Annotated in this window: 49 protein-coding genes and 1 tRNA gene (1 of these 50 only partly in view); 21 read left to right on the top strand and 29 right to left on the bottom strand. The window is 66.5% G+C overall.

Annotated features, from left to right (window positions below; genetic code table 11):
- Window positions 1-87 carry the 3' portion of a cold-shock protein gene (locus CO669_RS03155; protein WP_008563500.1) on the top strand. Its footprint begins 114 nt before the window's first position, so the window shows 87 of its 201 coding nt (coding positions 115-201); its start codon lies beyond the left edge, outside the window; the stop codon is at window positions 85-87.
- Between the two features lie 171 nt (window positions 88-258).
- On the opposite strand, the gene CO669_RS03150 is transcribed toward CO669_RS03155, so the two are convergent.
- Window positions 259-720 (bottom strand): Lrp/AsnC ligand binding domain-containing protein, encoded by a 462-nt coding sequence (locus CO669_RS03150; RefSeq protein ID WP_097657706.1) that lies wholly within the window; start codon window positions 718-720, stop codon window positions 259-261.
- A 115-nt stretch (window positions 721-835) separates the two neighbouring features.
- Between CO669_RS03150 and putA the strand changes: the two genes are divergently transcribed.
- From putA to CO669_RS03135, 3 genes are all read left to right on the top strand, one after another.
- On the top strand, window positions 836-3,847 hold the full coding sequence (gene putA, locus CO669_RS03145) for a bifunctional proline dehydrogenase/L-glutamate gamma-semialdehyde dehydrogenase PutA (RefSeq protein ID WP_097657705.1): 3,012 nt from the start codon (window positions 836-838) through the stop codon (window positions 3,845-3,847).
- A 117-nt stretch (window positions 3,848-3,964) separates the two neighbouring features.
- A complete protein-coding gene (locus CO669_RS03140) occupies window positions 3,965-5,170 on the top strand; it encodes a CaiB/BaiF CoA transferase family protein (RefSeq protein WP_097657704.1) in 1,206 nt (401 codons plus the stop codon).
- 148 nt (window positions 5,171-5,318) lie between these two features.
- Window positions 5,319-5,966, top strand: coding sequence for a glutathione S-transferase family protein (locus CO669_RS03135; RefSeq protein WP_097657703.1), 648 nt, complete (start codon window positions 5,319-5,321; stop codon window positions 5,964-5,966).
- A gap of 2 nt (window positions 5,967-5,968) precedes the next feature.
- Here CO669_RS03135 and CO669_RS35860 read toward each other — a convergent pair whose 3' ends face one another.
- From CO669_RS35860 to CO669_RS03110, 6 genes are all read right to left on the bottom strand, one after another.
- Window positions 5,969-6,133: a hypothetical protein gene (locus CO669_RS35860; RefSeq protein WP_198963792.1), complete on the bottom strand. Its 165-nt coding sequence runs from the start codon at window positions 6,131-6,133 to the stop codon at window positions 5,969-5,971.
- 24 nt (window positions 6,134-6,157) lie between these two features.
- A complete protein-coding gene (locus CO669_RS03130) occupies window positions 6,158-7,681 on the bottom strand; it encodes a hypothetical protein (protein WP_097657702.1) in 1,524 nt (507 codons plus the stop codon).
- 93 nt (window positions 7,682-7,774) lie between these two features.
- Window positions 7,775-8,761 (bottom strand): hypothetical protein, encoded by a 987-nt coding sequence (locus CO669_RS03125; protein ID WP_198963791.1) that lies wholly within the window; start codon window positions 8,759-8,761, stop codon window positions 7,775-7,777.
- A gap of 351 nt (window positions 8,762-9,112) precedes the next feature.
- A complete protein-coding gene (locus CO669_RS03120) occupies window positions 9,113-9,610 on the bottom strand; it encodes a TPM domain-containing protein (protein WP_097657700.1) in 498 nt (165 codons plus the stop codon).
- Between the two features lie 5 nt (window positions 9,611-9,615).
- Window positions 9,616-10,515 carry a TPM domain-containing protein gene (locus CO669_RS03115; protein WP_198963790.1) on the bottom strand — a complete coding sequence of 300 codons (900 nt, stop codon included), beginning with the start codon at window positions 10,513-10,515 and terminating at the stop codon, window positions 9,616-9,618.
- A 138-nt stretch (window positions 10,516-10,653) separates the two neighbouring features.
- The gene (locus CO669_RS03110; RefSeq protein ID WP_063197001.1) at window positions 10,654-11,262 is read right to left on the bottom strand and encodes a LemA family protein; all 609 of its coding nucleotides are present in this window, start codon (window positions 11,260-11,262) and stop codon (window positions 10,654-10,656) included.
- Window positions 11,263-11,518: 256 nt separating this feature from the next.
- Between CO669_RS03110 and CO669_RS03105 the strand changes: the two genes are divergently transcribed.
- The 3 genes from CO669_RS03105 to CO669_RS03095 are packed head-to-tail and all read left to right on the top strand — an operon-like array spanning window position 11,519 to window position 14,729.
- On the top strand, window positions 11,519-12,373 hold the full coding sequence (locus tag CO669_RS03105; RefSeq protein ID WP_198963789.1) for an enoyl-CoA hydratase: 855 nt from the start codon (window positions 11,519-11,521) through the stop codon (window positions 12,371-12,373).
- 4 nt (window positions 12,374-12,377) lie between these two features.
- The gene (locus CO669_RS03100; protein WP_097657697.1) at window positions 12,378-13,517 is read left to right on the top strand and encodes an acyl-CoA dehydrogenase family protein; all 1,140 of its coding nucleotides are present in this window, start codon (window positions 12,378-12,380) and stop codon (window positions 13,515-13,517) included.
- A 15-nt stretch (window positions 13,518-13,532) separates the two neighbouring features.
- Entirely contained in the window at window positions 13,533-14,729 is a 1,197-nt protein-coding gene (locus tag CO669_RS03095; RefSeq protein ID WP_097657696.1) for an acyl-CoA dehydrogenase family protein, read from the top strand.
- A 103-nt stretch (window positions 14,730-14,832) separates the two neighbouring features.
- On the opposite strand, the gene CO669_RS03090 is transcribed toward CO669_RS03095, so the two are convergent.
- From CO669_RS03090 to CO669_RS03080, 3 genes are all read right to left on the bottom strand, one after another.
- Window positions 14,833-17,154, bottom strand: a complete 2,322-nt coding sequence (locus CO669_RS03090; RefSeq protein ID WP_097657695.1) for a xanthine dehydrogenase family protein molybdopterin-binding subunit — start codon at window positions 17,152-17,154, stop codon at window positions 14,833-14,835.
- A gap of 225 nt (window positions 17,155-17,379) precedes the next feature.
- The gene (locus CO669_RS03085; RefSeq protein WP_097657694.1) at window positions 17,380-18,255 is read right to left on the bottom strand and encodes a dihydrodipicolinate synthase family protein; all 876 of its coding nucleotides are present in this window, start codon (window positions 18,253-18,255) and stop codon (window positions 17,380-17,382) included.
- A gap of 64 nt (window positions 18,256-18,319) precedes the next feature.
- On the bottom strand, window positions 18,320-19,285 hold the full coding sequence (locus CO669_RS03080; protein WP_097657693.1) for a VOC family protein: 966 nt from the start codon (window positions 19,283-19,285) through the stop codon (window positions 18,320-18,322).
- Window positions 19,286-19,476: 191 nt separating this feature from the next.
- On the opposite strand from CO669_RS03080, the gene CO669_RS03075 reads away from it, so the two are divergent.
- Together CO669_RS03075 and CO669_RS03070 are read left to right on the top strand one after the other, a co-directional pair.
- On the top strand, window positions 19,477-20,343 hold the full coding sequence (locus tag CO669_RS03075) for a S1C family serine protease (RefSeq protein ID WP_097657692.1): 867 nt from the start codon (window positions 19,477-19,479) through the stop codon (window positions 20,341-20,343).
- Complete coding sequence (locus tag CO669_RS03070; protein WP_097657691.1) at window positions 20,340-20,711, top strand: response regulator transcription factor; 372 nt, start codon at window positions 20,340-20,342, stop codon at window positions 20,709-20,711. The genes CO669_RS03075 and CO669_RS03070 overlap by 4 nt, the downstream gene beginning before the upstream one ends.
- On the opposite strand, the gene CO669_RS03065 is transcribed toward CO669_RS03070, so the two are convergent.
- The 4 genes from CO669_RS03065 to CO669_RS03050 all read right to left on the bottom strand — a co-directional run bounded on the left by CO669_RS03065 (window position 20,706) and on the right by CO669_RS03050 (window position 25,643).
- Window positions 20,706-21,776 (bottom strand): sensor histidine kinase, encoded by a 1,071-nt coding sequence (locus CO669_RS03065; protein WP_097657690.1) that lies wholly within the window; start codon window positions 21,774-21,776, stop codon window positions 20,706-20,708. The two genes, CO669_RS03070 and CO669_RS03065, sit on opposite strands and share 6 nt — an antisense overlap.
- Complete coding sequence (locus CO669_RS03060; protein WP_097657689.1) at window positions 21,763-22,455, bottom strand: response regulator transcription factor; 693 nt, start codon at window positions 22,453-22,455, stop codon at window positions 21,763-21,765. Before CO669_RS03060 ends, CO669_RS03065 begins: the two co-directional genes overlap by 14 nt.
- A 100-nt stretch (window positions 22,456-22,555) precedes the next feature.
- Window positions 22,556-22,990: a hypothetical protein gene (locus CO669_RS03055; RefSeq protein WP_097657688.1), complete on the bottom strand. Its 435-nt coding sequence runs from the start codon at window positions 22,988-22,990 to the stop codon at window positions 22,556-22,558.
- A 313-nt stretch (window positions 22,991-23,303) separates the two neighbouring features.
- Entirely contained in the window at window positions 23,304-25,643 is a 2,340-nt protein-coding gene (locus CO669_RS03050) for a Tex family protein (RefSeq protein WP_097657687.1), read from the bottom strand.
- A gap of 1,203 nt (window positions 25,644-26,846) precedes the next feature.
- Between CO669_RS03050 and CO669_RS03045 the strand changes: the two genes are divergently transcribed.
- Window positions 26,847-28,322 carry an amidase gene (locus CO669_RS03045; protein ID WP_198963788.1) on the top strand — a complete coding sequence of 492 codons (1,476 nt, stop codon included), beginning with the start codon at window positions 26,847-26,849 and terminating at the stop codon, window positions 28,320-28,322.
- A gap of 16 nt (window positions 28,323-28,338) precedes the next feature.
- On the opposite strand, the gene CO669_RS03040 is transcribed toward CO669_RS03045, so the two are convergent.
- Window positions 28,339-29,565 (bottom strand): LON peptidase substrate-binding domain-containing protein, encoded by a 1,227-nt coding sequence (locus CO669_RS03040; protein ID WP_097657685.1) that lies wholly within the window; start codon window positions 29,563-29,565, stop codon window positions 28,339-28,341.
- Window positions 29,566-29,748: 183 nt separating this feature from the next.
- Entirely contained in the window at window positions 29,749-30,069 is a 321-nt protein-coding gene (locus tag CO669_RS35855; RefSeq protein WP_198963787.1) for a hypothetical protein, read from the bottom strand.
- 130 nt (window positions 30,070-30,199) lie between these two features.
- Here CO669_RS35855 and CO669_RS03030 point away from each other — a divergent pair, with 130 nt between their 5' ends.
- Together CO669_RS03030 and CO669_RS03025 are read left to right on the top strand one after the other, a co-directional pair.
- Window positions 30,200-31,108, top strand: a complete 909-nt coding sequence (locus CO669_RS03030; RefSeq protein ID WP_097657684.1) for a PaaI family thioesterase — start codon at window positions 30,200-30,202, stop codon at window positions 31,106-31,108.
- Between the two features lie 67 nt (window positions 31,109-31,175).
- Window positions 31,176-31,541: a hypothetical protein gene (locus tag CO669_RS03025; RefSeq protein WP_198963786.1), complete on the top strand. Its 366-nt coding sequence runs from the start codon at window positions 31,176-31,178 to the stop codon at window positions 31,539-31,541.
- A gap of 97 nt (window positions 31,542-31,638) precedes the next feature.
- On the opposite strand, the gene poxB is transcribed toward CO669_RS03025, so the two are convergent.
- From poxB to CO669_RS03010, 3 genes are all read right to left on the bottom strand, one after another.
- Window positions 31,639-33,375, bottom strand: coding sequence for a ubiquinone-dependent pyruvate dehydrogenase (gene poxB, locus CO669_RS03020; RefSeq protein ID WP_097657683.1), 1,737 nt, complete (start codon window positions 33,373-33,375; stop codon window positions 31,639-31,641).
- 110 nt (window positions 33,376-33,485) lie between these two features.
- A complete protein-coding gene (locus CO669_RS03015) occupies window positions 33,486-34,118 on the bottom strand; it encodes a 2-dehydro-3-deoxy-6-phosphogalactonate aldolase (RefSeq protein WP_097657682.1) in 633 nt (210 codons plus the stop codon).
- A 13-nt stretch (window positions 34,119-34,131) separates the two neighbouring features.
- A complete protein-coding gene (locus tag CO669_RS03010; protein WP_097657681.1) occupies window positions 34,132-35,046 on the bottom strand; it encodes a 2-dehydro-3-deoxygalactonokinase in 915 nt (304 codons plus the stop codon).
- A gap of 260 nt (window positions 35,047-35,306) precedes the next feature.
- Between CO669_RS03010 and CO669_RS03005 the strand changes: the two genes are divergently transcribed.
- A complete protein-coding gene (locus CO669_RS03005; RefSeq protein WP_097657680.1) occupies window positions 35,307-36,404 on the top strand; it encodes an LLM class flavin-dependent oxidoreductase in 1,098 nt (365 codons plus the stop codon).
- A gap of 57 nt (window positions 36,405-36,461) precedes the next feature.
- Window positions 36,462-37,031 carry a flavin reductase family protein gene (locus CO669_RS03000; RefSeq protein ID WP_198963785.1) on the top strand — a complete coding sequence of 190 codons (570 nt, stop codon included), beginning with the start codon at window positions 36,462-36,464 and terminating at the stop codon, window positions 37,029-37,031.
- A 156-nt stretch (window positions 37,032-37,187) separates the two neighbouring features.
- Here CO669_RS03000 and CO669_RS02995 read toward each other — a convergent pair whose 3' ends face one another.
- From CO669_RS02995 to CO669_RS02975, 5 genes are all read right to left on the bottom strand, one after another.
- Window positions 37,188-39,053: a sigma-54-dependent Fis family transcriptional regulator gene (locus CO669_RS02995; protein WP_198963784.1), complete on the bottom strand. Its 1,866-nt coding sequence runs from the start codon at window positions 39,051-39,053 to the stop codon at window positions 37,188-37,190.
- 197 nt (window positions 39,054-39,250) lie between these two features.
- Window positions 39,251-42,556, bottom strand: coding sequence for an acetyl-CoA carboxylase family protein (locus CO669_RS02990; RefSeq protein ID WP_198963783.1), 3,306 nt, complete (start codon window positions 42,554-42,556; stop codon window positions 39,251-39,253).
- Between the two features lie 12 nt (window positions 42,557-42,568).
- The gene (locus CO669_RS02985) at window positions 42,569-44,290 is read right to left on the bottom strand and encodes an AMP-binding protein (RefSeq protein WP_097657677.1); all 1,722 of its coding nucleotides are present in this window, start codon (window positions 44,288-44,290) and stop codon (window positions 42,569-42,571) included.
- Window positions 44,291-44,452: 162 nt separating this feature from the next.
- Window positions 44,453-46,135, bottom strand: coding sequence for a methyl-accepting chemotaxis protein (locus tag CO669_RS02980; protein ID WP_097657676.1), 1,683 nt, complete (start codon window positions 46,133-46,135; stop codon window positions 44,453-44,455).
- 94 nt (window positions 46,136-46,229) lie between these two features.
- Window positions 46,230-47,915, bottom strand: coding sequence for a methyl-accepting chemotaxis protein (locus tag CO669_RS02975; RefSeq protein ID WP_097657675.1), 1,686 nt, complete (start codon window positions 47,913-47,915; stop codon window positions 46,230-46,232).
- Window positions 47,916-48,253: 338 nt separating this feature from the next.
- Here CO669_RS02975 and CO669_RS02970 point away from each other — a divergent pair, with 338 nt between their 5' ends.
- The gene (locus tag CO669_RS02970; protein WP_097657674.1) at window positions 48,254-48,754 is read left to right on the top strand and encodes a hypothetical protein; all 501 of its coding nucleotides are present in this window, start codon (window positions 48,254-48,256) and stop codon (window positions 48,752-48,754) included.
- A 10-nt stretch (window positions 48,755-48,764) separates the two neighbouring features.
- Window positions 48,765-49,238: a hypothetical protein gene (locus CO669_RS02965; RefSeq protein ID WP_198963782.1), complete on the top strand. Its 474-nt coding sequence runs from the start codon at window positions 48,765-48,767 to the stop codon at window positions 49,236-49,238.
- Between the two features lie 53 nt (window positions 49,239-49,291).
- Here CO669_RS02965 and CO669_RS02960 read toward each other — a convergent pair whose 3' ends face one another.
- Window positions 49,292-49,897: a TetR/AcrR family transcriptional regulator gene (locus CO669_RS02960; RefSeq protein WP_097657672.1), complete on the bottom strand. Its 606-nt coding sequence runs from the start codon at window positions 49,895-49,897 to the stop codon at window positions 49,292-49,294.
- A gap of 157 nt (window positions 49,898-50,054) precedes the next feature.
- On the opposite strand from CO669_RS02960, the gene CO669_RS02955 reads away from it, so the two are divergent.
- The 4 genes from CO669_RS02955 (at window position 50,055) to CO669_RS02940 (ending at window position 52,519) form a co-directional block, all read left to right on the top strand.
- A complete protein-coding gene (locus CO669_RS02955; protein ID WP_097657972.1) occupies window positions 50,055-50,432 on the top strand; it encodes a tautomerase family protein in 378 nt (125 codons plus the stop codon).
- Window positions 50,433-50,629: 197 nt separating this feature from the next.
- Window positions 50,630-51,022: a GFA family protein gene (locus CO669_RS02950; RefSeq protein ID WP_097657671.1), complete on the top strand. Its 393-nt coding sequence runs from the start codon at window positions 50,630-50,632 to the stop codon at window positions 51,020-51,022.
- Window positions 51,023-51,165: 143 nt separating this feature from the next.
- Window positions 51,166-51,693: a glycine-rich domain-containing protein gene (locus tag CO669_RS02945; RefSeq protein ID WP_245444147.1), complete on the top strand. Its 528-nt coding sequence runs from the start codon at window positions 51,166-51,168 to the stop codon at window positions 51,691-51,693.
- A 4-nt stretch (window positions 51,694-51,697) separates the two neighbouring features.
- Window positions 51,698-52,519 (top strand): TIGR04222 domain-containing membrane protein, encoded by an 822-nt coding sequence (locus CO669_RS02940; protein ID WP_097657669.1) that lies wholly within the window; start codon window positions 51,698-51,700, stop codon window positions 52,517-52,519.
- A gap of 58 nt (window positions 52,520-52,577) precedes the next feature.
- Here CO669_RS02940 and CO669_RS02935 read toward each other — a convergent pair whose 3' ends face one another.
- Both CO669_RS02935 and CO669_RS02930 read right to left on the bottom strand, forming a co-directional pair.
- On the bottom strand, window positions 52,578-53,507 hold the full coding sequence (locus tag CO669_RS02935; protein ID WP_097657668.1) for a CobW family GTP-binding protein: 930 nt from the start codon (window positions 53,505-53,507) through the stop codon (window positions 52,578-52,580).
- 16 nt (window positions 53,508-53,523) lie between these two features.
- Window positions 53,524-55,014, bottom strand: coding sequence for an amidohydrolase family protein (locus tag CO669_RS02930; protein ID WP_198963781.1), 1,491 nt, complete (start codon window positions 55,012-55,014; stop codon window positions 53,524-53,526).
- A gap of 884 nt (window positions 55,015-55,898) precedes the next feature.
- Between CO669_RS02930 and CO669_RS02925 the strand changes: the two genes are divergently transcribed.
- Window positions 55,899-56,924: an alpha/beta hydrolase gene (locus CO669_RS02925; protein ID WP_097657666.1), complete on the top strand. Its 1,026-nt coding sequence runs from the start codon at window positions 55,899-55,901 to the stop codon at window positions 56,922-56,924.
- 60 nt (window positions 56,925-56,984) lie between these two features.
- Here CO669_RS02925 and CO669_RS02920 read toward each other — a convergent pair whose 3' ends face one another.
- Window positions 56,985-57,518, bottom strand: a complete 534-nt coding sequence (locus CO669_RS02920) for a 2'-5' RNA ligase family protein (RefSeq protein WP_097657665.1) — start codon at window positions 57,516-57,518, stop codon at window positions 56,985-56,987.
- A 56-nt stretch (window positions 57,519-57,574) separates the two neighbouring features.
- A tRNA-Glu gene (locus CO669_RS02915) sits at window positions 57,575-57,649 on the bottom strand.
- Window positions 57,650-57,671: the final 22 nt, after the last annotated feature.

Below are 57,671 nucleotides of genomic sequence, written 5' to 3'. Positions count from 1 at the left end.
TTGTCCACGCTCAACGAGGGACAGACGGTGGAATACGAAGAGATCGCAAACCGGGGCAAAACCTCCGCAGAGAACCTCAAAGTTTAAGCCCGCCAGCCTTTTGCTGCCTCCCGGATCATCTCCGGGAGCGGGCCAAGAAAATTTCAGAAGACGGCCAGTGCATTCGACGACAGGCGTTGCGACTGCACAAGGATAGCTATTTTTCCTGAAAAACCGCTCGTTCGACGCCACAGCAATGACAATCGCGACGGCATTTCGTCAGCCCACCGGCAACGGTGCGTCGCGTTTGATCTCCTCCATCACCGCATAGGTCCGCGTCTCGCGCACGCCCGGCATCGCCAGCAGGGTCTCGCCGAGAAAGCGTCGATACGCCGCCATGTCGGCCAGCCGCGCCTTCACAAGATAGTCGAAGCCGCCGGCAACCATGTGACACTCCAGAACTTCGGGCGCGAGCTTCACCGCGCGCGCAAACCGCTCGAAATTATCGGGCGTGGTCTTGTCGAGCAGCACCTCGACGAACACCAGAAGACCGAGGCCCAGCCGATGCGGATTGAGCCGCGCGCCATAGCCCTCGACAAAACCCTCGCGCTGCAGGCGCTTCAGCCGCTCCCCGATCGAGGTCGGCGACAGCCCGATCCGCTCGGCGAGCTCGACATTGGCGATTCGCCCGTCTTCCTGAAGAATCGAGAGGATTTTCCGGTCGATTCGATCGAGTTCCATATTCTGTACGGCCATTAGGCTTCAGATCTTCATTTTCTAAGGCAAATCGATTAGATTGTCTATCGAACTACGGTCAAGCGGGCCTTATCCTGGATTTCAGACACAGGACACGCCAATGCCGAACATCCCGCCGCCCTTCACCGCCCCCTACGCCCCTGACGATGCCGAGATCGCCGCGCGCCTGTTGCCGGCCTCGGATCTGACCCCGCCGCAGGAGGCGCGGATCGACCGGACCGCAACCCGGCTGATCGAGGCCATCCGCAAGCGCGACGACCGGCTCGCAGGAAACCTTGGCGGCGTCGAGGACATGCTGCGGGAATTCGCGCTCTCGACCAAGGAGGGGCTCGCGCTGATGGTGCTGGCCGAGGCGCTGCTGCGCGTGCCGGATGCCCGCACCGCCGACCAGTTCATCGAGGACAAGCTCGGCGAAGGCGACTTCATCCACCACGAGACCAAGTCCACCGCGTTCCTGGTCAATGCCTCGGCGTGGGCGCTCGGTCTCTCTGCCCGTGTGATTCAGCCCGGCGAGACGCCCGACGGCACCATCGGACGCCTCGTGAAGCGGCTCGGCGCGCCGGCCGTGCGCACCGCGACGCGCCAGGCGATGCGGCTGATGGGCAATCATTTCGTGCTGGGCGAGACCATCGAGCAGGCGCTGGAACGGGGTAAGCCCCGCTCCGGTCAGAAGGCGCGCTATTCCTTCGACATGCTCGGCGAAGGCGCGCGTACGGCGGCGGATGCCAAGCGCTATTTCGATGCCTATGCCAGTGCGATCGAGACCATCGGCAAGGCTGCGGAGAGCAATCCCCTCCCCGACCGGCCCGGCATCTCCGTCAAGCTCTCGGCGCTGCATCCCCGCTTCGAGGCGATCAGCCGCGAGCGGGTGATGGCCGAGCTGGTGCCGCTCTTGCTGGACCTCGCGCAGCGCGCCAAGGCCCACGACCTCAACTTCACCGTCGATGCCGAGGAAGCCGACCGGCTGGAGCTGTCGCTCGACGTGATCGCGGCAACGCTCGCCGATCCCTCGCTTGCCGGCTGGGACGGATTTGGCCTCGCGATCCAGGCCTATCAGAAGCGCGCGAGCGCGGTGATCGACTATGTCGACGAACTCGCCCGCGCGCACGACCGCAAGCTGATGGTGCGCCTCGTCAAGGGCGCCTATTGGGACACCGAGATCAAGCGCGCGCAGGAGCGCGGGCTCGACGGCTATCCCGTGTTCACGCGCAAGGCGATGACGGATCTCAACTACGTCGCCTGCGCGACGAAGCTGCTGGCCTTGCGGCCGCGCATCTTCCCGCAATTCGCGACCCACAATGCGCTGACGATCGCGACCGTGCTGGAGCTTGCAGCCGATGGCGGCGGCTTCGAGTTCCAGCGCCTGCACGGCATGGGCGAAGCGCTGTACGAGCAATTGGCGAAAGATCATCCTGACATCGCCTACCGCACCTATGCGCCGGTCGGCAGCCATCGCGATCTGCTCGCCTATCTGGTGCGGCGTCTGCTGGAGAACGGCGCCAATTCCTCCTTCGTGGCGCAGGCCGCCGATTATCGCGTGCCGGTGCCCGCGCTGTTGCAGCGTCCGGCGGATGCGATCGTGCGGCCGCAAGCGGCGGCGCATCCCAAAATTCCCCTGCCGGGCGATCTGTTCGCGCCAGAGCGGCGCAATTCGCGCGGTGTCGAGTTCGGCGCACGCGAAGCGCTCGGCCGATTGCTGACCGGCGTGAAGGCCGAAGCCGCGGATCTCGAGCCCATCGCAGACGCAACGCCGGAGCAGGCCAATGCGGCCGTGGCAGCAAGCCGTGCCGGTTTCGCCGCCTGGAGCCGGACGCCGGCCGGAGCACGTGCGGCGGCGCTGGAGCAGGCCGCGCATCTGCTGGAGAGCCGCAGCGCCCGCTTCATCGCGCTGCTGCAAGCCGAGGGCGGCAAGACGCTCGACGATGCGCTGTCGGAGCTGCGCGAAGCCGCCGATTTCTGCCGCTATTATGCCGCGCAGGGCCGCAAGCTGTTCGGCAGCGAGGCCGCAATGCCGGGCCCGACCGGCGAGAGCAATGCGCTTGGCCTGCGCGGCCGCGGCGTCTTTGTCGCGATCTCGCCATGGAATTTTCCGCTGGCGATCTTTCTGGGACAGGTCACCGCGGCGCTGATGGCCGGCAATGGCGTGGTCGCAAAGCCCGCCGAGCAGACGCCGCGCATCGCGCGCGAAGCCGTCGCACTGCTGCATGAGGCCGGCATTCCCAGAAGCGCGCTGCATCTCGTCACCGGCGACGGTCGCATCGGCGCTGCGCTGACCGCGCATGCGGACGTCGCGGGGGTCGTCTTCACCGGCTCGACCGAGGTGGCGCGCTTGATCAACCGGACGCTTGCCGCCAAGGACGGGCCGATCGTGCCGCTGATCGCCGAGACCGGCGGCATCAACGCGATGATCGCCGATGCCACCGCGCTGCCCGAGCAGGTCGCCGACGACGTCGTCACCTCGGCCTTCCGCTCCGCCGGCCAGCGCTGCTCGGCGCTGCGGCTTTTGTTCGTGCAGGAGGACGTCGCCGACCGCATGATCGAGATGATCGCGGGCGCGGCGCGCGAGCTGAGAATCGGCGATCCCTCCGACGTCGCGACCCATGTCGGCCCGGTCATCGACCGGGAGGCCAAGCAGCGGCTCGATGCGCATGTCGCGCGGATGAAGACCGCGGCGAAGCTGCATTTTGCCGGCGCCGCGCCGGACGGCTGCTTCGTCGCGCCGCACATCTTCGAGCTCAGGGACGCCGGCCAGCTCACCGAGGAAGTGTTCGGCCCGATCCTGCATGTCGTGCGCTACCGCGCCGAAAACCTCGAGCGCGTGTTGCAGGCGATCGAGCGCACCGGCTACGGCCTCACCCTCGGAGTCCACTCCCGCATCGACGACACCATCGAGGGCATCATCGACCGCATGCAGGTCGGCAACATCTACGTCAACCGCAACATGATCGGCGCCGTGGTCGGCGTGCAGCCGTTCGGCGGCAATGGCCTGTCCGGAACCGGCCCGAAGGCTGGCGGCCCGCACTACCTCGCCCGGTTTGCGACCGAGCAGACGGTGACGATCAATACGGCCGCAGCCGGCGGCAACGCGGCGCTGCTTGCGGGGGAGGAGTGAGGCCCTGCGCCGGGCGCCGTTGCATCCCGCGGAAACATCGGTCTAATTGCTCCCATCAGTTGCCCGCGCCAATTCCAGCGCGCGGGAAACGACAAGAGCTAAGGGAGCGACGTCGCGATGGATAAGGGCATTTTTGCCGGCCTGAAGGTTCTGGACTGCGCGAGCTTCATCGCAGCGCCCGCGGCCGCGACCGTGCTGTCGGATTTCGGCGCCGATGTCATCAAGATCGAGCCGCCCGGGGCCGGCGATCCCTACCGCAATCTGCCGAACCTGCCGGGCTATCCCACCGGCGAGCACAATTTCGCCTGGCTGCTGGAAGCGCGCAACAAGAAGAGCATCGCGCTCGACCTCGCCAAGCCCGAGGCGCAGGCCGTGCTCTACAAGCTGGTGAAGGAAGCCGACGTCTTCATCACCAACATGCCGCCGCCGGTGCGCGCCAAGCTCGGCATCACCTATGACCATCTCGCTCATCTCAACGACCGGCTGATCTACGCGTCCTTCACCGGCTATGGCGAAAAGGGCGAGGAAGCCAACAAGCCCGGTTTCGACAGCAACGCCTATTGGGCACGCTCCGGCCTGATGGACCTGGTCCGCGCCGACACCGACACGACCCCAGCCCGCTCGGTCGCCGGCATGGGCGACCATCCCTGCGCCATGGCGTTCTACGGTGCCATCGTCACCGCGCTGTATCAGCGCGAGAAGACCGGCAAGGGCTCGCATGTCGCCTCCAACCTGATGGCCAACGGGGTGTGGGCCGCGAGCGTGCTGGCGCAGGCCAAGCTCTGCGGCGCCAAGTTCGGCGAGCGCCGCCCGCGCGAGCGCGCGCTCAATGCGGTCGCCAATCACTACCAGTGCAGGGACGGCCGCTGGCTGATCCTGTCGCTCCTGAACGAGGAGAAGCAGTTTCCGACGCTGGCCAAGTGCCTCGGACGCGAGGACCTGATCAACGACCCGCGCTTCGCCACCAAAGCGGACCGGCACGCCCGCTCGGTGGAGCTGATCAAGATCCTGGACGAGACCTTCGCCACCCGGGATCTCGCCGAATGGCGCAGGATTCTCGACGGCAGCGGCCTCGTGTTCGGTGTCGTCGCCATTCTGGACGACATTCCGAACGACAAGCAGATGCTCGACAACGAAGTGCTGGTGCCGTTCGAGAACGACACCATGCTCACCATCAACAGCCCGATCTGGATCGACGGCGCCAAGAAGGTCCAGCCGCGCAAGCCGCCCGCGGTCGGCGAGCACAGTGACGAGATTTTGCGCGGGGCGGGATACGACGAGGCGGCGATCAAACAGCTGCGGGGGTCGGGCGCGGTGGGTTAGGAGCGCGCCTCACACCCCGCCGTCATCCCGGGCGCGCAAAGCGCTGGTCCGGGCAGCGGAGACGCATTGCTGGATTGCTTCGCTGGGCTCGCAATGATGACGCCAGACGATGTAGCTTCATCGCCAACGTCCCGTCCCGCGAGGTCTCATGCCCAACTACCGCCTGCACTACTTCCCCGAATCCGGCAACAGCTACAAGCTGGCGCTGATGCTGACGCTTTGCGGTGAGAGGTTCGAGCCGGTCTGGACCGATTTCGGCGGCGGCGTCACGCGCACGGCGGAGTGGCGCAAGGCCGTCAACGAGATGGGCGAGATTCCCGTGCTCGAGGTCGACGGCGTGAAGATGACGCAGACCGCGCCGCTGCTGCTCAAGCTCGCCGAGCAGTACGGCCGCTTCGGCGCCGAGACCGAGGATGAAAAGTTCGAGCTGCTGCGCTGGCTGTTCTGGGACAACCACAAGCTCACCGGCTACATGGCGACTTATCGCTTCATGCGCGCCTTCACCGAGAAGAACGACCCGCAGGTGTTGAAGCATTTCCGTCGCCGGCTCGAGGACTTTCTCGGCATTCTCGACGGGCATCTCCAGCACAACGCCTTCGCGATCGGCGCGAAGGCGACGGTCGCCGACATCTCGATGATGGCCTATCTGCACTATCCCAGCGACGAGCACGGCTTCGATTTCCGAACGAGCCATCCCGCCGTTCACGCCTGGCTGGGCCGGATGGCCGCGCTGCCCGGCTGGAAGCCGGCCTATGAATTGCTGCCGGGTAAGCGGATGACCAACTACGCGAAGTGAGGCTACTTCAACGACAGCCAGCCGAGCGTGAACAAGATCCCGCCGATAATGACGGCCATCGCGACCGCCCAGATGCTGACGCGGGTGCTGCCAAGGACCTGCTTGGCTTCCTCATTGCGCGCGATCTCGCGATTGCGCTCCTTGTTGGCTTCGCTGGTGTCCGTCATGGGTCATCCAAATCGCTTGTAGGCTCAACGCGTCTTGATGAAGCACATGCCGATGCGGCGTGAGGCCGCGGCGGCCTGACAGGTGAGACCGTTAGCACAGTTCCATGACGTAAAACTCTTGTCCGGCGTTCCCGATCCCTCGTCCGGCAAAGAACAATGCGCGCCCCAGCCGTCCTGGTACTCGCTTCCGGCTAGCTCGCTTCTGCCGCGGGTCTGCGGCCGGCTGGCAAATCCGCGAGAAAAATCAGGACGTTTGCCTGCGGCAAACGCGGTCAGGATGTCACGGCGGCGGAGCTGGTCGCCGAGGAAGTGCGGCGAAGCCGGCACGATGGTCGAATTGGACGGCTTGTCCGCCAGCCAGTCGACACCGGGGAAATGGAAGCCGCCGATGCCGCGGGTCTGGTGGCAGCCGGCGCAGGTCACGTCGTTGAGGCGGCGCTGGAATCCCGCGACCGAGCGGATGTTCATCATGTCCCCGCGCGCGGCGGCCCGCTTCAGCGCGCCGACCACGTCCTGATCGGTGAAGACCGGCCCGCCGCCCTCGCCTTTTCCCTCGCCTTGCATCATGCCGAACGCCGGCTGGGCTGGGGAGGCATCGAGGCCGGCGGGTGTCGGCACCACCGCGGCCCTCGCCAAAAACTTCTCCGGGACCAGCACCGTGCCGCGATCGAACTCGCGCAGGTTTTCGGGTGCGAGCAGCCAGTCCCTGAAATCGCGCCGAAGCCCATCGTCGGCGAGGATGCGGTCGCGGTCGATCTGGTTCTCCAGCACCGCTTCCGCGAACGTCTTCGTGGCCGCGTCGTACTTGAACACCTTGAGCAGATAGTCGGAGCGGAAGTCGTGCAACGCCGATTTCGCTGCGACCGATATCTGGATGTTGGTCTCGATGCGATCGAGCATCGCGTCGTCGCGACCGCCGATCAGCTCCTGCCAGTTGCCGTTGTCGAGCCAGCGGCGCGCAATCTCGGCGCAGCTGATCGGCTTGCCGTTCGCGTCTGTCTGGCGTGCATCGCGCGCCTTCATCACCAGATTGAACGTCATCGGCAGCCGCGACGCGGACTTGCCGCCGTCGAAGCGCGCCAGACGATAGATCAGCCGGATCTCGCCGCAGGATTCCTCGCCGACATAAGCGCGGTCCATGCGGTTGACGATGCCGGCGAGCACGAAACGGGTGTCGGGGGAATTCAGGTTGGCCCGATCGAACAGCTGCACGTCAAAGCCTTCGCCGACGCCGATGGTCTCGGTGGGCCAGGCTGCCTTCTGCCGCGCAATGTAGCGGTCGAACTCCGCGTCGATCGCCGGCGGAATGTCCTTGAGTTGCGGCAGCGACGCGAACAGCCGGTCGGTGGTCAGCCGGCCATCGGCCTCACGCTCCGGCGCCACCAGGCGCGAGATCGCGAGGACATCGCCTTCGTCGAGCTTGCGCAACAGATCGGGATCGGTGATGGCCGTGCCGCGCGTCAGCTGCGCGGTCTCCGCCGCCGACAGCGAGGCGGCGCCGCCGAACAGCAGGGCGGCAGCAATGAGAATTCGCAACGCGCGGTTCATGCCTGAGGTAACACCGCGCGGGCACGCCTATTCAAGCAAAAAGGCGCTTCACGGTGTGGTGAAGCGCCTCTTCGAAATCCGGATATCGAACGCTCAGCGCGCGGTGATCAGCCCCTTGCTGGTGACGACGACCCAGCGGCCGTCCTGGCGGCGGATCGCGTCGACACGGCCAACGCCGGGGATGGGATCGCCGGGATAGACCTCATAGAGGCCGTCACGGCCCTCGATCAGCGCACCGCCATTGGCAGCGTTGCGCAGCCGCCAGCCCTCGATCGTCGGCATGCGGCCGACCTCGGTCTTGGGGGCGGCGGCCACTGGGGCCGACGCGGCAGCGGTTGCAACCTGCTGGGCAGGCGCAATCGAGCCGGTGGTCTCCTTCGCGGGCGCTGCCGCGGCGGCCTGCGCGGGAGCGGCCGGCGGCGTGGCGCGGAGCTTGTCGACGGTCTCGGACAGTTTTGCGATCCGGGCCATCGGCTCGGCCTGCGCCTTCTCGAGCTTGTCGAGGCGGTCATTGGCCCGATTGAACTGGCCGACACCGGTCTTCGTGCTGTGCTCGACATTGGCCTTCAGCGCGACGAGATCGGCATCGATCCGCGCGACCGAGGCATCGAGCGCACTGGTGTCGGCGACCTGCACCGGCGCCTGGGCCGGGCTTGCGAAGTGCATCATGCCGGCGGTTGCGAGCGCGCCGCTGATCGCACCGACGCTGGCGGCAATCGCCACCACCGCGGCCATGGCCGAGAGGCGGCGCTTGCTGCCGGCCTCGCGCGGTTCATCCGCCTTCACATGCGGGGCGAAATCCTCGCGGTCCCAAGTGCCGTTACGCGACCGGTCCGAGGGCGCCATGACGATAAGCTTGCCGGGCTTTGCTTCGGCCGTGGCTTCGGCTTTGGGCTCAGCCTTGGCTTCGATTTTCGGGACCTCGATCTTCGGCGGCTCGATCTTCACCGGATCGGGCTTGGGCGGCGCCTCGTGGTCAGGCGCGATCGAGGGGGCATCGATCGCAGCAGCCTCGACAGCCTGCGGCGCGGTCGTCCCGGCTTCGACGACGCTCTTATCCTGGGCAGCCTGCTCAGCCATGGGTTCGCTCACAGTTCAAATACTCCGCTCTGGATTGACCTTTTGGTAACTTTCATTGCTTGCGAAATCCTTACCTTGGGACCCGCTTACCGAAATTTTAGGGAGTTATCCGGGGCCGAATTGAGCCGGGAAGGTGGAACCGGTGTGGCGGGCGTGAAACAATTTGTAATCGGGACAAGATGAACGGCGGCGGAATGGGCCTCGTCATTGCGCGCGCAGCGACTTGTCCGCCGAAGCCTTTGGCGAAGGCGAAAGCAATCCAGGATCTTTCCGCAGACGCAGCCGGGATTGCTTCGTCGCAACGGCTCCTCGCAATGACGGCAGAGGCAACTCACCCCACATCACAGTCCGTCACATCACCACGGGCGCATCCGGCAGCTCGTTCGCATGCGGGCCCTGCGGCGGGAAATGCCGTGCCAGCTCGCGCGACACCGCTTCGATGCCGGCGATGACGCCGCGCTCGAACTGGTTTGACCTGAACTCCGCCTCCATCGCGCGGCAGATGCTCTCCCAGCCTGCGGCCCCCACCTTCGCGTCGATGCCGCGATCGGCGATGATCTCGACGTCGCGGTCGGCGAGCAGGAGATAGATCAGGACACCGTTATTGTGTGCGGTGTCCCAGATGCGCAGGTGCGAGAACACGTCGAGTGCGCGCGCCCGCGCCGGCTGGTTGCTGAACAGGGGGCGACCGTCGAGCGCGCCCTCGACGACGAAGCGGACCTGGCCGGAATGGCTGGCTTCGCCACGCGCGATGGCCTGTTCGATGCGAGCGAGCACGGCTTGCGGAAAGATCTGCTTCGCCCGCCAATGATGCTGCACCAGATGTCTGGCAATGCGCTTGATGCCCATGACCGCTACCAGCTCCCCGAGGCGCCGCCGCCGCCAAAACTGCCGCCACCGCCACTGAAGCTGCCGCTGTCGCTGCTGCTCGACGATCCGCTGCTCCAGCCACCCGACGAAGAGCCGCTCGACCAGGTGCCGCCGCGCGAGCGGCCCGTGCCCGGCGTGATCGCCGAAAACAGATCGGCGACGAATCCGATGATGAAGCCGAGGCCGCCCAGCGCGAGGGCGAGCCCGAACGAGCCGAGAATGAACCAGGTCAGCGTCGCGATGATGCCCCCTGTCGCCAGCGATCCGAGCAGCCGTCCCAGCATGGCGCGGATGGCGCCGCCGATGCCCACCGAGACGAACAGCGTGACGATGAACAGCGGAGCGAGATCGTCGAGACTGCCGAAATTCACGGTCGGAGAGGGAACCGGTAGCGGCTCGCCGTCGATCACCTTGATGATGCGATCGACGCCGTCAGCGATGCCGCCGGCGAAATCGCCGCTCCTGAATTTGGGCGTGATGATTTCGTCGATGATCCGCCGCGCGGTGACGTCGGTGAGCGCGCCTTCCAGGCCATAGCCGACCTCGATGCGCAAATGCCGGTCGTTCTTGGCAACCACCAGGATCGCGCCGTCGTCGATCTTCTTGCGGCCGATCTTCCAGGCCTCCGCGACGCGGATCGAGAACTGCTCGATCGTCTCCGGTAGCGTGGTCGGCACGATCAGAACGGCGATCTGGCTACCCTTGCGCGTCTCGAAGTCGCGCAGCTTTTGCGACAGCGAGGCGATGTCGCTGCTGGAGAGCGTGCCGGTCTGATCGACGACGCGGCCGGTGAGCTCTGGCACGGCGACGTCGGCGGAGGCGGGGAACGCGAGGGTGAGGAAGAGTGCGAATACGATAATCGCACGCCACACATTCGCTGTCATCGCCCGCGAAGGCAGGCGATCCAGTATTCCAGAGGCCGCAGTGCTTGAGCCGTGAAGCCGCGGCGTACTGGATTCCCCGCCTGCGCGGGGAATGACAGTGGTGGGTGGGGTTTGGCGCATTCGCAAGACGGCGCGCGCTTACTTCGACGGCGCAGGCGCCGGATTGAAATCGACCTTCGGCGCAGTCGAGATCTCCTTCTCGTTTGCGACCGAGAAGTTCGGCTTCTCCTTGTAGCCGAACATCATCGCCGTGAGGTTGCTGGGGAAGGAGCGGATGGTGACGTTATAGTCCTGCACCGACTTGATGTAGCGGTTGCGCGCCACGGTGATGCGATTCTCGGTGCCCTCGAGCTGCGACATCAGATCCTTGAACAAGGCGTCGGACTTGAGCTGCGGATAGTTTTCAGTCACCACCAGGAGCCGCGACAGCGCGCTCGAGAGCTCGCCCTGGGCCGCCTGGAACTTCTGGAAGGCGGCCGGATCGTTCAGCACCTCGGGCGTTGCCTGGATGCTGCCGACCTTGGCGCGCGCATTGGTGACGCCGAGCAGCACGTCTTTCTCCTGCTGGGCAAAACCCTTCACCGAGTTGACGAGGTTGGGCACGAGATCGGCCCGGCGCTGATACTGGTTCACGACCTCGGACCAGTTCGCCTTGATCTGCTCGTCCTCGCTCTGGATCGCGTTGTAGCCGCAATTGGTGAGGCTCAGCGAGGCCAGCGCCGCCAGCACGGTCAGGATCTTGCGCATCTCATTTCTCCCGGTGGAATCCGGCGCAAACTACCAGATGGGACCCGCAAGACGCCAGCTTCAGAATGTCATTCCGGGGCGATGCGCAGCATCGAACCCGGAATCTCGAGATTCGGGGTTCGCTTCGCGCCCCGGAATGACGGCGACAAACAGTTGCGCACCGCTGCCCCAGCCGGCTGACGCAAGCCTCTTGCCTATCCCTGACCGACATAGTCAACTCGAGGAAACAATAAGACAGAGTACCGGGGGGAACGCGATGACCTCGTTCGAGACCATCCTCGTGGAGCGGCCCGAGCCTGACATCACCCGGGTCGTGATGAACCGGCCCGAGGCGCGCAACGCACAGAACCTGCAGATGACCTACGACCTCAACGCCGCCTTCGACGCGGCGGTGCAGGACGATGCGGTCAAGGTCATCATCCTTGCCGGTAACGGCCCGCATTTCTCCTCGGGCCATGATCTTCGCCCCGGCGGCAAGAACGCGGCCGGCGTCGATTTCCCGCCGATCGGAAATTGGGGCGGCTTTGCGGAAGCCAACGCGCACGGCCGCTTCGCGCGCGAGCAGGAAATTTATCTCCAGATCACGCGGCGCTGGCGCAATCTGGCAAAGCCGACCATCGCCGAAGTCCATGGCAAATGCATCGCGGGCGGCTTGATGCTGGCCTGGGCCTGCGACCTCATCGTCGCCAGCGACGATGCGCAATTCTGCGACCCCGTCGTCACCATGGGCGTTTGCGGCGTCGAATGGTTCGTGCATCCCTGGGAGCTCGGCCCGCGCAAGGCCAAGGAGCTGCTGTTCACCGCCGACAGCTGGAGCGCGCAGGAGGCGCACCAGCTCGGCATGGTCAATCAGGTCGTGCCGCGCGCGGAACTATCGTCGCGCGTGCTGGAGCTGGCGCGCCGGATCGCGACAAAGCCGTCCTTCGCGCTGAAGATGACCAAGGAGGCGGTGAACCGCTCGGTCGACGTGATGGGCCAGCCCGCCGCGATCGACCAGGCCTTTGCGCTGCATCAGCTCTGTCACGCCCACAATCTTCAGGAGTTCGGCATGGTGGTCGATCCATCCGGACTGCATCCCTCCGTGCGCAAGCCGCCGGCGGCCGCGGAGTAGAACCATGGACCTCAATCTCAGTGACGAGCAGAAACTGCTGCGCGAGAGCGCGGAGCGTTTCGTGGCCGGCAGCTACAATGCCGATCATCGCCGCAAGATGGCGAACGATCCGCTCGGCTTCAGCCCTGCGGTGTGGAAGCAGTTTGCCGAGCTCGGCTGGCTGGCGCTGCCCATTCCCGAGGAGTTCGACGGGCTCGGCGGCGGCGCGGTCGAGATCGGCATCCTGATGGAAGCGTTCGGCCGCGGACTGGTGTCGGAGCCCTATGTCGCGACCGTGGTGCTTGGAGCGGCGCTGGTCGACAGATGCGGCAGCAAGGAGCAGAAGCAGGCGCGCCTGCCGAAGGTCGCGGACGGCACGTTGAAGCTCGCCTTCGCGCATTCCGAGCGCGCGGCACGCTTCGATCTCGCCAAGGTCGCGACATCGGCGACGAAGACGGCGCAGGGCTGGCGCCTGTCCGGCAGCAAGATCGCGGTGCTCGACGGCCACGCCGCCGATGAGATCATCGTCTCCGCGCTTATCCACGACCATCACGGGCCTTCGGGGCGGATCGGCCTGTTCGTGGTCCCGGCGACCGCGCCGGGCCTCGCGATCTCAGACTACGCGCGCCTGGGCGGCGGGCGCGCCTGCAACATTGAACTCTCGGACGTGCATCTGCCCGAGGATGCGCTGCTCGGGGACGGTCACGACGTGCTGCCTGCGATCGAATGGGCCGTCGACCGTGCCATGGCCGCGCTCGGCGCGGAGGCCGTCGGCATCATGCAGACGCTGCTCGACACGACGCTCGACTACACCAAGATCAGAAAACAGTTCGGCCGGCCACTCTCGGCCAACCAGGTGATCCGCCACCGCCTCGCCGACATGGCGATGCAGGTGGACGAGGCGCGCTCGATGGCGCTGCGGGCTGCACTGAAGGCGGACAGCCCGCCGACCGAGCGGGCTCGGGCCGCGTCAGGCGCGAAGGCCAAGATCGGCAAATGCGCCCGCTTCGTCGGCGAGCAGTCGATCCAGCTTCACGGCGGCATGGGCGTCACCGAGGAGCTCGAAGTCGGCGCCTATTTCAAGCGCCTCGTCGCCTTCGACACGCTGTTCGGCGGCAGCGCGCATCACTATGCCCGCCATGCCGAGCTTGGCCGCAAAGCCTGACACCGGGAGAGCCTCATGGACCTCAATTTCAATGCCGAGGAGCGCGCCTTCCAGAGCGAGGTGCGCGGCTTCATTGCCAAAAATCTCACCGAGGAGATGAAGCGCGCGACCGCGCTGACGCCGTCGGTGTTCTCCGACCCCGACATCGGCATGGCCTGGCAACGCGCGCTGCATGCCAATGGCTGGGGCGCGCCGGGCTGGCCGGTCGAGCATGGCGGCCCGGCGTGGACGCCGGCGCAGCGCTGGATCTTCGAGACCGAATGCGCGCGGGCCGGCGTGCCCAATGTGAACGTGATGGGCGTGAAGATGGTCGGGCCCGTCATCATAGGTTTCGGCAGTCCCGAGCAGAAGAACTTCTATCTGCCGCGAATCCTCTCCGGCGAGGATTATTGGTGCCAGGGCTATTCCGAGCCGGGCTCCGGCTCCGATCTCTCCTCGCTGAAGACGCGCGCGGTGCGCGACGGCGACGACTACATCATCAACGGCACCAAGATCTGGACCACGCATGCCCATCACGCCAACCGCATGTTCGCGCTGGTGCGCACCAGTGACGGGCCGCGGCAGCAGGACGGCATCAGCTTCATCCTGATCGACATGAAGACGCCGGGCATCACGACGCGCCCGATCCTCACCATCGGCGGCGATCACGAGGTCAACCAGGTGTTCTTCGACGACGTCCGCGTGCCCGTCGCCAACCGCGTTGGTGAGGAAGGCAAGGGCTGGACCTACGGCAAATATCTGCTCGAGTTCGAGCGCGGCTCCGGCATCGCCTCGGCCAAGCTCCGCGAGGGGCTGAAGGCGATCTCCGATCTCGCCGAATCCGATCTGACCGGCCGCGCCATCGACAGTCCCGATATCGCCTCGCGCATCTCCGAGGTCGAGGTCGACATCGACGCGCTGGAGATGACCGAGCTGCGCGTGCTCTCGGCGCTGCAGACGGGTCAAAATCCCGGCGCGGTCTCGTCGATCCTGAAGCTGCGCAACAGCGAGATCCGCCAGGCCGTGACGCGCCTCGGCGTCGACGTGATCGGCCACGACGCCCTCGCCGTCGAGCCGATGCGCCCGCTCTACAAGCTCAACCACGAGCCGGCCATCCCTGAGGAGATGCTGACGGTGGTGCCGGAATATCTCAACGGCCGTGCCTACACGATCTTCGGCGGCACCTCGGAGATCCAGCGCGATATCATCGCGAAGATGATGCTGGGGATTTGAGTCTTGTAGCCCGGATGGAGCACAGCGCAATCCGGGACGGTGTTTCCGCGAGGCAGCGGCCCCGGATTTCGCTGCGCTCCATCCGGGCTACCGCGCCGAGCAATTAGCTCGCCTTCGCGTCCCGGATCGCCTGCCAGATCTTCTGCGGCGTCAGCGGGGTGTTCAGCTGGGTGATGCCGAGTTCGGCGAGCGCATCCATCACGCCGTTGGTGACGCAAGGAGGGCCGCCGATGGCGCCGGATTCGCCGCAGCCCTTGGCGCCGAGCGGGTTGGTGCGGCAGGGCGCGGAATCGTCCAGCGTCACCACGATCGGCGGCACGTCGTCGGCGCGCGGGATGCAATAGTCCTGGTAGCTCGCGGTCAGCAGCTGGCCGTCGGCATCGTAGGACACGCCCTCATACAGCGCCTGGCCGATGCCCTGCGCGACGCCGCCATGGATCTGGCCGGTGACGAGCATCGGGTTCACGGCCACGCCAACGTCGTCGACGGTGGTGTAGCGCACGACCTTGGAGACGCCGGTCTCCGGGTCGATCTCGACCTCGCAGATATGCGTGCCGTTCGGCCAGCTCGGGCCGTCCACCTCGCCTTCGGAATCGACGCTGAGCTTGGCGCCGCCTTCCTTCTCGGCGAGATCGAACAGGCTGATGCGGCGGTCGGTGCCGACCACGGTCAGCATGCCGCCCTGGTACTCGATGTCCTCGACCGAGGTCTCCAGCACGTTCGCCGCCTTCTCGCGCGCCTTCTGGATCAGATCATTGGAGGAGACCGCGACCGCCGTGCCGCCGACGAACAGCGAGCGCGAGCCGACGCTGCCGAAGCCCATGGCCAGATCGGTGTCGCCCTGGACCACGTCGATCTTGTCCATGGCAATGCCGAGCGTGTCGGAGATCATCTGGGTGTACGTGGTCTGCAGCCCCTGCCCCATCGCCATGGTGCCGGAATGCAGCACGACGCGCCCTTGCGAGGTCGCGTGCAGGCTGACCTTCTCGGTGTGGGCACGGCCGCCGGTCCATTCGATGTAGGAGGTGAGACCGCGGCCGTAGAGCAGGCCCTTCTTCTTCGCCGCCTTCTTGCGCGCGGCAAAGCCGTCCCAGTCGGCGAGCTTCACGGCGCGGTCGAGCATGTGCGCGAAGGCGCCGGAATCGTAGACCTGGCCGGCCGCATTGGTGTAGGGCAGCTGCGCCGGCTTGATGTAGTTGGCTTTCCGGATCGCGCGCGGATCCATGCCGATCTTGCGGGCCGCCGCGTCGAACAGGCGCTCGACGATGAAGACCGCCTCGGGGCGGCCGGCGCCGCGATAGGCCCCGACCGGCGCGGTGTGCGTCATCACCGACTGCACCTCGAAATGCACCAGGGGCAGATCATAGACGCCGGTCTGCACGAACGGTCCGAGCACCAGCGGGATGATGTTCGCCGCACCCGAGGAATAGGCGCCGGTGCAGCCGATCGACTTGACGCGATAGGCCAGCACCTTGCCCTTCTCGTCGAGCGCGAAGGAGGCGGTCGAGGTGAGATCGCGGCCATGGGTGCCGCCGACGAACTCGTCGGTGCGGTCGCCGCGCCAGCGGATCTTCTTGTTCAGCTTGGTCGCGGCGTAAGCGACGATGCCGTCCTCGGGATAGAGGTTGGTCTTCTGGCCAAACCCGCCGCCGATGTCGCCGACCAGCACGCGCACGCTGTCCTTCGGGCGCTTCAGCACGGCCTCCGCCAGCACGTCGCGGGTCGAGGCCGGGGTCTGCGACTGCACGTGCAGCAGGAGACGGCCGGTCTTCTTGTCGATCTCGGCAATGGTCGAGCGCGGCTCCATCGCCGACGGCACGAGGCGCTGGCTGACAATGTCGAGCTCGACCGTGTGCGCGGCCTTGGCGAAGGCTTCGTCCGCCTTGGCGGCGTCGCCGTAAGACATCGCGCCGACGATGTTGTCGGGCGCCTCCGGCCACACCACGGGCGCGCCGGGCTTCACGGCCTCGACGGGATCGACCACCGCGGGCTGCACGTCGTATTCGATCACGATCGCTTCAGCCGCGCTCTGGGCCTCCGCGCGCGTGGCGGCCACGACGGCCGCCACGGCCTCGCCGGCATAGCGCACGATCTCGTGGGCGAGCAGCCGGCGCGGCGGCACGGTCATCGGCTTGCCGTCGGGGCGCTTGAAGATGCTCAGCGTCGGGATGCTGCCGATGTCGTCCTTGACGAGGTCCGCTCCGGTGTAGATCGCGGTGACACCGGGCATCGACGCCGCGGCGCTGGTGTCGATCGAGACGATCTTCGCATGCGCATGCGGCGAGCGCAGCACGTGCAACCACAGCGCGCCGTCGGCCGGCTTGTCGTCGATGAATTGCCCCTTCCCGGTCAGCAGCCGCTGGTCTTCCAAACGCTTGACGGGCTGCCCCGCTCCGAAACGCAAATTGCCGGGAAGAATATTCATTCCGTGGGATCCTCAGGGTCTTTTCGAAACTGCGGGCAGCCTTTTAGCGGATCGACCTTGGGCTTGCCAGCCACGGTTTTGGGCGGGATATGCACGGATTCGGCATGCCGCCCGTCAAATCCGCGATTTCGTAGGGTGGGCAAAGGCGCATTTGCGCCGTGCCCACGATCTTTTAGACGTCGAGAAAAGTCGTGGGCACGCTTCGCTTTGCCCACCCTACGGAAGCTACGCCAGCTCCCCCAGCGCCGCTTCCACCACCTTGCGCGCCTCGGCCGTCAGCGGGGCCTGCGGCGGGATGGGGTCGCCGACGTCGTAGCCCTGGATCGACAGCCCCGCCTTGATGCAGGCGGCGAGATTGAAGCGGGCGAAGGCTTCGTTGATGCGCCAGAGCCGGCGCTGCAGCGCCATGGCCTCGTCCCAGCGGCCTGCCTTGCCGAGCTCGTAGAGCGCGACACTCTGGCGCGGGATGATGCAGGCAGGTCCCGCCATCCAGCCCAGCCCGCCGATCAGCATCACCGCGGCCGGGATGTGGGCGGAGGCCGAGAACACGCGCAAGGAATCGCCGCAGCGATTCATGATCGAGAGCAGCCGGCCGGTGTTGGTCGAGGCGTCCTTGATGTAGCCGATGCGCGGATGCTCGGCGAGGCGCGCGATGACGTCGAGGGTGAGATCGGAGCGCTGGAATTGCGGATTGGTGTAGATGACGACGGGAATATCGACGGCATCGGCGATGGCGCGGAAGTAGGATTCGACCTGGGCATCGGCGAGTGGGAAATAGGCCTCCAGGATCGCCAGGATGCCGTTGGCACCACAGTTCTGATAGGCCTTCGCCTGCGCCACCGCATCCGCCGTCGAGGTGGAGGCGACGCCCGCGACGACAGGCACGCGGCCCTTCGCGGCCTCGATCGTGGTCTGCACGATCGCGGTGCGTTGCGCGGCATTGAGATAGGCGAACTCGCCGGTCGAGCCCAGCGGCGTCAGCCCGTGCACGCCGGCGCCGATCAGATCGTCGCAGAGCTTTGCGAGCACGTTCGTTCGCACCGCGCCGTCGGCATCGACGGGCGAGACGAGATAGGGAAAGACGCCGTGGAATTCGGTCATGTCGATGAGGACCCCGGAGCGCTGGTTCGCGTCTGAGGGGTCTTAGCAACGCTCGCGCCTGCGATCAAATCCGGAGCAGCCGAACCCGCGTGCCCCAGGGATCGACGGCCTCCACGCCATTGGCGAGCGCCGTCACCTGCGCGCCGCCCTTGCGCAGGCGCTGCTCCTGGGCGGCGAGGATGTCAGGCTTTTCCGTCACCAGCGAAAACCAGGCGAGGCCCGTCATCTGATCGTCGCGCTGGCCGGCGCCCTGGCTCTGCCACACGTTCATGCCGAGGTGGTGATGGTAGCGGCCCGACGACAGGAACGCCGCGCCGTTGCGGCTGCGGGTGGGATCGAGACCGATCGCGCCATGATAGAAGCTGCCGGCCTGCGCGAGATCGCCGACGCGCAGATGCATGTGGCCGATGCGCAGGCCCTCCGGCGCCCCGGCATAATCGGGCACGCGCGTATTGGTCAGCGACAGCAGGTCGGGGATGTTGAGCTCGTCCGTTGCCATCTTCACGCTGCCCTCGCTCCACTGCCATTGCGAGGGATCGCGATCGGCATAGACCTCGATGCCGTTGCCTTCGGGATCGTCGAGATACACGGATTCGCTGACGAGGTGATCGGCGAAGCCCGACAGCTTCACGCGATGCGAAGCGGCGTGGACCAGCCAGCGCGCGAGGTCCTTGCGGGTCGGCATCAGGAACGCCGTGTGATAGAGGCCGGCGGAATTGCGCGGCTCGATCGCCGCATCGGGCCGCGCCTCAAGCACCAGCAGGGTGACGCCTGACGTGCCGAGCTTCGCCGCATTCGCCGAACGTTCCATCACGGTGAGGCCGATGACGTCGCGGTAGTAGCCGGCGACCGCATCGAGGTTCTTCACCCGCAGCGTCACCATGCCGACCCGCATCGGCGTGCGGCTGGCATAGGTCGGCCCGCCCCCCTGCGGCACGCCCTCGGCTCGCGCCGCAGCCGCGGCCGCCATCGCGAGCGACGTCGCGCCGGCGAGGTGGAGCAGAGTGCGGCGGGTGAGGTCGATGGTCATCGGTCGAGGCTCGCTGAAATCCGTGGGGCCATGGAGGCGCAATTTCGGGATAGCTACACGTTCCCGTGAGGCACTCCCAATCACATGTTCGTCGGCCGTGGTCCTCCGGGGCGTGGTCCGGTCCTGACCACCCGGCCAGTTTCGCAATCGCCCGCGACATCCCAGATTGAGGGCAACATCAGGAGCACGCCATGACTGATCTTAGCCCCCTGTCCTCACTCTCGTCCGCCCTCGCGGACCTTGTGGCGCGCGCCGCGCCCGCTGTCGTCTCCGTGCATTCGCATCGCTCCCGCGCGACCGGCTTTGCCTGGAAAAGCGGCCTGATCGTCACCGCCGACGAGGCGCTGGCCGACGAGGGCGAGGTCGAGCTCGGCTTGCCCGACGGCAGCAGGTCCGCCGCCACGATCGTGGGCCGCGACCACACCACCGATATCGCGCTGCTGCGCGCCGACGTCGCGACGGCCCCGGTCAAGCTCGCCGCGACCGTCCCGCCGCTGGGCGCATTGGCGATCGTGATCGCCACCAATCGCGAGACGCCGAGCGCGGCACTGGGGATGGTGTCGGCGTCCGGCCAGGGCTGGCGCTCCCTGCGCGGCGGCGAGATCGATGCGCGGATCGAGCTCGATGTGCGCCTGCGTGCCGCCCAGCAGGGCGGCCTTGCACTCGATGCATCCGGCGATGCCTTCGGCATGGCCGTGCTCGGCCCGCGGCGCGTGCTGGTGATCCCGACCGCGACGATCGAGCGCGTCGCAGCGCAGCTCGAGACGCGCGGCCGCATCGCGCGCGGCTATCTCGGCCTCGGGCTGCAGCCGGTGCGGCTCGACGACGGCGTCGGCGCGATGGTGATGAATGTCGACAAGGCCGGGCCCTCGGCCGCGGCCGGCATCCGCCAGGGCGACGTGATCGTCGCGGTCAACGACCAGAAGCTCTCCGGCGTGCGCGCGCTGTCGAGAACGCTGGGTCCTGCAAGCGTCGGCGCGGTGGTCGACGTGGCGGTGCGCCGCGGCGGCGAGCCGGTCAGCTTCAAGGTCACGGTCGGCGAGAGGCCGGAGGCGTGAGCGCGGACAACACACCGGACATCGTGCTGTCGCTGGAGGTCGACGATCCCGCGCTGGCCGATCGCCTGGCGGCCCTGCTCGGCAATATCGCCGGGCTGCGACTTGCTAGTCCCGGCGAGCAGGCCGCCGCGACGATCGTCGCGCGCGATCCGCGCGTCATGCCCGACGACATCGCGCTGACCCAGCGCGAGCTCGACGTGCTGGCGCTGATGGCCGAGGGCGCCTCCAACAAGATGATCGCGCGCCGGCTCGGCATCTCCGTGCACACCGTCAAATTCCATGTCGGCTCGCTGCTCGACAAGCTCGACGCCACCGGTCGCACCGACGCGGTGGCGCATGCCGCGCGCCGCGGCGTGATCGAGCTATGATGAAGCGGGGAAGCTGAGCTCGACGGTCAGGCCGGGTGCATTGTCACGCAGCGCGATCTCGGCGCCATGAAGGCGTGCCACCGCGGCGACCAGGCTGAGGCCGAGACCATTGCCCGGCGTGTAGCGGCTCTGCTCGAGCCGGTAGAAGCGCTTGAAGACGTGATCGCGCTGCTCGGGCGGAATGCCGGGACCGTCGTCGGTGATCGCGATCACCGCACCGCCGCCGATGCCGCGGCAGGTCACGGTCACCTGCCCGCCCTTGCAGCCGTGCTTGATCGCATTGTCGACGAGATTGGCGATGGCATCGAACAGCAGGTCGCGGTCGCCCGTGATCGGCACCTCGCGGGCGCCGGCGAGGCTGAGGCGGGTCGCGACCTCTTCGGCGGCGGCGTCGTAGAGCTCGACCACCTCGCCGGCGATTTCGGTCAGGTTCAGCGCGCGGAAGGCGCCGGTGCGGGCGCGGGTCTCGATCTCCGAGATCCGCGTGATCGAGGCGAACATGCCGAGCACGGCATCGAGATCGGCGATGGTGTCGCCGATCAGCGCGGCATCGGCCTCGCTGTTGCGGGGTGCGTGATAGGCCTTCTCCAGCCGGCCGCGCATCCGCGTCAGCGGCGTGCGCAGATCGTGGGCGACGTTGTCGCTGACCTGCTTGACCTCGCCCATCAGCGTCTCGATGCGGTCGAGCATCTGGTTGAGGTTCTCGGCGACGCGGTCCCACTCGTCGTTGCTGCCGCGCAAGGGGATGCGCTGGTCGAGGCCGGACAGCATGATGGCGCGGCTGGTGGCGTTGATCTGCTCGATCCGCCCCACCGTGCGCCGCGTCACCAGCACGGCCGCGAGGCCCGCGAGCACCAGCAGCAGCACGGCGACCGCGGCCATTGCGAGTTCGATCGTGCCGGTGAAGCCATCGTGATCGACAACGGTGCCGAGCCGGCTCTCCACATAGGCCAGCGTGCCGAAATAGACATAGGCCATGATCGCCGAGACGATCAGGCCGAAGGCCGCGATCGCGATCAACGCCAGGCGGAAGGTCGAGGAGCGGAGCGTCTTAGCCAGGAGCACGGAGGCAATATCCGATGCCGCGGATGGTGTGGATCAACGGATAGGCCTGGGCATCGTCAACCTTGCGGCGGACGCGACCGACATAGACGTCGATGATGTTGGTGGAGGGATCGAAATGCAGGTCCCAGACGTGCTGGAGCAGCATCGCGCGGGAGACGACGCGGCCCTCGTTGCGGACGAGATATTCGAGCAGCTGAAACTCGCGCGGCAGCAGCGGGATCTTGCGGCCGCGGCGGCTGGCGTTGCGCGCGATCAGGTCGATGGCGAGATCGCCGACCCGCAGCAGCGTCTCCTTGGCGATGGTCTCGCTGCGGCGGCCGAGCGCCTCCAGGCGCGCCAGCAGCTCGGTGAACGAAAACGGCTTGACCAGATAATCGTCGCCGCCGGCACGCAAGCCGCGCACGCGGTCGTCGACCTCGCCGAGCGCGGAAATGATCAGGAACGGCGCGGCGACGCCCTCGTCGCGCAACTGCCGCATCACGCTGATGCCGTCGATGTCGGGCAGCATGCGGTCGATCGTGATCACGGCATAGTCGCGCGCGGCGCCGTGGCTCAGGGCTTCACGACCGCTCGCTGCGAGATCGACGTCGTAGCCGGAGGTCGTCAATTCCTCCACGAGCTGGCCTGCGGTTTCCGGATCGTCCTCGACGACCAGGATGCGACGGTGACCTCCGGTCATGCAAAACTCCGCGCGACGATCGCCACCAGACTATCCCGTTCCGGGGCTGGACGGAACTGCCCGGTGGCGACCGCGACAATGGTGCGGTACGGCGATGCGTCTACCAATAGTCTCCGCACACATTGACCCATTGCCATCCATAGGGCGTCCAGCTCCTGCGCCAGCAGCCGTCGTTGTAGCCGGCGTAGAAATAGGGCGCGCCGAACACGGCGAAACGGCGGAAATGATGATGATGGAAGGCGCCGTGATGGCCGTGCCAGCTTGCGCCGGCGAAGCGCGGCCCGATCGCGGCATGCGCGAAGCGAGCGCCCCCGAAGGCGGGGCCACCGACATGGGCGAAGCGCGCGCCGCCCATCCCGCCGACGTGCATGCCGCTAAAGCCGCCGGCGCGCATCCCGCCGCCACCGAAATGACCACCGCCACCGAAATGGCCACCGCCGCCAAAGCCGCCGCCACGGGCAAGCGCGGGTGAAGCGAGCGCCATCATCGCTGCGAGCGCGGCCGCGGTGACGCCCTTGAGAAGCCAGTTGTTCATCGAAGCATCCTCCTCGTGCGGCGGTCGTCCCGCCGCGCAAGGAGGATCAGATGAGAGGGACGCACCTTCAACTTACAAACACGCCAGATTCTGACGCGGGTGTTAGGGAGGACTCCGCTCCCTCACTCCCTCTCCCCGTTCTCACGGGGAGAGGGTGGGGTGAGGGGCTGCTTCCGCGAATTCAATTTGAGTCGATGAGTGGCGCAAGGAGTCGGACAGACCGTTGATTTGGTCGCCCTCGTGCCCTGCCCCTCACCCGGATCGCTGACGCGATCCGACCTCTCCCCGCAGAAGGGCGGGGAGAGGTTAAGAATCACACCCTCTTCCCGCCGCTCTTCTCGGCCGCGCGGCGCAGCGCTTCGGCAAGCGCGCCACCGCCGCCGGACGACGAGTCCTGCTTGCGCGGAGCCGACGACGTCATGCGGGCCGGGTTGCGCTGGTTGTTGTCGCGCTGCATGCCCGGAGCATCCTTCTTGGCGCCGACCTCGTCGTCGAGCCGCAGGGTCAGCGAGATGCGCTTGCGGGCAACCTCGAAGTCCAGCACCTTCACCTTGACGATGTCGCCGGGCTTCACCACCTCGCGCGGGTCCTTGATGTAGTTCCTGGACATCGCCGAGATGTGCACGAGGCCGTCCTGGTGCACGCCGATGTCGACGAAGGCGCCGAAGGCGGCGACGTTGGTCACGGTGCCCTCGAGGATCATGCCCTTCTGCAGATGCTTGATCTCCTCGACGCCCTCCTTGAACACGGCGGCCTTGAACGCAGGGCGCGGGTCGCGGCCGGGCTTTTCCAATTCCTTCAAGATGTCGGTGACGGTCGGCAGACCGAAGGTCTCGTCGACGAAATCCTTCGGCTTCAAGGTGCGCACGATCTCGCTGGAGCCGATCAACGCCTTGATGTCGCTCTTGGTCGCCGCGAGGATGCGGCGCACCACCGGATAGGCTTCCGGATGCACGCCGGAGGCGTCGAGCGGGTCCTCGCCGCCGAGGATGCGCAAAAAGCCCGCGCACTGCTCGAACGCCTTCGGCCCCAAGCGCGGCACGTCCTTCAGCGCCTTGCGCGACTTGAACGGGCCGTTGGCGTCACGGTGCGCGACGATGCTCTGCGCCAGACCCGAGCCGACGCCCGACACGCGCGCGAGCAGCGGTGCCGAGGCGGTGTTGACGTCGACGCCGACCGCGTTCACGCAGTCTTCGACCACGGCATCGAGCGACTTTGCGAGCTTGGCCTGGCCGAGATCGTGCTGATACTGGCCGACGCCGATCGCCTTGGGCTCGATCTTGACGAGCTCAGCGAGCGGATCCTGTAGGCGGCGGGCGATCGACACGGCGCCGCGCAGGGTGACGTCGAGGCCGGGCAGTTCCTCCGAGGCGAAGGCCGAGGCCGAATAGACCGACGCGCCGGCTTCGGACACGACGATCTTGGACATCTTCAGCTCGGCGAGGCCCTTGACCAGCTCGGTCGCGAGCTTGTCGGTCTCGCGCGAGGCGGTGCCGTTGCCGATCGCGATCAGCTCGACCTTGTGCTTCATCGCGAGGCGGCCGAGCGTTGCGAGCGACTCGTTCCATTGCCGCTGCGGCTCGTGCGGATAAATCGCGGTGGTGTCGACCACCTTGCCGGTGGCGTCGATCACCGCGACCTTGACGCCGGTGCGGTAGCCGGGATCGAGACCCATGGTGACGCGGGTGCCGGCCGGCGCCGCCAGCAGGAGGTCGCGCAAATTGGAGGCGAACACGCGCACGGCCTCGGTCTCGGCCGCATTCCACAGCCGCATGCGCAGGTCGATGTTCAGATGCACCTGGATCTTGGTGCGCCAGGCCCAGCGCACGGTGTCGACCAGCCAGCGGTCGCCGGGGCGCTTGAGGTCGGCGATGCCGAACCGCTTCATGATCTTCAGCTCATAGGCGCCCGGCACGCCGGCGGGCGGCGCTTCCTCGGCCTGGATCTGCAGGTCGAGGATCTCTTCCTTCTCGCCGCGGAACATCGCGAGGATGCGGTGCGAGGGCAATTTCGTCAGCGGCTCGGAGAAATCGAAATAGTCGGCGAATTTCTCGCCCTCGGTCTTCTTGCCCTCGCGCACCTTGGAGGCCATGCGCGCATTGGTCCACACGTCCTCGCGCAACGCACCAATCAAATCGGCGTCCTCGTCGAAGCGCTCGACCAGAATGGCGCGGGCGCCATCGAGCGCGGCAGCGGCATCGGCGACACCCTTCTCGGCATTGATGAAGGCTTCCGCCACCACCTTCGGGTCGTTGCCGGGTTCGGCCATCAGCTGGTTGGCGAGCGGCTCGAGGCCGGCTTCCTTGGCGACCTCCGCCTTGGTGCGGCGCTTTGGCTTGAACGGCAGATAAATGTCTTCCAGGCGCGCCTTGCTGTCGGCCGCCATGATCGAGGCCTCCAGCGCGGCATCGAGCTTGCCCTGCTCGCGGACTGATTCGAGGATGGCCTTGCGGCGGTCTTCAAGCTCACGCAGGTAGACCAGGCGCTCCTCAAGGGTGCGCAATTGCGCGTCGTCGAGCGCACCGGTCGCTTCCTTGCGGTAGCGGGCGATGAAGGGAACCGTGGCGCCGCCATCGAGCAGCGTCACCGCCGCCTCGACCTGCTCCGCCCGTACCCCAAGCTCCTGCGCAATTTTCTGGTTGATATTTGCCACGCGAGATTTCCTCTATCCAAGCCCGCTATGCGGTGGCGAACCACCAGCCACGGGACGCCGCTTATGGACCAACCCGGGTTGATTCATCAAGGTGCGGCGGAGCATCGTCGACAGAGGATTTTTTGTCGAGATGATGCGATCTCGCCACATTCGTGGGGAGGACACGCGGGTTCGTGCGGAGAATTTGGCGCCCACGCTCTCTCCCCGACATTGCGAGCGCAGGCGATGACAGCGAGTGTTTGCGGCAGACGCGGTGCCGTAGGGTGGGCCAAGGCGCACTTGCGCCGTGCCCACGATCTCTCTCCATAAGCAACAAGAGCGTGGGCACGCTGCGCTTTGCCCACCCTACGAGATCGGAGGTTGTGACTCGCAGACATGCCTTCTCCTCCTCGCGGCACTTGCGCCCGAGTTTTGCTCTCGTCTTCGCGCCCTCGACAGAAAGGGCGCAGGGAAGGCCGGGTGCCGGCTGGCACCCGCAAGACTCCCGTGCAAGAGTGATGCACACGCAAGGCACAGGAACGTACAGGGCAGCCAGACATCCGGCCTTCCCTGCGCGATGTTTGACGGCGTATGGCGCGCTCTCCCCGGAGACGAATTCCTGCTTGCCTCCGTCACCTCGCGGATTGACGGCGCGCTTTGCCCGGTCGGGCTCGGCGCACCTCCGCAAGGCTTGGCTGTAGCAACGACAGCCAGGACCACGCGCTTTGGCCGTACGCTTCAGCGCCGCTCGTCCGCACGAAGCCAGGACCTCACGGGGTTCATCCCGCCCTGCTCCCGCCTCTCGTGCACGGCGCCGTCTGCGTCCACCGCTCCCCGATCCGCGGCTCGTTGCGACGTACGACCGCCCCTTATCCCGGATCAGGATGGCCGACACATACGCCGAAACCGAATTTCGGTAAAGCGGAATATATTTACGGACGTCGATTGACCCAGCGCTGGCGTGTTTTGACCGTCGGGCAACGCAAGGGGTTGTGGCCAGCCTCGTAGCCTTGTAGCCCGGGTGAGCGGAAGCGGCACCCGGGATCGGCTCGGCAAGAACGAAGGTCCCATATCTCGCTCCGCTCATCCGGCCTACGATCGAAACATCCGGGGCCGCCTCCCGACCCCTCCGCCCCGCGCAACCCTGCCCTTCGTGCCGGCTCAGTTGATTCAGGCGGTCCCTTGCGAAAAAGGTGGCGCCGCGATCTGAGGGGATTTGACTTCATGACTTTGCCGATGAGCTGGACTGAATGGGCGCAGCACGATGGCGTCGCGCTGGCGGGACGCGTCCGCAAGGGCGAGCTGACCGCGAAGGAGCTCGCGCGCCAAGCCGCCGCCGGCGTCGCCAAGGTCAATCCGGCGCTGTCGGGCGTGGTCGAGCTGTTCGAGGACGTGATCGCCGACCCCGCCAAGGACGGCGCCAACCTCGCAGGTCCCTTCGCCGGCCTGCCCTTCCTGATGAAGGATCTCGGGCCGACCATGAAGGGCCGGCTGCAGGAGATGGGCTCGCTGTTGATGCGCGGCAACCGCGCGGCGGCCGATACCTTCCTCACCGGCAAGTTCCGCCAGGCGGGGCTCAATCTGATCGGACGCACCACGACGCCGGAATTCGGCGTGTGCTCGTCGGCCGACAATCCCGCCGTCTACGTCACGCGCAATCCCTGGAATACCGATTACACCACCTGTGGCTCGTCGGCGGGCAGCGCGGCGATGGTCGCCGCCGGCGTGGTGCCGATCGCGCATGCCACCGACGGCGGCGGCTCGATCCGCATTCCCGCCGGCGTCAACGGCAATATCGGATTGAAGGTCTCGCGCGGCGTGTTCTCGCTCGCGCCCCACATGTCCGACCTCACCGGCCTCGTCTCGATCCAGGGTTGCCAGTCGCGCAGCGTGCGCGACACCGCCGCCTTCGTCGATCACGCCCGCGGGCCGGCACCCGGCGAATTCATGCCGTTCTGGACCACGGCGCAGCCTTATTCGGAGATGATCAAGCGCGATCCGGGCAAGCTGCGCGTCGCGTTGTCCCACACCTGGGGCGACTACACCGCGACGCCTGAGCTCGCAGCCGAGCTGGAGAAGACCGGCCGCTTCCTCGAAGGCCTCGGCCATCACGTCGACTACGCGCTGCCCGAGCTCGATTTCCGCGCCGCCTTCGAGGCACAGACGATGTGCTACATCTCGAACTTCGCAGTGGTGATCTCCAACATGCTCGCCGCGCGCGGGCTCACGAGCCCGCCGGAAGATTTGATCGAGCCCATGAACATCCGGATCTGGGAAGCCGGCCGCCACACCACCTTTGCCGAGCGCGCGAAGATGCAGGGCGTGTTCAACACCACCTCGCGCGGTTTCGGCGCCTTCTTCGAGCAGTGGGACGTGATCCTGACGCCGATCACCGCGCTGCCGACGCCGAAGGTCGGCACGAGGGAATATCTCACCATCTCCGACAATCCCGACGTGCTCGACTGGTTCGGCAATCTCTGGCGCTTCTTCGCCTTCACGCCGCTCGCCAATCTCTGCGGCATGCCGGCGATCTCGATGCCGATGGCGAGCCAGGACCACGGCCTGCCGCTCGGCATCCAGGCCATCGCCAAGCAGGCCAATGACGGCCTCCTGCTGCAACTCGCCGCCCAGATCGAGCGCGCGCTCGACGGCAAGTGGAACGGCGGCGCTACCGCGAAGGTGCATGTGACCAAGGCGTGAGCCGCCGCCTCCTCCTCTAGCCCTTGTCCTTGGCTCTCGCTTGCGCGATGGCCTTGTCCACGCGCCAGCGCGAGATGTCTTGCTCGGCGAGGAAGCGCACCGCGGGGCTTCGCGTCTCCGGGAACAGGGCGACAAGTGCATCGGCGCCGGTCACGGCGGGATTGCCGATCTGCTGGGCATGCATCGCGGCCCGGCGGTCGACGCGCTGGAATGCAGGGGTAGGCGCCGCAGTCCCGGTCTCGACCACAATGCGAGCGAGCTCCTTGTCGAGATAGTCGGTCAAGCTTTGCCTGAGCGCGCCGAGATCGGCGTTGCAGGCCTGCAGGAGCGGCGCGGCATCCCCGTCTTCGGTCAACGCCAGCAGAAGGTGTTCCAGCGTTGCAAACTGATGCTGGCGCCGGTCGGCAAGATCGAGCGCCCGGCGGCGCGTGGCAATATAAGCCGGAGCGGATGGACGAGACGACACGTCGAGCAAGGCATCGATCTTCTGAAGCCGCGTCACGGGATCGAGAATTGCCAGCAGCTCGTACTTGTCCTTGACCGATAGCTTCATCCGCGTCGCCATCGTATCGGCGATTTGTCCGTTGTCGCGCATCTGGTCGAGAAGCAACCAAACGTCCGGCATGAGCAGGCCGTGGGCCGCTGCGTAATCCTCGAAGAGCCGGATCGTCCGGCGGACCAGGTCGGGCGCGTCTGCAGACTCGCTCTCGGGCAATTCGAAGGCCTCGGACCGGTAGCCGCCGCTCGTCGCTGCGAAACTGCGCAGCCCGACGCGGCGGGCTCCGCGCGTCAGCACCCTGATCGAGCCGTCGGAGAGCCGTTCGAGCTCGACCAATTGAGCGAGCAAACCGACCTCGTAGACGTCGGCAAATTGCGGTTCATCGACGGCTGCGTCGCGCTGAATCGCACAGACGATCTCCCGTGGGCCCTCGAACGCATGGTTGAGGGCGAGCACGGTATTCTCGCGTCCGACGAACAGCGGAAAACTAGCGCCTGGAAACGGCACGAAATCGCGCAACGGGACCGCCGGATAGACCGCGGTCGAACTCTTCAGCCTGACGATCGGTGCACTTGCCTCGCGGCGCCCGTTTTGAAGCATTGCCGACAGCGTGTTCCAGTCGGCAACGCCGAACATTCTCGACACCAACTCGAGGCTTTCGCTGTGACTGATGGTGACGGCTTTGGTGGTCAGGGATTCGCGCAGGGTCTGCGCCATAGCCTTGGCATCGCGAAAATCGCGCATCGGTTCGTCCTCTGCATGAGCGATCCAGGTGTGTCAGGCGGTTGCGTTGCTGACCCGGTCGCTCGGGCAAAGGGGGGCCGATGAAGGCTCGATACGTTCACCATTCCACAGAGGGTGCAACCGGCAGGTCGTATCAACCTGCACGGAAGGTGGCGCAAAGATAAATCGCTGTCAATTGCGATCTCAATTCTTCACCGCCGGAATCTCCTCCGCCACCGGCTGCTTCTGACCCTGCTGGTACATCGCCAGCGCCTTGTCGAGGGCTTCGCGCAACGCCAGCGCGGCGGCGACGCTGCAGCGCAGATGCGCGGTCTGGACCACGTCGACCCGGACGGCGGCGCCGACCGGCATCAGCAAGTTCGCGGCGAGCTCGATCTGGATCGCGCCGTTGTGATGGCCGAAGCAGGAAGCGCCATCGAAATAGATGATCGGCGCCCGCTCCGAGCTGGAGCTCGAAATGATGACGGGCCCCTGATTGGCGGCGGGCGTTTCGGGGTCGGCCATGGGCGCTCCTTGCAGTTCGGCGTACGAAGCGCCCACCATCGGCGCTTCGGCCTGCTCTGTCGAGGCCAAACCGGCCCGCGCGGGACCATCCGGGGTTTTGCGCGGCGCCCGACTGGTCTAGAACCGTCTCATGAACACCATCCCGACCACGCTGCCGTTCGAGGAACTCGCCGAGGCGATCAAGGGCCGCCGCTCCGATTACGGCCATATCAGCGGGCTCCAGCTCGACCGCTTCGCGCCCGCCGAGGCCTGGTCCAGCCTGCCCTACCGGCCCGTCTTCGTCGGAGACACCGAGACCGGCGTGCTACATGGCGGCGTCGTCACCGCGATGCTGGACGAGAGCTGCGGCATGGCGGTGCAGCTGGCGCTCGACGGCACGCGCGCGATCGCGACTCTCGACTTGCGCATCGACTACCAGAAGCCGGCGACGCCCGGCCTCGACATCAAGGCGCATTCGGTCTGCTACCGCACCACGCGCTCGATCGCCTTCGTGCGCTCCACCGCCTATCAGGAATCCGAGGACGATCCGGTCGCGACCGCGACCGCCTGCTTCATGATCGGCGCCAACCGCACCAACATGCTGGCCGACCGCCGGATGGATGCACGCAGCATCCCGGTGCTGGAGGCGCCGGAGGATCCGGATGGGCCGTTCGCACGCAGCCCGTTCGCGCGCGCGCTCGGCATCCGGGTCAACGACGACGGCACGCTGACGATGCCGTTCTCGCCGCAAATCATCGGCAACCCGATCCTGCCCGCGATCCACGGCGGCATGACCGGCGCCTTCCTGGAGACCACGGCCGTCATCGGCGTCGCGCGCGAGCTCGGCACCGCCGCGCCGCCCAAGCCGATCGGACTCACCGTCAACTATTTGCGTTCAGGCCGCGCGCTCGACACCTTCGCCAACGTCTCGATCGTGAAGCAGGGCCGGCGCATCGTCGCCTTCGAGGCGCGCGCCTGGCAGGACGATGCGGCCAAGCCGATTGCCACCGCCTTCGGCCATTTCATGCTGCGCCCGACGCCGGGAAGTGACGAGGAATAGGCGCATTTTGACTTGACGGCCGCGGTTCCGGCCACAACGATAGCGCGTTCCCGCGAGAGGTATTGGATTGCGGCATCCGCTCGACATCGTCGCCATGTTCGCCGCGCTCTGGCTGCTGGCCTCGATGATGCTCGACGCATTGACGCCGAAGGAGCTGACGGCGGTCATGATCGCCGTCGCGATCGGCCCCGCGATCGTCATCACCGCCGTGTTCTATTACCTGCGCTGTCCGCGAACCGACTTCGCGGTGATCTTCGCAGCGCTCTGGCTGATCTCGGACATCGCGATCGCCTTCGTCTCACCGACGCAGCTGCCGCATTTCCTGATCGCGCTCGGCTTCGTGCCGGCGTTGGTGATCGGCAGCGTGCTGCACTGGCAGCGCTTCCAGCGCCGCCACGAGCAACTGCCCGCGCCATCGGCGAAGCGCAGCTAGAGCGCGATGAGATCAGGACGAATCGTCATCGCGCCATAGCTTGTCGCTTGCGCATGATCTTCTCGGAAAACCGCTTCGCACTTTTCCGGATCATGCTTTAGCGCGGCAAGAGATTCGTCTTCGCAAGGTCCAGCACCTCGTCGCCGCGGCCGTTCATCACCGCGCGCAGCACCCAGAGGCTGAAGCCCTTGACCTGCTCGGCGGTGATGGTCGGCGGCATCGACAGCTCCTGCTTGGCGGTGACGACGTCGAGCAATGCCGGACCGTCATGGGCGAGCATCTCCTTGACCGCACCGGGCAGCTCGCCGGGGTCCTCGACGCGCTTGGCGAAGATGCCCATCGCGCGCGCCATCGCCGCGAAGTCGGGATTGTTCAGGTCGACATTGGTGTCGACGAAGCCCGCGGCCTTCATCTCCAGCGCGACGAAGCCGAGCACGCCGTTGTTGAAGACGACCACCTTCACAGGCAGCTTCTCCTGCGTCAGCGTGATGAGATCGCCCATCAGCATGGTGAAGCCGCCGTCGCCGGACAGCGAGATCACCTGGCGGCCGGGCTGGGCAGCCTGCGCGCCGATCGCCTGCGGCATCGCGTTGGCCATCGAGCCGTGCACGAAGGAGCCGATCAGCCGGCGGCGGCCGTTCATGCCGAGATAGCGCGCGGCCCACACCGTGGGCGTGCCGACATCGGCGGTGAAGACCGCATCGTCGCTGGCATGATCGCTGATGACCTTGGCGAGATATTGCGGATGGATCGGTTTGCTGCCGGGCGTGCCCTTCGCCAGCGAGTCCAGGCCCTCGCGCGCCTTCCTGTAATGCGCGACGGCGTCGTCGAGATGGTTGCGCTGCGTCTTCGCTTTCAGGAGCGGCAACAGCGCCTCGATGGTCAGCTTGACGTCGCCGACGAGGCCGAGATCGATCTTGGCGCGCCGTCCGAGATTTTCAGGGCGGATGTCGATCTGTGCGATCTTCGCATCGACAGGGAAGAACTGCTTGTAGGGAAAGTCGGTGCCGAGCATCACCAGCGTGTCGCAGGCGTGCATGGCGGCATAGCCCGAGGAGAAGCCGATGAAGCCGGTCATGCCGACGTCGTAGGGGTTGTCGTATTCGACATGCTCCTTGCCGCCGAGCGCATGCACGATCGGGCTCTTCAGCGTCTCGGCGAGCTGCATCAGGGGCGTGTGCGCGCCGGCGCAGCCGCGGCCGCAGAACAGGGTGATCCGCTCGGCGCCGTTGAGGAGATCGGCCAGCGCCTGCAGCTCGCCGGCCTGCGGCAGCACCCTCGGCGCCGCCACGTTGAGGCCGCGCGTCGTCGACAGTGCGCGCTTCGGCGGGCTGCGGAAGGCGACGTCACCGGGCATGGCGACGACGGCGACGCCGCGCAGGCCCACCGCGGCGCGGATCGCGTTCTCCAGCACGAAGGGAAGCTGGCTCGGATCGGAGACCAGCTCGCAATAATGGCTGCATTCGCGGAACAGGTTCTGCGGATGGGTCTCCTGGAAATAGCCGCCGCCGATCTCCGCGGTCGGGATCTGCGCGGCGATCGCCAGCACGGGGACGCGGCTGCGATGCGCGTCGAACAGGCCGTTGATCAGATGCAGGTTGCCGGGGCCGCAGGAGCCGGCGCACACCGCTAGGCTGCCGGTCATCTCGGCTTCGCCGGCGGCTGCGAAGGCGGCGACCTCCTCGTGGCGGACATGGACCCATTCGATCGTGCCGCGGCGGCGCAGCGCCTCGGTCAGGGCGTTCAGGCTGTCGCCGACGATGCCGTAGATGCGCTTGACGCCGGCCTGTTCGAGCGTTTCCACGAACAGATCGGCCACGTTGTTGATCGCCATGTCGGTCTCCTGCTGCGCCGGTCACACACTACACGATGCATAGACGTCGGCATCGCGGCAATATGAGGTACAATGGGCGATACGGCGTTCACGGCTTGTTTATGAGCGGCTCAGTCTTTCGCAATCGCCCGATCGTAGGCCGTGACGGTCGCCTTCGCGCGGCCGGCGACATCGGCGGCGCTCATGCCGGGCTTGTAGAGGCTGGAGCCGAGCCCGAACGCGGTGACGCCGCCCTTGATGTACTCGGCAAAGTTCTGATCGGAGACGCCGCCGACCGCGGCGATCATCACGCCGGCCGGCAGCACGGCGCGGATCGCGGCAATGCCGGAGGCGCCGAGCACACTCGCGGGAAAGAATTTCAGGCCCGATGCGCCGGATCGCGCGGCGAGCAGCGCCTCGGTCGGCGAGAACACGCCGGGCAACGTGACCATGGCGTATTGATGCGCACGCACGAGCACCTGCGTATCCACATTCGGCGAGACCATCAGCTTGCCGCCGACGTCATTGAGACGATCGACATCCGCCGTGGTCAGCACCGTGCCGGCGCCGATCAGCACGCCTGAGGGCGCGAGCTTGACGGCCGTTGCGATGGAGCGGAACGGATCGGGCGAGTTGAGGGGAATCTCGATCGCGGTCATGCCGGCCTCGATCAGGACGCCGACGATGGCCTCGGCCTCCTCGGGCTTGACGCCGCGCAGGATCGCGACCAGCGGACGCTTCATCGGCGGAAAGGCAACGCTCATCGCAAGGATCCTTCTAGTTCGTCCAGATCGCGGCAGCCGCCATCGACAGGCCGCGGCGGACGGTTTCATCCGCATCGACCGGTTGCACGGTGACCGACAGCGCGTCGAAAGCGTGACGGTACAGCACGGCAAGCCGGCCCGATGCGATCAGCGCGACGCCTGCTTTCGGCACAACGCCGGAGAGCCCGGCCGCGAGTTCCACGCCGATCAACGTGCCCGACAGCGCCTCGCGCGCCGCCGCCGGCGTGCCGCCGAACAGCAGCTGGCGCGAGCGCGCCGTGAACAGGAGATTGGCGGCGAAGGCCGGTGCGTCATAGGCGGCCTTAACCGCGGCCTTGAAGCTTGCGACGTCCTCGGCCTCGCCGGCGCCCGCGATCGCGAGCGACAGGATGGTCTCGCGCGAGACCACGCTGAACAGCTCGCCGGTCATGAAGGTGGAGAAGCGTTCGACGATGCCGTCCTCCACCCGCACCCATTTCGAATGCGTGCCGGGCATGCAGACCAGCGCCTCGCCCGGGGCCTCGAGGCCGAGCGCGCCGAGCAGCTGTGTTTCCTCGCCGCGCATGACGTCCGGCGCGCTTTTGTCGCGCTGCGCGATGCCGGGCAGGATGCGGATGTCGCGCGCCTCGCCGGGCACGCGCACGGCCTGTTTCAGGACGGCCGCGAGCGGCGCCGGCGTGTCGACATAGCCGGCTTCGATCCAGCCGGTCCTGGCGCCGGCCATGCCGCAGACGAGAACCGGCAGATGATCCGGCGCGTCGACCGCCGCAAGGTGCGATCGCAGCACTGCGGGGAAGCCGGTCTTGGCCGCCGCCAGCATGCCCTCGTCGCTGCGGCGCTCGGCCAGCACCTTGCCGGCACGATCGACCAGCCACAGGCGAAAGCTGCTGGTGCCCCAGTCCACCGCGACATAAGCGGGTTCGGTCATTCGAAACTGTCCTCGTCTCACCGCCGGGACACCGTCTCGCGACAATGAGACGACGTCTTGCGGGTCTGTGCCGGGATACCGGCTATTGTGCGGGCAAACCAGCCCTTTCTCGTCGATTTCAAGCCGCCCCGCACTGGCACACCGCTTGCTGAAGCGCTGGCACAGCGCTTGCTGAAGCGCTTGCACAGCGCTTGCTGAAGCTTGGCTGCTCAACTCCGTCAACGCGCGACAAGACGCGTCAACATCAGATGAGGAAACCCATGGAGATCGGCTATTTCACGATGCCTTCGCATCCGCCGGAGTGCGGCCTGAAGGAAGGAAACGACTGGGACCTGCAGGTCATGCGCTGGCTCGACGAGCTCGGCTATCAGGAGGCCTGGGTCGGCGAGCACCACACCGCGCCCTGGGAACCCAATCCCACGCCCGACCTTCTGATCGCGCAGGCCTTGATGCAGACCAAGAAGCTTCGCATCGGGCCGGGCGGCTTCCTCTTGCCCTATCACCACCCCGCCGAGCTCGCCAACCGCGTCGCGATGCTCGACCATCTCTCCGAGGGCAGGCTCAATTTCGGCGTGGCGGCCAGCGGCCTGCCGAGCGACTGGGCGATGTTCAACGTCGACGGCATGAGCGGCCAGAACCGCGACATGACGCGCGAGGCGCTGGAGATCATCCTGAAGCTGTGGACCGAACCCGCCCCGTTCACCCACAAGGGCAAGTTCTGGACGGTGACCAAGCCGGACACGATGTTCGATTTCCTCAAGCCGCACATCAAACCGCTGCAGGCGCCGCATCCGCCGATCGGCGTGGCCGGGCTGTCGAAGAACTCGGACACGCTGAAGCTCGCCGGCGAGCGCGGCTTCATTCCGATGAGCCTCAACCTCAACCCGGCCTATGTCTCGAGCCACTGGGACTCCGTCGAGATCGGCGCGGCCAAGACCGGTCGCAAGCCGAACCGCGCGGACTGGCGGCTGGTGCGCGAAGTCTTCGTCGCCGACACCGACGAAGAAGCATGGAAGCTCTCGACCGGCGACATGATGGGCCGGATGATGGGCGAGTACTTCCTGCCGCTGCTCGGCCATTTCGGCTTCAAGGACTATCTCAAGCACGCACCCGACGTGCCCGACAGCGACGTCACCGTCGAATATTGCGCCAAGCGGAACTGGATCGTCGGCTCGCCCGCGACCGTCGCCGAGAAGATCGAGAAGATCTACGACGAGGTCGGCGGCTTCGGCGTGCTGCTGGTGTTCGGCTTCGACTACAAGCACAAGGCCGAGGCCTGGCATCACTCGCTCTCGCTCTTGAAGAACGAGGTGATGCCGCGCGTTGCGCATCTCGGCTCCGCGAAGAAGGCGGCTTGACGCATCGCGGGTGCGGCGCGAATCTGCCGCACCCGCTTCCATTTCGGAGATTTCCGCGTGACGGTCGACGCCAGTCCTCTGGACGCAAAGGATTTCAAGCAGGCGATGCGCCAATGCGCCGGCGCCGTGGCGCTGGTCACGGTCGGCGCCGAGCACGGCAAGCGCACCGGGCTGACGGTGACCTCGGCCTGCTCGCTGTCGGACAAGCCGCCCTCACTGATCGTCTGCGTCAACCGCAATGCCAGCGCACATGCGCGCATCCGCGAGGAAGGCGCGTTCGCGATCAACTTCCTGCACGAGGATCACGCGCTGCTGGCGCTCACCTTCAGCGGCCAGAAGGGCGTCAACGGCGACGACCGCTTTGCCTTCGGCCAGTGGACGCGCGGCGTGACCGGTGCACCGGTTCTGACGGACGCCGTCGCCGCCTTCGATTGCGTGCTGGCGCAGGAGTTCGAGACGACGACGCATTCGATCTTCGTCGGCGAGGTGCGCAGCGTGTCGCACGGCGCGGAAGCGACCCCGCTGATCTATCTCCGCAGCAGCTTCCACACGCCGCGCGAGATGCGCGGCACCGTCACGGTTGGCGATCTCGACTCGCGGCATCTGAGCTGGAGCGATTTTTCGTAAGGCGGCGACTTTGTAGGGTGGGCAAAGGCGCACTTGCGCCGTGCCCACGATCTCTCTCGATGGCAAAAATACGTGGGCACGCTCCGCTTTGCCCAGCCTACGATATCAGTGGTCGCGGCAGAGACCTCTAACCTCTCTTGCCGCATGCCGTCGACACTACTGCGCCGTCTCGATCTTCAGCTGCTTGATCTTCCGGTACAGCGTCGCGCGGCTCAGCTTCAATGCGCGGGCTGCCTCGGTCACGCGGCCGCCGTGCTTGCGCAGGGCCTCGACGATGGTGGCGCGCTCGGCTGCTTCGAGGTCGGGCTCGGTCCGCCCGCCGAACGGCGGCAGATCCAGATCCGCATCGGTGATGACGCCGTTCTCCGCCGTGCAGCCGGCGAGCCGCAGCATGTGGCGAAGCTGGCGCATGTTGCCCGGGAAGGAGTACGCCGCAAGCTGCGCCCAGGCCTGCTCGGAAAGCCGGCAGCCCGGCGCTTCCTCGCGCGCAATCTGGCGGATGATATCGTCCCGGTCGGCACGCTCGCGCAAGGCCGGCAGCCGCACCTCCAGGCCGCGCAGGCGGAAATAGAGATCGGCGCGGAAGGCGCCCTCTTCCGCCATGCGGCCGAGGTCGCGGTGGGTGGCGCTGATCAGGCGGATGTCGACGACGACGGGCTTGAGCGCGCCGAGCGGCCAGACCTCGCGGTTCTCCAAGACGCGCAGCAGCCGGGTTTGCAGCGCGATCGGCATGTCGCCGATCTCGTCCAGGAACAGCGTGCCGCCATGGGCCTGCACGATCAGGCCCTTCGAGCCGTCGCGCCGCGCGCCGGTGAAGGCGCCGGCCTCGTAGCCGAACAGTTCGGCGTCGATCAGGCTCTCGGGCATCGCCGCGCAATTCAGCGCGACATAATCGTTCCGCGCGCGGTTGCTGGCGGCATGGATGGCACGCGCGAACACGTCCTTGCCGACGCCGGTCTCGCCCTGCAGCAGCAGCGGCAGATCGTGATCGATGACGGCGGCGAGCCGCTTCACGCTCTTGACCATGCCGGGATCGCGGCCGGCGAGCCGATGCAACGCATCGAAGCGACCGACAGGCGCATCGCGGCGCGGCGTCACCGGGCGCGCGGAGGACCGTGGGCGCAGCGGCGGCGCGACATGACCCTGGCCCAACGCACCGCCATCGGCGCGGCGCAGCTCGACGACATCGTCCGCGCCGCGCATACCCCGATGGTCGAGCTCGACGTAGCGCGACAGATCGATGCCGGATGCGATCGTGCCATCGGTGAGCCCCAGCAATGCGCGCGCCGAGCGGCAGGCGCCGACGATGCGCCGGTCGTCGTCATAGGCGATCAGCCCGCCGCCATCATCGCCGGGCACGCGTGCGATCCAGGCCTTTCGGAAATGATCGCGGAAGATCGCGTCCTCGATGCGACGCGTCGCCTCCATCGTGACTGCGAGCGCCAGCTGATGCGCCGTGCGGCTGAGATCGGCGCGGCACGAGGTGATGTTCACCGCGCCGGCGATGCGCCCGGCGGGATCGAACAGCGGCGCCACCGCACAGGAGAAGATGCCCCATTGCTCGCGGAAATGCTCGTCGCGGTGCACCAGGATCGGTTTCTCTTCGGCAAGCGCGGTGCCGAGCCCGTTGGTGCCCTCGCAGCTTTCCGAGAAATTCGAGCCGGTATAGACGCCCCATTGCAGGAACACGTCGGCATCGGAGGCGCCCGGCAACCAGCTCAGCAGCGCCGTCGCACTGGGGTCGGCGAGGTTGACGCAATAGCCGGCCTCGCGCAGCACCCGCGCGAGGTTCTCGAGCTCCGGCGTCGCCAGCCGGATCAGCCGCTCCATCGGCTCGGCGGCATGCCGGACCTCAGCCTCGGTAAAGGTCTGCGGCGGCCCCTGCCGGGCCGGATCGAGCTTGTGATTGACCAGGCACCGCCGCCAGGAATTGGCGATCCGCGACGAGGCATCGACGTCAGCCACATGATTGGCGACGGACAAGACACGGGCGACATGGTTCGGGGCCGAAAGGCTGGCCATCGCGGACGTCTCCACCCTGTATTATTGTGCAAAGTCTGGCACTGCGGATAGAGATGTCAATCGGGAACCCCCCGTCATTCCGGGGCGGCTCGAAGAGCCGAACCCGGAATCTCGAGATTCCGGGTTCGATGCTTCGCATCGCCCCCGAATGACGGCTGAAGCTATAGCGCAACGCAATCAGGTTTGCTGCACTGCCCTCACCACGTGTCGATACACGGCCGCTTCTTCTCCGTCCGCGCCGGCGGCTTGGGCACTGAGCGGAGGCCCGCCATGATCCAGCGCCGCGTCTCGGCGGGGTCGATGACGTTGTCGATCTCGAACACCGAGGCGATCGAGACGGCCTTGCCGTTGGCGTAGAGCTCGGCGACCTTGTTGCGGTAATAGGTCTCGCGCTCCTCGGGGTCGGCGATCGCCTCCATCTCCTTGCGGAAACCGAGCCGGACGTAACCCTCCAGGCCCATGCCGCCGAACTCGCCGGTCGGCCAGGCCGCGGTGAAGAACGAGGCGTGGAAGCCGCCACCGATCATCGACTGCGCGCCGAGACCATAGCCCTTGCGCAGCACGATGCCGAACAGGGGCACGGTGAGGCTGGCCCCCGTCACGAACATGCGCGCGACGTGGCGCACGATCGCGGTCTTCTCGGCTTCGGGGCCGACCATGAAGCCGGGCGTGTCGCAGAGCGAGACGACGGGTAAGTCGAACGCATCGCAGAGCTGGAGGAAGCGCGCAGCCTTGTCGCCGGCATCGGCGTCGATGGCGCCGCCGAGATGGCGCGGATTGTTGGCGATCAGGCCGAACGGCTTTCCTTCGATGCGGATCAGCGCGGTGATCATGCCGACGCCGTAGTCGCGGCGCAGCTCGAGCACGCTGTCCTTGTCGGCGACGAGGTCGATCACGCTCCGGATGTCGTAGACGCGCAGGCGGTTCTCGGGGATGGCGCGGCGCAGCAGGCGCTGGTCGGCGGCCTGCCACTCCGTCACCGCGCCCTGGAAATAGGACAGGTATTTTTGCGCGACGGATGTCGCCTCTTCCTCGTCCTCGACCAGGATGTCGATGACGCCGTTCGGGGACTGGAACGAAACAGGGCCGACCTCGGCGGGGTGATAGACGCCGAGCCCGCCGCCCTCGATCATGGCGGGGCCGCCCATGCCGATCGAGGCGTTCTTGGTGGCGATGATGACGTCGCAGCAGCCGAGCATCGCGGCGTTGCCGGCGAAGCAATAGCCGGAGACGACGCCCACGACCGGGACGAGACCGGAGAGCCGTGCGAACTGCACGAAGGACGGACCGTCGAGGCCGGTCATGCCGAGCCGGTCGGTGTCGCCGGGCCGGCCGCCGCCGCCCTCGGCGTAGAACACCAGCGGCACGCGCCAGTCTTCCGCCAGCGTCAGCATGCGGTCGATCTTCTTGTGGTTCATGTGGCCCTGCGTGCCCGCGAGCACGGTGTAGTCGTAGGCCACGACGATGCAGCGGGCGCCCTCGGGGCCGAACTTCTCGCCGTTCACCGTGGCGACGCCCATGACGAGGCCGTCGGCCGGGGTGTTCTTGACGAGGTCGTCGAGCTTGCGCCTGCGCCGCTGCGCCGCGATCGCGAGGCTGCCATATTCCATGAACGAGCCGTCGTCGACGAGCTGGGCGACGTTCTCGCGCGCAGTGCGCTGGTTGGTGTTGCGGCGGCGTTCGACCGAGGCCGGGCGGTTCGCATCCAGCGTGTTGGCCTGGCGCGCGATCAGCTCGGCAAGATCAGGGCGGATGTGGTCGAGATCGATATCGGCTTCCGCCGCCGCGCTGTCGGCGGCGACGTCGAGCGGCTCGAGATACATGATCGGCTCGCCATGGAGCAGCGTGACGCCGTCGCCAGCCGCCAGCTTCATGACGCGGCCGCCCTGCTCGGCCATGACCAGATGCTCCATCTTCATGGACTCGATCACGGCAAGCTGCTGGCCCGGGCGTACGATCTCGCCCTCCCTGACCTGGATGGTGACGATGGTGCCCTGCAAGGGCGCCGCGACCATCACCGTGCCCTCGGGCACGATCTGTGCGACGTGAGCCTCGGTGCCGTGAGCACCACCGTGCTCGGTCGCGGCGAAGTAGAGCGGCTTTGCGGCACCATCAGCCGCTTCCACGAGCTTGCCGATATGGCGATCGATGAAGTCGGTCGCGATGCGGTTGATCCTAAAATCGGGATGCGCCAGCACCGCCTGCAGGAAGGCGATGTTGGTGATGACCCCGTCGATGCGGAACTCGCGCAAGGCGCGCGAGGCTTTTGCGACCACGTCATGCCAGGCCTCGCCCGGCGTGTGCACGATGACTTTTGCGAGCAGCGAGTCGAAGGCCGCGCTGGTCTTGTAGCCGGCGTAACCAAAGCTATCGACGCGAACGCCGGGACCTGACGGCGGCTCGAACACGGCGAGCACGCCGCCGGTCGGATGCGTGGCACCCGTCTCGTCCAGCGTCTCCATGTTGACGCGCAGCTGCATCGCATAGCCGCGCGGCTTCGGGATCGATCCCTGCGCGAGGCCCAGCGAAGCCAGCGTGCTGCCCGTAGCGACCGCGAGCTGGGCGCGGACGAGATCGAGGCCGAGCACCTCCTCGGTCACGGTGTGCTCGACCTGCAGCCGCGGATTGGCCTCGATGAAGGCAAAGGTGTCCTCGGCGGTGCCGTCGACCAGGAATTCGAAGGTGCCGAGATTGTCGTAAGAGGCGGCCGTCGCAAGCTGCTTCGCGGCCTCGATGATGCGGCCGCGCAGGGGATCGCTCAGCGACGGGCTCGGGGCGACCTCGACCAGCTTCTGATGCCGGCGCTGGATGGTGCATTCGCGTTCCCAGAGATGGGTGATCGCGCCGTGATGATCGCCGATGATCTGCACCTCGATGTGCCGTGCCTGGCGGATCAGCCGCTCGGCATAGACGCCGTCGAAGCCGAACGCCGCCTTGGCCTCGGACTGGCAGCGCGCATAGGCCTCCGCGAGATCCGACGCGTTCTCGACGACGCGCATGCCGCGGCCGCCGCCGCCGGCCATCGCCTTGATGACGATGGCCGCATTGCTGCCGAGCGAGGCGAAGAACGCCGAGATCTCTTCCAGCGACGACGGCCCGCTGGTGCCGGCGATGATCGGCACGCCACAGCGCTTTGCGAGCTGACGTGCGGCCACCTTGTCGCCGAACAGTTCGAGCGCGGCCGGCTTCGGGCCGACGAAAGTGAGGCCCGCGTCGGCGCAGGCCCTTGCGAAAGCCGCGTTCTCGCTGAGGAAGCCATAGCCGGGATGCACGGCATCGCAGCCGGCCGACTTCGCCGCCTTCACCACCGCCTCGATGTCGAGATAGGCCCGGGCGCCGCGGCCGGGGATTTCGACGGCGTCATCGGCCACGCGCACATGCAGCGACAACGCATCGTCGGCAGGATGGATCGCGACCGTCGCGATGCCGGCGTCGGCCGCAGCACGTGCGATGCGGATGGCGATCTCGCCGCGATTGGCGATCAGGAGCTTCTTGAACGACATCGTATCTCTCAACTAAACGGCAGCAGGACTATTTGGATCGAGATCCTGCTTCTTCACCTTGCCCGTCGCCGTCAGCGGCAGGGCATCGATCATACGCACTTCCGGGACCTTGTAGACGGCCATGCGTTCGGCGCACCAGGCGCGCAACTCGTCCGCGGAGATGGTGCCGACCGCCTCCGGCTTGAGCTGAATGTAGGCCACCGGCACCTGCCCCTTGTCCGGATCGTCGCGTCCGACCACGCCCGAGCCGAGCACCTTCGGGTGCTGGCCGAGCAGCGCCTCGATCTCCGGCGGAAACACGCTCATGCCCTTGACCTTCAGCATCTCCTTGCGGCGGCCGAGGAAGTGCAGGAAACCGTCCTTGTCGATGGTGCCGATGTCGCCGGTACGCAGCCAACCGTCGATCAGCGACTCCGCGGTCGCCTCGGGCTTGTTCCAATAGCTCTTGAGAAGCGAGGGCGTGCGCACGCGGATCTCGCCTTCGGCGCCGAGCGGCAGCAGCGCGCCGGTCTCGAAATCGGTGATCTTGAACTCGGCGCCGGGGACCGGCAGGCCGACGAAGATCGGCTGGTTGTTGAGATCGAAATCGTCGTCCTGGAAGCCCGCCGTGAACGTGTTCGAGGTGTGGGTCTCGGTCATGCCCCACGCCGCCTCCATCAGGATCGTCCCGGTGAGATCCTTCCAGCGCCTGCGATAGTCGGCGTTGAGCTTCTTGACGAAGGAGACCACGCGGACCTGCTTCAACGACGACAGGTCGAACTCGCGCCAGCGCGGATGGTCCATCAGCTCGACCGCGCCGTCGACCGGCATCGCGGTGATGGTGACCTTGTACCTGTCGATCGCGGCCATCGCGCCGACGGCGTCCCAGCGCGCCAACAGAACCAGCGTGCCGCCCGAGAACAGCGGGAAGATCAGACCGAAATTCTCGCCGGCGATCCAGAATTCCGGGAAGAACGACAGGAACACGCTGCTCTCGTCCGAAAGCACCGAGATGCCGTAATTGGCCGCGGCCGTGTAGACCATGTCGCGATGGGTGTGGACGCAGCCCTTGGGCATGCCGGTGGTGCCGCCGGTGTAGTTCAGCGCAGCGACGTCATCGAGCCCGGGCGGCGGCAGCGGCAAAGGTGCAGGCAGCGCGGCGAGCGCCGGCAACAGATCGGTCGCACCTGCGACCGCGACGCGCGGCGTGCGGATCGAGTCGGGCGTTGGGAATGCGGGCACTGCGGGCACGACATCGGCAAAGCTGGTGACGATGACCTCGCGCAGCTTCACCTCGCCCCTCACCTGCTCGACGACGGGGATGAGCTGGTCGAGCGCCACGATCACCTCGGCCTGGGTGTCGTTGAGCTCGTAGGACAGCTCGAAGGCGCGCGACAGCGGACTGACCGGGACATGGACCGCGCCGAGCTTCAAGATGCCGAAGAACACGATGTGGAATTGCGGGCAGTTCGGCAGGAAGACGGCAACGCGATCGCCCTTGCGCACGCCCTTGGCGGCCAGCAGCGCCGCGAAGCGGTCGCTCTGCTGGTCGAGCTCCGCGTAGGTCGTGACGTGACCGTAGAAGATCACCGCGGGACGTGTGGGGCTCCGCTTCGCCCAGGCGCGCAGATATTCCGTCAAGGGAACTTCGCCGTGCAGATAATTCGGCGCGCGCGGCACGCCCTGCGGCCAGGCCTTGTCCCACAGGCCGCGCAAGGTGGCGAGGTAGCTGTTCTCGTCGAGGCCCGCGGTCATGACGTCTTTCCCGTGCTGCTTTTCTTGTCGCGACGGCGCGCAATGTGGCGTCGCGCGACGTCGTTACACGTCGAGCACGGCAGAGGTCATGTCAAGGAAAACAGTTTTCCGCATCACGGCCGATGCCGCGACGCGGAAATAGTTCGCCGGCAGCGCTTTGCGTTACGCCGCGCGCACGCCGGCGACGAAGGCGCTGACCTCGGTTTCGAGCGATTGCAGCTTCTGCGTCAGGCGACCGCTCGATTGCAGCACGAGGCCGGCGGCCTGGCCGGTTTCGGCCGTGGCGTCGGTGACGCCGGAGATGTTCTGCGAGACCTGGTCGGTGCCGGACGCGGCTTCCTGCACGCTGTGTGCGATCGCCTGCGTCGCCGCGCCCTGCTCCTCGACCGCGGCGGCGATCGACGAGGAGATCTCGTTGACCTCCATGATGGTGGCGCGGATGCTCTCGATGTTGCCGACCACCTGATTGGTCTCGGCCTGGATCGCGGTGATCTGCGCGCCGATCTCGTCGGTCGCCTTCGCGGTCTGGCTCGCCAGCGACTTCACTTCGCTCGCGACCACCGCAAAGCCCTTGCCGGCCTCGCCCGCGCGCGCCGCCTCGATGGTGGCGTTGAGCGCGAGCAGATTGGTCTGCGAGGCGATCTGGTTGATGAGGTCGATGACCTCGCCGATCTTGTGCGCGGCCGCGGCAAGGCCCTGCACGGTGTCGTTGGTGCGCTGACCGTCGGCGGCGGCCTTGTCGGCCACGGAAGCCGCCTGCGCGACGCGCTGGCTGATCTCCGAGATCGAGGACGACAGCTCGCCTGCGGCGGAGGCCACCGTCTGCACGTTGGTCGATGCCTGTTGGCAGGCCGTGGCCACGAAGCTCGCGCGGTCGCTCGCCCTGTTCGCGGTCTCCGACATGCCCTGCGCGGCCTGCTGCATCGCGCGTGCTTCGTTGAAGACGTCGCGAACCACCGCCTGGACGCTCGCCTCGAACTTGCCGGCGAGATCGGCCATCGTCTTGCGCTTCTCCCCGTCGGCCCGCTGCTTCAGCTCCTGCTGCTCGGCATGCATGCGGCCCACGGCCGAGGCATTGTCCTTGAACACGGCGAGCGCCTTGGCCAGCGCGCCGACCTCGCTGCTGCGATCGGTGTAGGGCACCTCGAAAGCGCTGTCGCCGGCGGCGAGGCGCTCGGTCAGCGCAGTGATCGTCGCCAGCGGCCGGGTGACGCCGCGGCCGATCAGGAAGGAGGCACCGAGGACCAGCACCAGCACGGCCAGACAGACGTAGCCGAACGTCATCGCGTTCTGGCGGAACACGGCGTCGACGTCGTCGAGATAGATGCCGGTGCCGATGATCCAGCCCCAGGGCGCAAAGCCCTTCACATAGGAGATTTTCCCGACCGGCTGGTCGAAGCCGGGCTTCGGCCAGAGATAGCCGTAGAAGCCCGCGCCCTGCTTCTTGACGACGTCGACGAACCCCATGAACAACGCGTTGCCGGCAGGGTCCTTCATCCCGGACAGATCCTTGCCGTCGAGCTCGGGCTTGATCGGATGCATGACCATCCTGGGGGTCATGTCGTTGATCCAGAAATACTCGACCTTGTCGTAGCGCAGGCTCTTGATCTCGGCCATCGCGGCGGCCTGAGCCTGTTCGCGCGGCAGTTTCCCGTCGCTTTCGAGCTTCTGGTAATGGGCGAGAATGCCGTAGCCGACGTCGACCATGTGCTGCGTCTTGGCCTGGCGGTCGGCGACCATCTGGGCGCGGAGCGTCGAAAGCGCGATCGGCACGAGGGCGATCATGCCGAGCAGGCTGATGCCGACAATAAGAACCAGCTTGAAACTGATGCGGGAGAAAATCATCGGGGCTCGCGAAATTGGCGGTACGGATATGCCAATTTATCCCGACCTCCTTAGCAAAGCTTTAAGCATTCCGGTTCCCGGAATTTCGCCTCCGTCAGGCCGCGCGGACGGAGGTGAGGAAGGAGCTGACCTTCTGCTTCAGGCTTGCGCTGTCGGTGGCGAGCGAGCGCGCCGCGGACAGCACTTGGGACGATGCGGCCCCCGTCTCCGTGGCCCCGCGCTGCACGTCGGCGACGCCCGCCGACACCTGCTGCGTTCCGTGCGCCGCCTGCTGGACGTTGCGCGAAATCTCCTGGGTCGCGGTGCCCTGTTCCTCGACCGCTGCGGCGATCGCGGAGGCGATCTCCGAGAGGCCGCCGATGGTGTCGCCGATCTCCTTGATCGCCGCGACGGACTCGCCGGTCGCCGCCTGCATGCCGCTGACCTGCTCGCCGATCTCGCCGGTGGCCTTGGCGGTCTGCTCGGCCAGCAGCTTCACCTCCGAGGCGACCACCGCGAAGCCGCGGCCGGCTTCGCCCGCGCGTGCGGCCTCGATGGTGGCATTGAGCGCGAGGAGATTGGTCTGCGCCGCGATGCCGTTGATGAGTGCGACGATGTCGCCGATGCTGCTGGCGGCCCGCGCCAGCTCGTTGACCCGCTCGTTGGTCTTGTGCGCCTGCGCGACGGCCTCGCCGGCCATGCGGGCCGAGGTCTGCACCTGCCGGCTGATCTCGGTGATCGAGGAGCTGAGCTCCTCGGTCGCGGCTGCGACGGACTGGACGTTGGTCGAAGCCTCGCCGGAAGCCGCGGTCACCGTCTTCGCAAGGTCTTGCGACCTGTCGGCGGTCGAGGTCAGGGTGCCCGCGGAACTCTCGAGGTTGCCGGCGGCTTGCGAAACCGTCTCGATGATCGTGCCGACGGCCTGCTCGAAATCGTCGGCGAGGCGGTACATGTCCTGCTTGCGCTGGGCCGCGGTGTCCGACCGCAGCTTTTCCTGCTCGGTCCGCAGCTTCTCGCTCTCGGCCATGCGGTCGCGGAAATAGGTCGTGGCGCGCGCCATCTGGCCGACTTCGTCGGCTCGCTTGGCTTCGGGCAAATCGATCGACAGATCACCGTCGGCCAGCGCCTGCATCGCGGCGCTGACGCCGCGGATGCTGCGGCTGACGGCGAAGCCGACGAGGCCGACGAGCCCGATCGCGGGAAGCGCGAGCAGCGCGATGATGCCGACGATCTTCCAGACCATGGCCATGAAGTCGGTCCAGATGTCGTCGACGAACACGCCGGTTCCGATGAAGATCTTCCACGGCGCAAAAGCCTTGACGTAGGACAGCTTTACCGCGGTCTTCGGATCGTCCTGCCGCAGCGGCCAATCATAGGCGTAGGTGCCCTCGTTGTGCTTGCGCACGATGTCGAGCAGAGCCGGAATGACCGGCACGCCGTTGCTGTCCTTGATGCCGGAGACGTCCTTGCCCATCAGCTTGGGGCTGGGATGAGCGAAACCGATCTGGTCGAAGGTGTGAGCGAACAGATATTCATCGCCGGAATAGCGGATCTTGAGCAGCGCGTCCTTGAAGCGCGCCTGCGCCTCCTCGCGCGGCAGCTGGCCCGCCACGGCCGCCGCCTCGAACTTTTCCGCAAGGCTGTAGCCGGCGTCGACCATGGCCTTCAGGACGTTGACCCGATCCTGATACATCCGCTGGTACATCGACCACAGCGCGATACCGGTGACGCAGCAGATCGCCACCGCCATCGCGATGACGGCACTCAGGAGCTTGGTACGGATCGAGATCTGGTTCAGCACAATCGTTCTCTCTGGAGGCGGGGGCGCAGCAACCGCGAGCGCCGCGTGCAATCAATGTCTGAAAGCGATTCGACCATCGCCCGAATGGATCTGGTATGCCCTGATCGGCTTAAGGCGTCGTAAATCGAAACCCGCGATGCCCGTGCCTTAGCGGGGTCCGCGGCAACATGGTACGGTTTGAACGATTCAAGAGTGGAGTCTTTCAACGAAGCCGCTGCCCCCGTGCAATTCTAGAAGACCTCGATATCGCGCCTGGATGCGTTGACTTGGAATGCGCTCTGGCCGAACGATCGGCAAAGATCAGAAGCGGCGTGCGCGCTGCAGACGCCAGAGGCTCCATGCATCAATCGAGACATCACGGGTCGCTCGACCTGCCGGCGCTGAGCGCCGCCGAGCGGCTCTTCATCTGGGGATTCCGGGCCAAGGCGCGCAGCGGAGGCGCGGTGCCGACTGCCGCCGATATCCAGGACGTGTACGATCATTTCCGCGTGGGCGATGCCGTGCTGTCGTTGGAATCCATCATCGAGATCTTCGCCTGCACGGCCCACACCGCCATCGAGGTGCACTGCCCGACCTGTCCGCGCATGTCGGACAGCGAGCGCGAAATCCTGCACGCCATCGCCGCGGCACAGCAGGACCGCATCGACATCGCGCGCGAACGCTTCGAGAGCTGGCTGCCGCCGGTCGGCGCCGATTGGGCGCTCGCGCCGGTGCGCGGGCTCGCGACGATCTTCCGCATGGCCGGCCTGATCCTGCCCGACCGGCAAGTGAGGGCTATCCAACGGGACCGCACCATGGCGATGAAGAGCTGGCTGGTCGGCAGCCCGACACTGCACTGACGAGATGGTCATGACCCCCGATATCTGCGGAGCCGTGGCAACTTCCGAGGCCGGCGCCGCGCGGCTCTGCCCGCTGCGGGCCGCGCTTGCGGCGCATCCCTGCATCGAGAGCTGCGACGAGTTCTGCCGCGTCGCGCTGTCGCTATTCCGCTTCATCGGCGCGGCCTATACGACCGGCGCGTCCGACTGCTGGGAAGCGGCGTATCGTTTTGCCGACGAGACGCCGGGCATTTCCGACAGCCCGTTGCTGGTGGCCCGCGCTGCCGCGCTGGTCAGGATCCTGCGCAGCGGCCGGCCCTGCGAGCCGTGCTTCATGCCGCCGTCGTGCCGGCGCCTGTCGAAGGACGAGGCGGAGTTGATGCAATTGCTGACGGTCGCGCGCCGCAACCGGCCGGGCGAGCTCGAATCCATCGTCGGCCAGTTCGTCGGCTCCGGCAAGGTAGCTGCTGCGACACGAGCCGTGAACGCGCTCGCGCTGTGCTGAGAGCTGTTGTTTGCGCATGATCTTTCCGGAAAGCCGCTTCACACTTTTCCGGATCATGCGCTCCCCCCCTTCCTGCCGAGCACGAGATCGATCGTGTGCGCGGCGATCTTGCGCAATTGCGGCTCGTCGCCAAAGGCACGTTCGAGCACGGCGAGGCCGCGCGTCACCGTGATGATGTGCAGCGCTGCGGCTGCGGCATTGCCGTCGAACTCACCCCGCGCCGCGCCCGCCGCCAGATTGTCCTGAACCAATGCGGTGATGCGCGAGATCAGGCCAGCAAAAGCCTGGCGCGCCTCTTCATCCAGCCCCTCGCCTTCGGCCGCGCCAAGCTCCATCAGGCCGCGCGTGGTCGGACATCCCCGCGGCGGCGTGCCCGCACGGAAATTGGTGATGGTGAGATCGAAGAACGCGGTGAGGCGCTTGCGCAGGGAGCCCGTGCCGAGCGCCCTTTGCAGGGCGAGCAGATAGTCGCCCGCATAGCGTTCATAGGCCTGCAGAAACAGGGCCTCCTTGCTGCCGAAGGCGTTGTAGAGGCTGCCGCGCTGCACCCCGGCGTCGCGCGCGATGTCGGACAGCGAGGTGCCGCGCACCCCGTTGCGCCAGAACTGGTCGAACGCGATGCGCAGGACCTCGTCGTGATCGAATTCGCGCGGCCTCAAGCCCGGCTCCTCAAGGTATTTGACATCGTGTCAAGAACATGCTTTCTCGACTTCGTGTCAAAAACCAGATGGGATTGATAGTCCGTTCCGTCAACCGGACGAACCGGCGAGGCGACCTGCGCCGCCGGATCGAACCCGCATGCAAAGGGATCCGCTCATGCCTCTGCTTCACATCGCGATGCGCGCCGGCAAGTCCGAGGCCTACCGGCAGGCGATTCTGGACGGCCTCTATCACGCCATGCGCGCGGCGCTCGACGTGCCCGAGGACGACGCGTTCATGTCCATCACCGAGCACGCGCCGGCGAACTTCCGCTGCGGCACCGGTTACGGCGTCGCGCGCAGCGACGACGCATTGCTGATCCAGATCACCGTGTTCGCCTCGCGCACGCCTGAGCAGAAGAAGGCGCTGTATCGCCAGATTGCGGATCGTCTCGGCGCAAATCCGGGCATCCGGCGTGAAGACGTGTTCGTCAACGTGCTCGACGCGCCCAAGGAGAACTGGTCGGTCGGAAACGGCGTCGCGCAGTTCGCGTGAGCCTGGCGGATCTGCCGATCCCCTCTTGAGAATTGCCGGCCGGAAGGGTCTGATAGCTGCGGGAGCAAACGCGACCCCATGCAGCCCCGGGAGCTGAACGGCATCACCATGTCGGTCGAGCAATTGTGGAGCCTGCCGGAAACGGCGCTGGTCGGTACCCACGCGGAAGCACGGCGCCGAGCCGGAGGGGGAATGAGATGACGGCATTGCGGGGGAGCTGCCTGTGCGGCGAAGTCGCCTTCGAGATCGAGGGTCCGTTCGACCGCTTCCTTAACTGCCATTGCTCGCGCTGCCGCAAGGCGACCGGGAGCGCGCATGCCTGCGAGGTGATCGTGAAAGCCGGGGCACTGCGCTGGCTGCGCGGAGAAACATCCGTGCGACGCTTCGACCTGCCGAACGCGCGCAGCTTTGCCACCGCGTTCTGCGGGACTTGCGGCAGCCCGCCGCACCTCACGCGCAGCGGGCGCGAGGCGATCATCCATGCCGGCGCGTTCGACCAGCCGCTGGGCGCCGCGCCCGAGCGGCACGTGCAATGGGCGTCACGCGCGGATTGGTATGTGCATGGGAATGAGCTGCCGACCGAAGACTGAAGCCCGGCACGACCGGCATCCCCCCAATATCGGGTCGGAAAGTCCTGTTTCAACCCCTCGTACGTGTGCATCACCCGTGCTATTCTTGGTTCATGGAGGAGCCTCGGAAGCTTTCGTTACAGAAGACGCCAATCAAGATCGACTTGCAGTTGGACGCCCCGATCTGGACACCTCCACGACAGGCCCTGTGGCAGCGCATCGCGCAGCATGATTTCGAACCCGACACACCGCTGAACTTCACGCGCCGGCTCGCGCGCGATCACGGCTGGCGCCTCGAGGAGGCCCGGGCGGCCGTCGATGCCTATCGGCGCTTCTGCTTTCTCGCCGTCGTCTCGCCGACGCCGGTGACGCCAAGCGAGTTGGTCGACGAAGTCTGGCACCAGCACCTGATCTATTCACGCGACTATTGGACCATCTGGTGCGGCGAGGCGCTCCAGGCACCGCTGCATCACGACCCCACGCCGGGCGGACCAGAGGCCCAGATGATCTATCGCCGGCAATATGCCGAGACGCTGGCACTGCACGAGCAATTCTTCGGGCCGCCGGACTCTGAGTTGTGGCCGGCCACCCATCTCCGCTTCGGGCGTCCGCGCTATCACGTAACGGACCGGAGCAATTGGCTGGTCGTCCCGAGACCGATGTCCTGGATCCGACGTCTCTCCAAAAGGTGAACCGATGGTATGGAATCCCTTCAACTGGACTGCCGGCCCTTTCATCACCCTCTATCTGGCTCTTGCCTTCACTACCTTCTGGCTGAGCTTCCGCCTCAAGTCGGAGATCGGTCCGAGCGCGCAAGCGAGCGGCCGGCTCGGCATCCTCGAATTGGCCTATCTCGCCGGCGGCGCCAAAAGGCTCGGTGACGCCGTGCTGTTCAGGCTCACCTCCGAAAACGGCGCCATCATCGAGCCCGACGGCCGCAACATCACCGTCGTCGACCAGGTCCCGCTGGCGAGCCTGATCGGCAAACCGCCGCGGATGCAGCTTCAGCCCGACATGACACGGCAGCAATTCCAGACGGCGATCCAGCCGATCGTCGAGCGCATCCAGGAGCGCCTGCAACGGTCCGGCTATTGCCCGAGCCGCGAGCAGATGGCGTCCTTCCGCAAGACGGTCCTGCCCTTCGTCGGACTGCTGATGGTGTTTGGCCTCACCAAGGCCGTGGTCGGCGCATCGCGGCATCATCCGGTGGATTTTCTGCTGTTCCTGATCCTGGTGACCGCAGTTGCCGGTCTCGTGCTGGCGACGACGCCCCGACGCACGCGGGCCGGCACCAATGTCCTCGAGAGCTATCAGGCTTCACATGAGCGCGCGTCGCGTGCGCCGCTCGACCACGAGCTGCTCCTCGCCGTCGCGCTGACCGGCGCTGTCGTGCTGACGGGGACCGCCCATGCCTCCGTCTATAGCGCGTCGCAGACGATGAGCAGCGGCGACAGTGGCGGCGGGGGTTGCGGAGGTGGCGGCGGCGGAGGTGGCGGCGGATGCGGCGGCTGCAGCTGAACGATACGCCGTAGCCGGACCGAGGGCATACGAGACCGATCTCGATCCAGTGCCCGCCTCAGCCGGTCGCAACGCACGCGTCCATGATCGCGTCGAGCTCGGCCTTCGAGAGCACACCGAGCTCGGCGATGAAGACAATGCGCGATCGCGGCACGCCCGCGGCCGATGCATCGCCAGGCGCCAGCGTGGCGCGGCCGGCGGCGAATTGAAACACCATCTGGCGGCCGGGCTGCTCGACCGTCTCGAACAGGCCTTTGGCGCGTGCAAGTTTTGGTGCCAGCCTGCCGATCGCCTGCTGCAGACGCGGTAGCGAAAGCGGCTGCTCCGAGGTCCAGCTCAGCGTCTCGAAGCGGTCCTCTGCCGGGCGTTTTGGCCCCGGTGCGCGCGGCACGGGTTCGCGCGCAACATGCGCGGGAAACAGCAGCGCCGACGGAATTGCGCCGTGCTTGGCATCGACCACCACGGCAGGGACGCGTTGCGCGCGAATGGCCTCGCGCATCCGCACGCTTGCGCCCTCGTCCGCGAGATCGAGCTTGCTGAGCGCGACGATGTCGGCGACGCGGAGCTGCGAACGATGCAGCGCGTCATCCAGCGCGGACGGCGGTGTCGCCGCGTCCATCACGCAGAGCACCGTCTCCAGCGGCGCCTCGCGCAGGATCACAGGGTCCATCAGATTGCGCACGATGTCGGCGGGATCGGCGACGCCGCTGGTCTCGATGACGATGTACTCCGGCTTCGGATCGCGCCGCAGCAGGGTCGACAGCGTGCGCAGAAGATCGCCCTCGAGCGAGCAGCAGATGCAGCCATTGGCCAGGCTGACCACGCCGTCGCTGGCGCCCGCGATCAGCTCCGCGTCGATGTTGATGGCGCCGAAATCGTTGACGATTGCGGCGATGCGGCGTCCTTGCGCATGCGCCAGCAGATGGTTCACGACCGTGGTCTTGCCCGCCCCCAAAAAGCCCGTGACCAGCAGAATGGGGACCGGCATGGGTCAGCTCTCTGGGTCAGCTCTCGACGACGGGACGGCGCACCGGTTTTCCCGGCCGCGCGGCGACGTCGAGAATGCCGTCGGTGATCAACGGCTGGCCGCTGACGACGAGATGCCGCACGCCTTCGGACGGACGGTTCATCTTCGTGAAGGTGGCTCGGTCCGAGAGTTTCTCGTAGTCGAACACGACGATGTCGGCATCGGCGTCTTTCGCCAGCCGGCCCTTGGCGCGCATCGCTGGCGTGCTCTGCGACAGGATCTCCGCCGGGATCAGCGCGCATTTGCGCACGCCTTCCAGCAGCGACACCGTCTTGCGCTCGCGCACCCATTCGCGGATGAACTTGGTGAAGCAGCCGGCCGAGCGCGGATGCGAGGTGGCATCATCGGGCAGCGGCCAGGCATCGCCGGTGTAGGTCTTGCCATCCGACGTCGTCCACGGCATCGCGTCGGAGGCGATGGCGCCGCCGGGATAGAGCACCGACAGGTCGAGCAGGTCGCGGTGATGCGCATTGTGCTCGGTGTCGAGGATATGCCAGAGCACCAGCGAGGACGGCTCGTCGGCCTGCGCCTTCAAGAGCTCCTCGCGGTCGTGGAAGCGGTAGCCGTCGGTGACGCGCTGCACGGAATCGTAGCCGGTGCCGTTGCGCTCGACGAATTCGGGATCACTGAAGAAGGCCGCGGCCAGCACGGTCGAGCCGGTGCCGTAAGGATAGGCCTCGACCGTGATGGGCAGGCCCTGTGCTTGCGCCTTTTCGATCAACGCACGGCAGCGCGCGATGTCGGTCTTGCTCGACGAGTTGAAATGGCAGATGTGCATATGTGCGCCGGTGGCGCCGGCATAGCCGATCAGGCGGATATAGGCTTCCACCGCGCTTTCGGGGTCGATGCGCGACATGAAGGCGACATGGGTGAAGGTCGGCACGTCCTTGGCCGCAGCGAGCTGACACACCGCGGTCAGCTCCTGCACGCCCGCGCCCGGCGCGTAGGCATTGAGGATGCCGATGCCGATGCCGCCTTCGTTGAGGCCGCGCGAGAGCCGATCCAGAATGCCTGAGACCTCCGCATCGGTTGCGACATTGTCCATCCAGCGCCGGTCGCGCATGGCATTGCCGAACGCTTCCAGCGAGCTCTCGGCATTGGAGCCGGTCATCGCGCCGATGCGCGCAAACGCCCAGTTGGTGGCGGCGCCGTAGTTCAGCACGCGGCCCTTCCGCGCCTGCCGCTCGTACCAGGACCCGACCGGCAGCACGCCGGCTTCGAGATCGAGCGTGGTCGTGACGCCGTCGAACGCCTGCATGCGGTCGGCCGGGATCGACTGGCCGTGCGCGTGCAGGTCGATGAAGCCGGGCGCAACCACGAGGCCGGTGGCATCGATCACCCGCTCGGCGCCGCCGAGCGACGAGCCGACCGCGGCGATCCTGCCGTCCAGCACCGCCACGTCGCCGATGGCATCCATGCCGCTCGCAGGATCCACCACCCGGCCGCCAGAGATCACCAAGCCGCTCATATCGTCGCTCCTTCCACCTCGAATTCGCATCAAGGCAGATTTCGGAACAGACCACCACCTCCACGGAAGCCGACGCAGCATGCTCACCAGGAAGATCATTTGGCAGGTAATCGCAGACAAGCGCGCACATCCTCGCGGCATGAATGCCCGAGTGATGCTTTTCGTCACACCCTCTCGAAGGAAAGGATGCAGGGAAGGCCGGGCGCCGGCTGGCACCCGTGAAGACCCCCGTGCTGAACGAATGCACACGCAATGCACAGGGGAGACACAGGGCAGCCGAAACCCGGCCTTCCCTGCGCGATGTCTGACGGCCTATGCCGCGCTCTCCCGGGAGCCGACCTTTCCTTTGGCCCCCCTCGCCATTCGAATTGACGATGCCGTTCGCTCGGTTGAGCTCACCCGCATCTTCGAACAGCTTGACCGTGGCAACGACGGCCAGGACCACACGGTTTCGCCTTACGCAAGCAGCGCCGTTCGTCTTCGCGGATCACGCGCGCTCACGAGGTTCTCTCGCCCTGCACGCGCAAGCTCCGCCTTTAACGCCGCCCGCGTCCACCGCAACTCCCAGCCCGCGTTCGAAACGACGTACGACCGCCCCATTGATGGGCCGGGATGGCCACCACATACGACAAATCCGAAATTCGGTAAAGTGGAATATTTTTGCGAACGGGGGTTGACAGCACGTTGCGCTGTTTCGCCCAGCATTGGAGGCCCATCCGCGCGCCGGCCGATGCTGCTCTTCGACTCGGTCGTTCCTGAGCGCCAGCGACACAATGCCGTGGGCATGACCGCGCAACACAGCTCCGCCGTCTTCTCGCCTGCATTGTCATTCAGTGAGCCAGACGGGGCGGCGTTGTGGTGGGCAAAGTTCCCAAAGGTTCCGTGTGATCGTCCGATCTCCTCTGCAACGCGACTCCCGCCATGCTGTTTCGCGCCGCGCCGTCCTCGGCGGACTTCTGTCGGCGGGAAGCGCCGTTGCGCTCGGCGGATGCGCCGGCCTGGGCGCGACCGGCGCGCGCTATGATGCATCGTCACTCTCGGCCGATCCCACAGTGCTCGTCGCCACCACGCGCAAGCCGGTGAGTGGCGGTCGCGCCAAACCCTGGTTCGGGCCGGAGCGCGCGTCCAGCATGACGCTGGCGCGGGCCAAGCTGGTGGCTCCGGACGAGAGCCGCCTGTCGCTCGCTTCGGTTGGAATAGGCGATTGGCGTCTCGATCGGATCGAACCGGTGCCGGCCGACGCCGGCGATCTCGCTGCGCAGACCGGCGAAGGCGACGTGCTGATCTACGTGCACGGCTTCAAGCAGACGTTCGAGACCGCGGTGCTGGATGCAGCCCACCTCTCGGACGGGATCAGGTTCCGCGGCCGGACCCTGGTGTTCTCCTGGCCTTCCAAGGCCGGACTGTTCGACTATGCCTATGACCGCGACAGCGCGATGTGGTCGCGCGACGATTTCGAGCGCGTGCTCTCTGCGCTGGTGTCGGCACCCAGCGCCGGCCGCGTGCACATCGTTGCGCACAGCATGGGAACCATGCTGACGCTCGAAAGCCTGCGCCAGCTCTATGCGAAATACGGCGATACGGTCACGGGCAAGATCGGCGCGGTGGTGTTCGCCGCGCCCGACATCGACATGGACGTGTTCTCCTCGGCGATCCAGCGCATCGGTCCGCTCGCCGGCAAGATCACCGTGATCGCTTCGACCAACGATCGCGCGCTGGCGCTGTCGGGGCAGCTCGCCGGCGGCATGACGCGGGTCGGCGCAGCCGAGAAGGCCGCCATCGCAAGGCTCGGCGTGCGCGTGGTCGATGCCTCAGCTGAAGGCTGGGGCATCATCAACCACGACCTGTTCCTGTCGAACGCGGAGGTGCAGAAGGTGATCCGGCGGTCGATTGATGGGACGACGGCGTGAGGGGGAGCGTGCGACATTGGTTTGATGCACCGTGATCAATGACGCCGAAGCGAACGCCAACTACGACGGTAGTTGTCGCTCGGCGATGATCCGCACAGGCGGAAAGACGACGCAGTCCGCGACGTCGAACAGTACGTCAATGCTGCGATCGAACGCGCGTGCAAAGGCCTTCGCGTCATCGCGCCGTTCCTCGGCAACGGCCGTGCCGAGCGTGCAATGCGGCGTCCAGGCACCGGGCCGGTAATGCGGACGGCAATGCGCGGGATCGATGGCCGCGCTGATGGCGCCGTGGATGCGAACCAGGGTGGCGTCGACCTCCGGCTCCGCCCACAGAACGAGCGGAGCGCCCTCGAACCAGCGAATTCGTTTGAACGCGATCCGCAGCTGGGTTTCGCCCGCAATGGCTGCCTGCATCACGTCCCACGCGGTCTTCTCCTCGATCGCGGGCGTGTCGTAGATGGCAAATGTAAAATGCGGCCGGTAGCCGAGGGCCCGCATCGAGGGCTCGACCTCGAACGCGGCCACCTGATCCCACAGCCGCTCGATTTCGCCGGCCGAAGCATCGTCGGCCCGGATATTGATCGCCAATGCCACAGGCTCACCCCAGGGATGGAACAATCAAGTGGAGATCAGGGGAAGAGCTGGCTTCATGGCGCTCCCTAGGGGAATCGAACCCCTGTTTCAGCCTTGAGAGGGCCGCGTCCTAACCGCTAGACGAAGGGAGCGTGCGGGACAGGACATAGCCGC

It is taken from the genome of Bradyrhizobium sp. Y36 (genome assembly GCF_002531575.1).
Taxonomy (GTDB): Bacteria; Pseudomonadota; Alphaproteobacteria; order Rhizobiales; family Xanthobacteraceae; genus Bradyrhizobium.
This window is presented reverse-complemented; position numbering and strand designations above follow the sequence as displayed.

Excerpts from the sequence above, each read along its gene's own strand:
- CO669_RS03150 (WP_097657706.1), bottom strand. The coding sequence starts at position 720 with ATGGAACTCGATCGAATCGACCGGAAAATCCTCTCGATTCTTCAGGAA.
- putA (WP_097657705.1), top strand. The coding sequence starts at position 836 with ATGCCGAACATCCCGCCGCCCTTCACCGCCCCCTACGCCCCTGACGAT.
- CO669_RS03140 (WP_097657704.1), top strand. The coding sequence starts at position 3,965 with ATGGATAAGGGCATTTTTGCCGGCCTGAAGGTTCTGGACTGCGCGAGC.
- CO669_RS03135 (WP_097657703.1), top strand. The coding sequence starts at position 5,319 with ATGCCCAACTACCGCCTGCACTACTTCCCCGAATCCGGCAACAGCTAC.
- CO669_RS35860 (WP_198963792.1), bottom strand. The coding sequence starts at position 6,133 with ATGACGGACACCAGCGAAGCCAACAAGGAGCGCAATCGCGAGATCGCG.
- CO669_RS03130 (WP_097657702.1), bottom strand. The coding sequence starts at position 7,681 with ATGAACCGCGCGTTGCGAATTCTCATTGCTGCCGCCCTGCTGTTCGGC.
- CO669_RS03125 (WP_198963791.1), bottom strand. The coding sequence starts at position 8,761 with ATGGCTGAGCAGGCTGCCCAGGATAAGAGCGTCGTCGAAGCCGGGACG.
- CO669_RS03120 (WP_097657700.1), bottom strand. The coding sequence starts at position 9,610 with ATGGGCATCAAGCGCATTGCCAGACATCTGGTGCAGCATCATTGGCGG.
- CO669_RS03115 (WP_198963790.1), bottom strand. The coding sequence starts at position 10,515 with ATGACAGCGAATGTGTGGCGTGCGATTATCGTATTCGCACTCTTCCTC.
- CO669_RS03110 (WP_063197001.1), bottom strand. The coding sequence starts at position 11,262 with ATGCGCAAGATCCTGACCGTGCTGGCGGCGCTGGCCTCGCTGAGCCTC.
- CO669_RS03105 (WP_198963789.1), top strand. The coding sequence starts at position 11,519 with ATGACCTCGTTCGAGACCATCCTCGTGGAGCGGCCCGAGCCTGACATC.
- CO669_RS03100 (WP_097657697.1), top strand. The coding sequence starts at position 12,378 with ATGGACCTCAATCTCAGTGACGAGCAGAAACTGCTGCGCGAGAGCGCG.
- CO669_RS03095 (WP_097657696.1), top strand. The coding sequence starts at position 13,533 with ATGGACCTCAATTTCAATGCCGAGGAGCGCGCCTTCCAGAGCGAGGTG.
- CO669_RS03090 (WP_097657695.1), bottom strand. The coding sequence starts at position 17,154 with ATGAATATTCTTCCCGGCAATTTGCGTTTCGGAGCGGGGCAGCCCGTC.
- CO669_RS03085 (WP_097657694.1), bottom strand. The coding sequence starts at position 18,255 with ATGACCGAATTCCACGGCGTCTTTCCCTATCTCGTCTCGCCCGTCGAT.
- CO669_RS03080 (WP_097657693.1), bottom strand. The coding sequence starts at position 19,285 with ATGACCATCGACCTCACCCGCCGCACTCTGCTCCACCTCGCCGGCGCG.
- CO669_RS03075 (WP_097657692.1), top strand. The coding sequence starts at position 19,477 with ATGACTGATCTTAGCCCCCTGTCCTCACTCTCGTCCGCCCTCGCGGAC.
- CO669_RS03060 (WP_097657689.1), bottom strand. The coding sequence starts at position 22,455 with ATGACCGGAGGTCACCGTCGCATCCTGGTCGTCGAGGACGATCCGGAA.
- CO669_RS03055 (WP_097657688.1), bottom strand. The coding sequence starts at position 22,990 with ATGAACAACTGGCTTCTCAAGGGCGTCACCGCGGCCGCGCTCGCAGCG.
- CO669_RS03045 (WP_198963788.1), top strand. The coding sequence starts at position 26,847 with ATGACTTTGCCGATGAGCTGGACTGAATGGGCGCAGCACGATGGCGTC.
- CO669_RS03040 (WP_097657685.1), bottom strand. The coding sequence starts at position 29,565 with ATGCGCGATTTTCGCGATGCCAAGGCTATGGCGCAGACCCTGCGCGAA.
- CO669_RS35855 (WP_198963787.1), bottom strand. The coding sequence starts at position 30,069 with ATGGCCGACCCCGAAACGCCCGCCGCCAATCAGGGGCCCGTCATCATT.
- CO669_RS03030 (WP_097657684.1), top strand. The coding sequence starts at position 30,200 with ATGAACACCATCCCGACCACGCTGCCGTTCGAGGAACTCGCCGAGGCG.
- poxB (WP_097657683.1), bottom strand. The coding sequence starts at position 33,375 with ATGGCGATCAACAACGTGGCCGATCTGTTCGTGGAAACGCTCGAACAG.
- CO669_RS03015 (WP_097657682.1), bottom strand. The coding sequence starts at position 34,118 with ATGAGCGTTGCCTTTCCGCCGATGAAGCGTCCGCTGGTCGCGATCCTG.
- CO669_RS03010 (WP_097657681.1), bottom strand. The coding sequence starts at position 35,046 with ATGACCGAACCCGCTTATGTCGCGGTGGACTGGGGCACCAGCAGCTTT.
- CO669_RS03005 (WP_097657680.1), top strand. The coding sequence starts at position 35,307 with ATGGAGATCGGCTATTTCACGATGCCTTCGCATCCGCCGGAGTGCGGC.
- CO669_RS02995 (WP_198963784.1), bottom strand. The coding sequence starts at position 39,053 with ATGGCCAGCCTTTCGGCCCCGAACCATGTCGCCCGTGTCTTGTCCGTC.
- CO669_RS02990 (WP_198963783.1), bottom strand. The coding sequence starts at position 42,556 with ATGTCGTTCAAGAAGCTCCTGATCGCCAATCGCGGCGAGATCGCCATC.
- CO669_RS02985 (WP_097657677.1), bottom strand. The coding sequence starts at position 44,290 with ATGACCGCGGGCCTCGACGAGAACAGCTACCTCGCCACCTTGCGCGGC.
- CO669_RS02980 (WP_097657676.1), bottom strand. The coding sequence starts at position 46,135 with ATGATTTTCTCCCGCATCAGTTTCAAGCTGGTTCTTATTGTCGGCATC.
- CO669_RS02970 (WP_097657674.1), top strand. The coding sequence starts at position 48,254 with ATGCATCAATCGAGACATCACGGGTCGCTCGACCTGCCGGCGCTGAGC.
- CO669_RS02965 (WP_198963782.1), top strand. The coding sequence starts at position 48,765 with ATGACCCCCGATATCTGCGGAGCCGTGGCAACTTCCGAGGCCGGCGCC.
- CO669_RS02955 (WP_097657972.1), top strand. The coding sequence starts at position 50,055 with ATGCCTCTGCTTCACATCGCGATGCGCGCCGGCAAGTCCGAGGCCTAC.
- CO669_RS02950 (WP_097657671.1), top strand. The coding sequence starts at position 50,630 with ATGACGGCATTGCGGGGGAGCTGCCTGTGCGGCGAAGTCGCCTTCGAG.
- CO669_RS02940 (WP_097657669.1), top strand. The coding sequence starts at position 51,698 with ATGGTATGGAATCCCTTCAACTGGACTGCCGGCCCTTTCATCACCCTC.
- CO669_RS02935 (WP_097657668.1), bottom strand. The coding sequence starts at position 53,507 with ATGCCGGTCCCCATTCTGCTGGTCACGGGCTTTTTGGGGGCGGGCAAG.
- CO669_RS02930 (WP_198963781.1), bottom strand. The coding sequence starts at position 55,014 with ATGAGCGGCTTGGTGATCTCTGGCGGCCGGGTGGTGGATCCTGCGAGC.